Annotated in this window: 59 protein-coding genes and 1 pseudogene (2 of these 60 running past the window's edge); 38 read left to right on the top strand and 22 right to left on the bottom strand. The window is 61.1% G+C overall.

The annotated features are described in order from the left end of the window. On the bottom strand, window positions 1–307 hold the start of the coding sequence (locus DEVEQU_RS00860; protein WP_206437757.1) for a phytanoyl-CoA dioxygenase family protein. 470 nt of this gene lie to the left of the window's left edge; the window shows 307 of its 777 coding nt (coding positions 1–307); the start codon lies at window positions 305–307; its stop codon lies off the left edge, out of view. 149 nt (window positions 308–456) lie between these two features. On the opposite strand from DEVEQU_RS00860, the gene DEVEQU_RS00855 reads away from it, so the two are divergent. From DEVEQU_RS00855 to DEVEQU_RS00850, 3 genes are read left to right on the top strand one after another with little or no spacing between them, the layout of a single operon-like run. Further along, window positions 457–1,248, top strand: coding sequence for a helix-turn-helix transcriptional regulator (locus tag DEVEQU_RS00855; RefSeq protein WP_126148666.1), 792 nt, complete (start codon window positions 457–459; stop codon window positions 1,246–1,248). A gap of 8 nt (window positions 1,249–1,256) precedes the next feature. Then, window positions 1,257–2,330, top strand: a complete 1,074-nt coding sequence (locus DEVEQU_RS19800; protein ID WP_164550190.1) for a sialidase family protein — start codon at window positions 1,257–1,259, stop codon at window positions 2,328–2,330. A 7-nt stretch (window positions 2,331–2,337) separates the two neighbouring features. Further along, window positions 2,338–4,593 carry an MFS transporter gene (locus tag DEVEQU_RS00850; RefSeq protein WP_164550189.1) on the top strand — a complete coding sequence of 752 codons (2,256 nt, stop codon included), beginning with the start codon at window positions 2,338–2,340 and terminating at the stop codon, window positions 4,591–4,593. A gap of 2 nt (window positions 4,594–4,595) precedes the next feature. Here DEVEQU_RS00850 and DEVEQU_RS00845 read toward each other — a convergent pair whose 3' ends face one another. The 3 genes from DEVEQU_RS00845 to DEVEQU_RS00835 are packed head-to-tail and all read right to left on the bottom strand — an operon-like array spanning window position 4,596 to window position 6,713. Next, complete coding sequence (locus DEVEQU_RS00845) at window positions 4,596–5,081, bottom strand: hypothetical protein (RefSeq protein ID WP_126148664.1); 486 nt, start codon at window positions 5,079–5,081, stop codon at window positions 4,596–4,598. Next, entirely contained in the window at window positions 5,078–5,539 is a 462-nt protein-coding gene (locus DEVEQU_RS00840) for a hypothetical protein (protein ID WP_126148663.1), read from the bottom strand. The genes DEVEQU_RS00845 and DEVEQU_RS00840 overlap by 4 nt, the downstream gene beginning before the upstream one ends. Further along, entirely contained in the window at window positions 5,523–6,713 is a 1,191-nt protein-coding gene (locus tag DEVEQU_RS00835) for an N-acetylglucosamine-6-phosphate deacetylase (RefSeq protein ID WP_126148662.1), read from the bottom strand. The genes DEVEQU_RS00840 and DEVEQU_RS00835 overlap by 17 nt, the downstream gene beginning before the upstream one ends. Before the next feature lie 64 nt (window positions 6,714–6,777). Between DEVEQU_RS00835 and DEVEQU_RS00830 the strand changes: the two genes are divergently transcribed. The 3 genes from DEVEQU_RS00830 to DEVEQU_RS00820 are packed head-to-tail and all read left to right on the top strand — an operon-like array spanning window position 6,778 to window position 8,955. After that, the gene (locus tag DEVEQU_RS00830; RefSeq protein WP_126148661.1) at window positions 6,778–7,548 is read left to right on the top strand and encodes an SDR family NAD(P)-dependent oxidoreductase; all 771 of its coding nucleotides are present in this window, start codon (window positions 6,778–6,780) and stop codon (window positions 7,546–7,548) included. Next, window positions 7,545–8,540 (top strand): GntR family transcriptional regulator, encoded by a 996-nt coding sequence (locus DEVEQU_RS00825; RefSeq protein WP_126148660.1) that lies wholly within the window; start codon window positions 7,545–7,547, stop codon window positions 8,538–8,540. The genes DEVEQU_RS00830 and DEVEQU_RS00825 overlap by 4 nt, the downstream gene beginning before the upstream one ends. Window positions 8,541–8,553: 13 nt before the next feature. Further along, window positions 8,554–8,955 carry a RidA family protein gene (locus tag DEVEQU_RS00820; RefSeq protein WP_126148659.1) on the top strand — a complete coding sequence of 134 codons (402 nt, stop codon included), beginning with the start codon at window positions 8,554–8,556 and terminating at the stop codon, window positions 8,953–8,955. A 3-nt stretch (window positions 8,956–8,958) separates the two neighbouring features. Here DEVEQU_RS00820 and DEVEQU_RS00815 read toward each other — a convergent pair whose 3' ends face one another. Continuing rightward, a complete protein-coding gene (locus DEVEQU_RS00815) occupies window positions 8,959–9,744 on the bottom strand; it encodes an IclR family transcriptional regulator (RefSeq protein WP_126148658.1) in 786 nt (261 codons plus the stop codon). Window positions 9,745–9,903: 159 nt separating this feature from the next. Here DEVEQU_RS00815 and DEVEQU_RS00810 point away from each other — a divergent pair, with 159 nt between their 5' ends. From DEVEQU_RS00810 to DEVEQU_RS00730, 18 genes are all read left to right on the top strand, one after another. Further along, window positions 9,904–11,208 (top strand): aspartate aminotransferase family protein, encoded by a 1,305-nt coding sequence (locus DEVEQU_RS00810; protein WP_126148657.1) that lies wholly within the window; start codon window positions 9,904–9,906, stop codon window positions 11,206–11,208. A 173-nt stretch (window positions 11,209–11,381) separates the two neighbouring features. Further along, on the top strand, window positions 11,382–11,720 hold the full coding sequence (locus tag DEVEQU_RS00805) for a hypothetical protein (protein ID WP_126148656.1): 339 nt from the start codon (window positions 11,382–11,384) through the stop codon (window positions 11,718–11,720). Window positions 11,721–12,410: 690 nt separating this feature from the next. Then, complete coding sequence (locus DEVEQU_RS00800; protein ID WP_126148655.1) at window positions 12,411–12,716, top strand: DUF2189 domain-containing protein; 306 nt, start codon at window positions 12,411–12,413, stop codon at window positions 12,714–12,716. 15 nt (window positions 12,717–12,731) lie between these two features. After that, window positions 12,732–13,244 carry a DUF2189 domain-containing protein gene (locus DEVEQU_RS00795; RefSeq protein WP_126148654.1) on the top strand — a complete coding sequence of 171 codons (513 nt, stop codon included), beginning with the start codon at window positions 12,732–12,734 and terminating at the stop codon, window positions 13,242–13,244. Window positions 13,245–13,396: 152 nt separating this feature from the next. Further along, the gene (locus DEVEQU_RS00790; RefSeq protein WP_126148653.1) at window positions 13,397–13,780 is read left to right on the top strand and encodes a hypothetical protein; all 384 of its coding nucleotides are present in this window, start codon (window positions 13,397–13,399) and stop codon (window positions 13,778–13,780) included. Window positions 13,781–13,961: 181 nt separating this feature from the next. Further along, window positions 13,962–15,404 (top strand): cytochrome-c oxidase, cbb3-type subunit I, encoded by a 1,443-nt coding sequence (gene ccoN / locus DEVEQU_RS00785; RefSeq protein ID WP_126148652.1) that lies wholly within the window; start codon window positions 13,962–13,964, stop codon window positions 15,402–15,404. Window positions 15,405–15,413: 9 nt separating this feature from the next. Next, window positions 15,414–16,148, top strand: a complete 735-nt coding sequence (ccoO, locus tag DEVEQU_RS00780; RefSeq protein WP_126148651.1) for a cytochrome-c oxidase, cbb3-type subunit II — start codon at window positions 15,414–15,416, stop codon at window positions 16,146–16,148. Continuing rightward, entirely contained in the window at window positions 16,145–16,309 is a 165-nt protein-coding gene (locus DEVEQU_RS19795) for a cbb3-type cytochrome oxidase subunit 3 (RefSeq protein ID WP_164550188.1), read from the top strand. The genes ccoO and DEVEQU_RS19795 overlap by 4 nt, the downstream gene beginning before the upstream one ends. Beyond that, a complete protein-coding gene (gene ccoP / locus DEVEQU_RS00775; protein WP_126148650.1) occupies window positions 16,296–17,183 on the top strand; it encodes a cytochrome-c oxidase, cbb3-type subunit III in 888 nt (295 codons plus the stop codon). Before DEVEQU_RS19795 ends, ccoP begins: the two co-directional genes overlap by 14 nt. Further along, window positions 17,180–18,586: a cytochrome c oxidase accessory protein CcoG gene (gene ccoG, locus DEVEQU_RS00770; RefSeq protein ID WP_126148649.1), complete on the top strand. Its 1,407-nt coding sequence runs from the start codon at window positions 17,180–17,182 to the stop codon at window positions 18,584–18,586. Before ccoP ends, ccoG begins: the two co-directional genes overlap by 4 nt. Then, complete coding sequence (locus DEVEQU_RS00765; protein WP_126148648.1) at window positions 18,583–19,089, top strand: FixH family protein; 507 nt, start codon at window positions 18,583–18,585, stop codon at window positions 19,087–19,089. Before ccoG ends, DEVEQU_RS00765 begins: the two co-directional genes overlap by 4 nt. After that, window positions 19,086–21,299 carry a heavy metal translocating P-type ATPase gene (locus DEVEQU_RS00760; protein WP_126148647.1) on the top strand — a complete coding sequence of 738 codons (2,214 nt, stop codon included), beginning with the start codon at window positions 19,086–19,088 and terminating at the stop codon, window positions 21,297–21,299. The genes DEVEQU_RS00765 and DEVEQU_RS00760 overlap by 4 nt, the downstream gene beginning before the upstream one ends. Beyond that, complete coding sequence (gene ccoS, locus DEVEQU_RS00755) at window positions 21,299–21,460, top strand: cbb3-type cytochrome oxidase assembly protein CcoS (protein WP_126148646.1); 162 nt, start codon at window positions 21,299–21,301, stop codon at window positions 21,458–21,460. The genes DEVEQU_RS00760 and ccoS overlap by 1 nt, the downstream gene beginning before the upstream one ends. Next, window positions 21,444–22,079, top strand: a complete 636-nt coding sequence (locus DEVEQU_RS00750; RefSeq protein ID WP_126148645.1) for a hypothetical protein — start codon at window positions 21,444–21,446, stop codon at window positions 22,077–22,079. The genes ccoS and DEVEQU_RS00750 overlap by 17 nt, the downstream gene beginning before the upstream one ends. Next, complete coding sequence (locus DEVEQU_RS00745) at window positions 22,076–22,780, top strand: sulfite exporter TauE/SafE family protein (RefSeq protein WP_126148644.1); 705 nt, start codon at window positions 22,076–22,078, stop codon at window positions 22,778–22,780. The genes DEVEQU_RS00750 and DEVEQU_RS00745 overlap by 4 nt, the downstream gene beginning before the upstream one ends. Before the next feature lie 14 nt (window positions 22,781–22,794). Further along, window positions 22,795–23,487 carry a Crp/Fnr family transcriptional regulator gene (locus DEVEQU_RS00740; protein WP_126148643.1) on the top strand — a complete coding sequence of 231 codons (693 nt, stop codon included), beginning with the start codon at window positions 22,795–22,797 and terminating at the stop codon, window positions 23,485–23,487. Window positions 23,488–23,519: 32 nt separating this feature from the next. Further along, complete coding sequence (locus DEVEQU_RS00735) at window positions 23,520–23,729, top strand: hypothetical protein (protein ID WP_126148642.1); 210 nt, start codon at window positions 23,520–23,522, stop codon at window positions 23,727–23,729. Between the two features lie 751 nt (window positions 23,730–24,480). Beyond that, the gene (locus tag DEVEQU_RS00730; RefSeq protein ID WP_126148641.1) at window positions 24,481–25,278 is read left to right on the top strand and encodes a Crp/Fnr family transcriptional regulator; all 798 of its coding nucleotides are present in this window, start codon (window positions 24,481–24,483) and stop codon (window positions 25,276–25,278) included. A 55-nt stretch (window positions 25,279–25,333) separates the two neighbouring features. Here DEVEQU_RS00730 and DEVEQU_RS00725 read toward each other — a convergent pair whose 3' ends face one another. From DEVEQU_RS00725 to DEVEQU_RS00705, 5 genes are read right to left on the bottom strand one after another with little or no spacing between them, the layout of a single operon-like run. Beyond that, complete coding sequence (locus DEVEQU_RS00725) at window positions 25,334–25,789, bottom strand: copper chaperone PCu(A)C (protein ID WP_126148640.1); 456 nt, start codon at window positions 25,787–25,789, stop codon at window positions 25,334–25,336. Between the two features lie 18 nt (window positions 25,790–25,807). Beyond that, window positions 25,808–26,620 (bottom strand): copper uptake system-associated protein, encoded by an 813-nt coding sequence (locus tag DEVEQU_RS00720; RefSeq protein ID WP_164550187.1) that lies wholly within the window; start codon window positions 26,618–26,620, stop codon window positions 25,808–25,810. Further along, on the bottom strand, window positions 26,617–27,774 hold the full coding sequence (locus DEVEQU_RS00715; RefSeq protein WP_126148638.1) for a methanobactin export MATE transporter MbnM: 1,158 nt from the start codon (window positions 27,772–27,774) through the stop codon (window positions 26,617–26,619). Before DEVEQU_RS00715 ends, DEVEQU_RS00720 begins: the two co-directional genes overlap by 4 nt. A gap of 3 nt (window positions 27,775–27,777) precedes the next feature. Further along, window positions 27,778–28,719, bottom strand: a complete 942-nt coding sequence (locus DEVEQU_RS00710) for an MbnP family copper-binding protein (RefSeq protein ID WP_126148637.1) — start codon at window positions 28,717–28,719, stop codon at window positions 27,778–27,780. 14 nt (window positions 28,720–28,733) lie between these two features. Continuing rightward, a complete protein-coding gene (locus tag DEVEQU_RS00705; RefSeq protein ID WP_164550186.1) occupies window positions 28,734–29,135 on the bottom strand; it encodes a c-type cytochrome in 402 nt (133 codons plus the stop codon). Between the two features lie 977 nt (window positions 29,136–30,112). On the opposite strand from DEVEQU_RS00705, the pseudogene DEVEQU_RS00700 reads away from it, so the two are divergent. Continuing rightward, window positions 30,113–31,337, top strand: a pseudogene (locus tag DEVEQU_RS00700) (IS3 family transposase). Here the strand turns inward: DEVEQU_RS00700 and DEVEQU_RS00695 are convergent. Together DEVEQU_RS00695 and DEVEQU_RS00690 are read right to left on the bottom strand one after the other, a co-directional pair. Then, on the bottom strand, window positions 31,334–31,612 hold the full coding sequence (locus DEVEQU_RS00695) for a hypothetical protein (protein WP_126148636.1): 279 nt from the start codon (window positions 31,610–31,612) through the stop codon (window positions 31,334–31,336). The pseudogene DEVEQU_RS00700 and the gene DEVEQU_RS00695 sit on opposite strands and share 4 nt — an antisense overlap. A 658-nt stretch (window positions 31,613–32,270) precedes the next feature. Beyond that, complete coding sequence (locus DEVEQU_RS00690; RefSeq protein ID WP_126148635.1) at window positions 32,271–33,164, bottom strand: LysR family transcriptional regulator; 894 nt, start codon at window positions 33,162–33,164, stop codon at window positions 32,271–32,273. Window positions 33,165–33,264: 100 nt separating this feature from the next. Here DEVEQU_RS00690 and DEVEQU_RS00685 point away from each other — a divergent pair, with 100 nt between their 5' ends. Then, window positions 33,265–33,837 (top strand): carboxymuconolactone decarboxylase family protein, encoded by a 573-nt coding sequence (locus DEVEQU_RS00685; RefSeq protein ID WP_164550185.1) that lies wholly within the window; start codon window positions 33,265–33,267, stop codon window positions 33,835–33,837. A gap of 48 nt (window positions 33,838–33,885) precedes the next feature. Continuing rightward, window positions 33,886–34,650, top strand: a complete 765-nt coding sequence (locus DEVEQU_RS00680) for an SDR family oxidoreductase (protein ID WP_126148633.1) — start codon at window positions 33,886–33,888, stop codon at window positions 34,648–34,650. Between the two features lie 163 nt (window positions 34,651–34,813). Here DEVEQU_RS00680 and DEVEQU_RS00675 read toward each other — a convergent pair whose 3' ends face one another. After that, window positions 34,814–35,872, bottom strand: coding sequence for an ABC transporter ATP-binding protein (locus DEVEQU_RS00675; protein WP_126148632.1), 1,059 nt, complete (start codon window positions 35,870–35,872; stop codon window positions 34,814–34,816). Window positions 35,873–35,989: 117 nt separating this feature from the next. Between DEVEQU_RS00675 and DEVEQU_RS00670 the strand changes: the two genes are divergently transcribed. Genes DEVEQU_RS00670 through DEVEQU_RS00635 form a run of 8 tightly spaced genes read left to right on the top strand, consistent with a single transcriptional unit; the run spans window position 35,990 to window position 43,904 of the window. Then, entirely contained in the window at window positions 35,990–37,150 is a 1,161-nt protein-coding gene (locus tag DEVEQU_RS00670; RefSeq protein WP_164550184.1) for a mandelate racemase/muconate lactonizing enzyme family protein, read from the top strand. Between the two features lie 46 nt (window positions 37,151–37,196). After that, a complete protein-coding gene (locus DEVEQU_RS00665) occupies window positions 37,197–37,895 on the top strand; it encodes a GntR family transcriptional regulator (protein ID WP_164550183.1) in 699 nt (232 codons plus the stop codon). A 20-nt stretch (window positions 37,896–37,915) separates the two neighbouring features. Beyond that, window positions 37,916–39,214 carry an ABC transporter substrate-binding protein gene (locus DEVEQU_RS00660; RefSeq protein ID WP_126148629.1) on the top strand — a complete coding sequence of 433 codons (1,299 nt, stop codon included), beginning with the start codon at window positions 37,916–37,918 and terminating at the stop codon, window positions 39,212–39,214. A 55-nt stretch (window positions 39,215–39,269) separates the two neighbouring features. Then, entirely contained in the window at window positions 39,270–40,127 is an 858-nt protein-coding gene (locus tag DEVEQU_RS00655) for a carbohydrate ABC transporter permease (protein ID WP_164550182.1), read from the top strand. Between the two features lie 2 nt (window positions 40,128–40,129). Next, the gene (locus DEVEQU_RS00650; RefSeq protein ID WP_126148627.1) at window positions 40,130–41,017 is read left to right on the top strand and encodes a carbohydrate ABC transporter permease; all 888 of its coding nucleotides are present in this window, start codon (window positions 40,130–40,132) and stop codon (window positions 41,015–41,017) included. 14 nt (window positions 41,018–41,031) lie between these two features. Continuing rightward, on the top strand, window positions 41,032–41,769 hold the full coding sequence (locus DEVEQU_RS00645; RefSeq protein WP_126148626.1) for an SDR family NAD(P)-dependent oxidoreductase: 738 nt from the start codon (window positions 41,032–41,034) through the stop codon (window positions 41,767–41,769). A gap of 2 nt (window positions 41,770–41,771) precedes the next feature. After that, window positions 41,772–42,197 (top strand): GlcG/HbpS family heme-binding protein, encoded by a 426-nt coding sequence (locus DEVEQU_RS00640; protein ID WP_126148625.1) that lies wholly within the window; start codon window positions 41,772–41,774, stop codon window positions 42,195–42,197. 3 nt (window positions 42,198–42,200) lie between these two features. Beyond that, on the top strand, window positions 42,201–43,904 hold the full coding sequence (locus tag DEVEQU_RS00635) for a GMC family oxidoreductase (protein ID WP_126148624.1): 1,704 nt from the start codon (window positions 42,201–42,203) through the stop codon (window positions 43,902–43,904). Between the two features lie 158 nt (window positions 43,905–44,062). Here the strand turns inward: DEVEQU_RS00635 and DEVEQU_RS20250 are convergent, their stop codons facing one another. The 3 genes from DEVEQU_RS20250 to DEVEQU_RS20050 form a co-directional block, all read right to left on the bottom strand. Next, a complete protein-coding gene (locus DEVEQU_RS20250; RefSeq protein WP_329601431.1) occupies window positions 44,063–44,485 on the bottom strand; it encodes a hypothetical protein in 423 nt (140 codons plus the stop codon). A gap of 62 nt (window positions 44,486–44,547) precedes the next feature. Continuing rightward, window positions 44,548–45,765, bottom strand: a complete 1,218-nt coding sequence (locus DEVEQU_RS00630; RefSeq protein WP_329601430.1) for a recombinase family protein — start codon at window positions 45,763–45,765, stop codon at window positions 44,548–44,550. After that, window positions 45,762–45,965 (bottom strand): HVO_A0114 family putative DNA-binding protein, encoded by a 204-nt coding sequence (locus DEVEQU_RS20050; RefSeq protein ID WP_329601435.1) that lies wholly within the window; start codon window positions 45,963–45,965, stop codon window positions 45,762–45,764. Before DEVEQU_RS20050 ends, DEVEQU_RS00630 begins: the two co-directional genes overlap by 4 nt. Window positions 45,966–46,142: 177 nt before the next feature. On the opposite strand from DEVEQU_RS20050, the gene DEVEQU_RS00620 reads away from it, so the two are divergent. Further along, window positions 46,143–46,430, top strand: a complete 288-nt coding sequence (locus DEVEQU_RS00620) for a DNA -binding domain-containing protein (RefSeq protein ID WP_126148907.1) — start codon at window positions 46,143–46,145, stop codon at window positions 46,428–46,430. Between the two features lie 19 nt (window positions 46,431–46,449). Here the strand turns inward: DEVEQU_RS00620 and DEVEQU_RS00615 are convergent, their stop codons facing one another. From DEVEQU_RS00615 to DEVEQU_RS00605, 3 genes are all read right to left on the bottom strand, one after another. After that, window positions 46,450–46,968, bottom strand: coding sequence for a DUF2285 domain-containing protein (locus DEVEQU_RS00615; RefSeq protein WP_126148623.1), 519 nt, complete (start codon window positions 46,966–46,968; stop codon window positions 46,450–46,452). 49 nt (window positions 46,969–47,017) lie between these two features. Further along, a complete protein-coding gene (locus tag DEVEQU_RS20045) occupies window positions 47,018–47,233 on the bottom strand; it encodes a transcriptional regulator domain-containing protein (RefSeq protein WP_126148622.1) in 216 nt (71 codons plus the stop codon). A 194-nt stretch (window positions 47,234–47,427) separates the two neighbouring features. Further along, on the bottom strand, window positions 47,428–47,955 hold the full coding sequence (locus tag DEVEQU_RS00605; protein ID WP_126148621.1) for an antirestriction protein ArdA: 528 nt from the start codon (window positions 47,953–47,955) through the stop codon (window positions 47,428–47,430). Between the two features lie 732 nt (window positions 47,956–48,687). Here DEVEQU_RS00605 and DEVEQU_RS00600 point away from each other — a divergent pair. Together DEVEQU_RS00600 and DEVEQU_RS00595 are read left to right on the top strand one after the other, a co-directional pair. Beyond that, a complete protein-coding gene (locus DEVEQU_RS00600; RefSeq protein ID WP_126148620.1) occupies window positions 48,688–50,736 on the top strand; it encodes a GAF domain-containing protein in 2,049 nt (682 codons plus the stop codon). Between the two features lie 8 nt (window positions 50,737–50,744). Beyond that, the gene (locus DEVEQU_RS00595) at window positions 50,745–51,125 is read left to right on the top strand and encodes a response regulator (protein ID WP_126148619.1); all 381 of its coding nucleotides are present in this window, start codon (window positions 50,745–50,747) and stop codon (window positions 51,123–51,125) included. A gap of 135 nt (window positions 51,126–51,260) precedes the next feature. Here the strand turns inward: DEVEQU_RS00595 and DEVEQU_RS00590 are convergent, their stop codons facing one another. The 3 genes from DEVEQU_RS00590 to DEVEQU_RS00580 form a co-directional block, all read right to left on the bottom strand. Next, on the bottom strand, window positions 51,261–52,070 hold the full coding sequence (locus DEVEQU_RS00590; protein ID WP_126148618.1) for a transglutaminase-like domain-containing protein: 810 nt from the start codon (window positions 52,068–52,070) through the stop codon (window positions 51,261–51,263). 80 nt (window positions 52,071–52,150) lie between these two features. Then, entirely contained in the window at window positions 52,151–54,271 is a 2,121-nt protein-coding gene (katE, locus tag DEVEQU_RS00585; RefSeq protein ID WP_126148617.1) for a catalase, read from the bottom strand. Between the two features lie 59 nt (window positions 54,272–54,330). Continuing rightward, a protein-coding gene (locus DEVEQU_RS00580) for a YciE/YciF ferroxidase family protein (RefSeq protein ID WP_126148616.1) crosses the window boundary here: on the bottom strand, window positions 54,331–54,413 show its 3' end. The gene runs 412 nt beyond the window's last position; the window shows 83 of its 495 coding nt (coding positions 413–495); its start codon lies off the right edge, out of view; its stop codon occupies window positions 54,331–54,333.

The raw sequence follows: 54,413 nt of genomic DNA, 5'->3' as shown, positions 1-54,413 counted from the left end.
CCCGGGCCTTTTCCCCCAGCATGGTCTCGGCCAGATCTCGGATCGTGTCGGTCTCGAGCAGGTCGCGAAAATACGCATCATAGTGCTGCATGTTCTGCATCTGCTTGAGCGTGCCCTTGGCGCCCTTCTCTTCGTAGAACACCTCGGTGTCTTTCATCCCGGGCACGCAGCTTTCGACATAGCGGTCGAACTCGCGATTGATCTCCGCCATCTTGCTGGCATCGAAAAGCGGCTTGATGGCGATGAAGCCATCCCGGTCGAAATCGCTCTTGAGGCTGATGAGCGGGTCCTGCATTACAGCGGACATCGGCTGTCTCCTTGTGGGTTCCCTCTGCCACCATCAGAGCCCAAGCTTTGCCATCCGTCTGTTGAGCAGTACGGCAGGCGATTAGGAAATCCGATTGCGCACACCACACGGCAGTGGCAGCGTCCGCCACTTCATGCTGCTGTGCCGACATGACACAAAGCCTGGACCCAGCTGGCATCATTCTGCGCGAGCACCGTCTCGGTCGCTTCGACCGCCGTATGCCCATCGGCCCGGCGCAGTGGGAGTTTCATGACCTTCTGTGGATTCACGAAGGCAGCGTCCGCCTCAGCGTCAATGGCGACGACAGCGTTACGCTCAGCGCCCCCGGCGGAATACTGATCCTGCCGAACACACCTTTCTCCGGCACCACCATAGGCGGCTTCGCAACCGCCTCGATCTGCCACTTCACCATGGCCAGCGCGCAAACCAGCGATCCCGGCTATCTCCTGCCCCGCCCCGGCGAAGCCATGCACGTCCAATCCATGCTGCGCCTGAGCCTCGATCTCGCCAACACGACCACGACGGTGGACCTGCAACGCCGCCATCGGCTCCTCCTCGCGATACTCGATTGTTTCGATCACCCAGCCGCCACGTACAACGAGCCTGCACCCAGCGATGACGGCCTCGACATGGCCTGGGGGCAGGCAACAAAGTCACTACACAAGATGCGCACCCTCAGCGACGTCGCCGCGGTAATGGGCGTCCATGAAAGCGCTCTGCGCGCCCGACATCGCCGCCAATACCACACCTCTGCCGGCAGCCACCTGCGCGAAATGCGCCTACGCCGCGCCGAAGACCTGCTTTCAACCACCCGCTACACGCTGGGCGAGATCGCCCGCCTCGTCGGCTATGGCCACGCAGAAACCTTCATCGCTGCCTTTCACCGCAGCCGTGGCTGCACCCCCGGCGAATTCCGCCACCGCTCCAATCCCTTTGCCTGAGAGCCCCAATGCAGTTCCTTGAGACGGGCATACTCTATGCCAACCCCGACCCGCTTCTCGTCAGCCGCCAGGCCGCCTTCCCAGGCCTTGCTCGCCTTGCCAGTGGCGATATCGTCGCGCTCTTCTCCATCGGCCAGGCCTTCGACGCTGCCGACATGCGCGCGCATGTCAGCAGGAGCACCGACAATGGCCGGACCTGGAGCGCGCCCAGCCCGCTTCACACCCGCGCCTTCACCCCCGAAGAATCCGAAACCTTCAAGCCGGTCGCCCTCGCGGACGGCACCCTGCTTGCCACCGGTTATGTCTTCCTCCGCCCCACGTCGCTGACACCCATTGTCGATCCCAAGACCAACGAACTCCTGCCCCTTCACAACAAGCTGTCCCGCTCTCACGACGGCGGCCACACGTGGACCGCGCCGGAGCGCTTCATCGTCGAAGATGCCGGCCTCGAACTCTCAGGCCCCATCGTTCAACGCGCCTCCGGCGAATTGCTTGGCTCGGGCGCCCCATTCCATCTCGGCCCCGACAATCACGAAGGCTGGCTGATCTCCAGCGTCGACAATGGCAAAACCTGGCAGAAGAAATCCATTTTCTTCCGCGCCGAACCCAGCATCATCGCCCCTTGGGAAAGTCGCCTGATCGATTTCGGCGGCGAGCGTATCGGCGTCCTCTTCTGGGCCTTTGACATCGCCGCTGGCCACAACCTGACAAATCGCCTCGCGCTCTCGGAGGATGGCGGCGACACCTTCCGCACCCTCGACACCGGCATCCATGCCCAGGCCTCCAACGGCCTCGCCCTCGGCGACAGCGAAATGTTCAGCATTCACGCCCACCGCGAGTCGCCCGTCGGCCTCAATATCTGCCGCTCCCGCCTCCACCATGATCGCCTGGAAGTACTGGACACGCTTGCGCTTTTCGCCGACGAGAGACTGGGACAAGGAACGGGGGAGGCCGACCCTTTCGCCAACCTGCGCTTCGGCCAACCGAGCCTGCTGGCGCTGGGCCGTGACGAATACCTCGCCTGCTGCTGGCAGGTCGAACACGGCCAGCACGTCATCAAAACTTTCCGCATCCGGCTGTGAGGCAATCGTGTCGACGACACCAGAACTGACCGACTATGCCAAGCTGAGAAAAATGCCGTTCTACTACGGCTATTCGGTACTCACAGGCACTGCGGTGCTCTGCACCGTCGGCGCGCCGCTAGTGCTGTTTTCGGCAGAACTGGGCATCGACAAGGATCGCATCGGCCTTATCGGCGGCATCCTGCCTTTCTTTCAGGTCCTCGGCATCGCCGCCTTGCCGGTCATCCTGCATTTTGGCACCAAGCGTGTTGCCGCCCTTGCGCTCATTGCCCGCTATCTCTTCCTGCTGCCGCTTTTCATTGCACCTCTCTTCATCGCCACGCCCAACGTCGCGTTCGCGCTGATCTTCGGTGCCATCATTTGCTTCGCCATCTGCCGCACCCTGTCCGAGGCCGCCGTGGTCCCCTGGTCGCAGGAGATCATCCCCCGCCTTGTGCGCGGTCAGGTCAGCGGCAAGAACGCACTGGCCTATCTGCCCACGGCGCTGATTGGCTCCTTCCTCATCCAGCTCTGGCTCGACGGGCGGGATGGCATCGAGCGCTTCTATCCCGTCTTTGCCATAGGCATTGTCATCGGCATTGCTGGCGGCCTCTTCCTCTTCGGGCTCGGAGGCGGCGGCCCGCGCAAGTCAGCGGGCAGCAGTCTCGAAGGATTCCGTCAGCTCCGCGTACCGTTGCGCGATCGCAATTTCCTCGCCTTCCTCTATTCCTCCGGCAGCCAATATCTCGTCTTTTCGGCGCTCAACATCTTCCTGCTGCTCTTTTTCCGTGAGCGCCTGGGCATATCGAGCGGCCAGATCGTGCTCATGGCAGCGCTCATCCCCGTCGGCTCGGCCGCTGGCAGCTATGCCGCCGGCTGGTTTATCGACCGCCACGGCACCCGGGCCATCCGCATCACCCTGCAGACCCTGCAGGTCGTCATGCTGCTTGCCCTCCCCTTCCTCCACGATGGCATTCCCGGCGTCGAACTGCTCGCTGGCCTCGTCTTCTTCCTGTTCGGCTTCCTCGTGCAGGGCGCCATGGTGGGCGGGAGCGTCTATATGCTCAATTATGTGCCGCCCACCGAGCGCGAGAGCTATATGGCGCTCGCCTATTCCAGCGACGGCATCTTTGGCGGCGGCCTCACCGTGCTCGCCGGCATTCTGGTGCAATATTTTGAGCACAATGGCACAAGCATCGGCCCCGCCGATATCGGCGGCTACGAAGCGCTCTTCCTCGTCGCTGCCTTGGTGACCGCCAGCTCCGCCGCGGTGTTCGCTCTCCTCAAGGAGGAAGGCGCCACCGGCGTCCGGGATTTCCTTGGACAATTTTCGACCGGCAATCCCCTGCGCGCCCTCTGGGGCATCCAGCGCTTTTCCAGCTTCACCTCCGAGCAGCGCCGCCGCGATCTCGCCTATAGCTTTGGCGGCTCCGGCAGCACCCTGGCCAAGGACGAACTGATCTCCGCCCTGTCCGATCCCAGCTTCGACGTGCGCCACGAGGCCATCCGCGCGCTCGGCCGCCTGCCGCCCACGCCCAAGGCCATCCAGGCGCTTGAGGGCATTCTCACCTATGACGGCCTGATCGAACTGCAATATGCCGCGCTCGACTCCCTCGGCCAGCTCCGCTCGCGCGCCAGTGCCGGAAAAATCGCCCGCTTCCTCGATGACGGCAATCGCCTGCTGCGCTCGCGCGCTGCCCGTTCGCTGGGCGACATTCGGGCAGAAGACTACCTGCCGGCGATCCGAAAAATGCTCCTCGAAGACGCCGATATCGATTGCCGCCTCGCCGCCGCGTCTGCCCTAGGCAAGTTCGGCGACCGGCAAAGCGTGCCCGCTCTCGTCGCCATCTATGTCGACCAGGCCCGGGACGACAACCCAATCAGCGAACCCCGCAGCAAGGTCGTGCTGCTGGCCATCTCCAAAATCCTCGGTATCGAAGAGCAGTTCGCCCGCAACTGGCGGCGCGAACAGCGCATGCCTGGCTACTGCCTGCCAGCTCTGCTGAGCCGCCTCGCCAAGGCGCTCGACGCCAGGGACAAGCGCACGGAAAGCATCCGGGCTGCGCTGGTCCAGTCCGCCGCCGGTCTCGGCACCGGCCCGACGGCCGAAAGCTTCGCCGCCCTGCATGCCCTGCGCCCACTCATCGCCGCATCGCCTCATGGCGACGCATGGCCCGTCGTCGAACTCATAGATGGCACCCGAGACATCACCGAGGCCCACCCGGCCCTCATGGTGCTGCTCGCCGTGGCAGCACGCCACGTCCTACGGCCGGCACAGGACTGAGTTCAGTCCTTCTTGCCCGGCCAGCCCATCAAAAGCTGCACGGACTTCTCCGCCTCTTTCGCCTTGTCCGCATCCTTGAAGATGCGCATGACGCAACGGGGCTCGGTGCGGCTGATCACGTCATAGACGAGGTGATAGCCAGTCTTGTCCATGATCGGACCGATCCAGCCAGCGCAATGGTCGCAATAGCGTGTCATTGGCGCAGCATCATTGTCCATCACCTTGGCCAGGCTCGGACAACCATGCATGTGCAGTTCGAGATGCTCGTCATCGACCATCAGGTCGAGCTCGCAATTTTCCTCTTCCTCGATCACCGACCAGTATTCATACATGCCCTGCAGACCCTTGGTCTGGATCAGCTCGAGAATGTGTTTTTCCTGGTTCTTGCTGATTTCGAGCCAGTAGAGGTCGAGATCTTCCTGCCCCTTGCTCTCGAGGAATTTGAACACCTCGTTGTAGAAGCGGGTGAAATGGTCGCTCGGGATCATGCGCGCCTCCGGATGATCTGCCGGCACGCCCCCGGCCCGGTAATCTCGGTATCAATCCGATAGGGCGTGCCCTCGGCGATCGCCTCGTTCACCTTGGTCGTCTGATCGCAGAAATGCACCGAAACCGATGGAGAGATCTTTGCGACATGGTGCCAGGCCGTGCAGCGGCGCACGGTGAGCACAATCTCGTCCTCGCTGACCGCAATGTCATAGTCGGCATTTTCGCGGGTAAAGAAATACCGCCAGTGCCGCACCATCTCCTCGGGATGGCCGTCCAGCATATGCCGCCGCAGGTCGACATAGACATCCTTGCCCACCTTGGCAAAAATCTCGTGCAGCACCTCGACGCCATAGCGCTCGACGATAAAGTCGATGGTCGTGTTCACCGCCCCATGGAAATCGAGGTGAACATTGCCCTCTTCCTGATAGCGCAGGGGTGTTTCAGGCTGCTTTTGCATGGTCGCGCCTAAAATAGGATTTGCCACCGACAATGGTCTCCACAACCGATAGATCCGCCGCATCGAGCAGCACGAAATCAGCCAGTTTGCCGGCTTCGATACTGCCCATATCTGCCTCTCGCCCGATAACCCGCGCCGGCACCAGGCTCGCCGCATGCGCCGCCTGCACCAGGTCGGCGCCGGCCATCGACACATAGTTTCGCATGGCCTCGTCCGAGGTCAAAGACGAGCCGCACAGCCCCCCATTGCGATCGCGTACCGCCTGGCCGGGCGCGCTGGTCACGAAATAGCCGGGATAGAACTCGAATTCCGTTCCCGGCAGGCCCGCATATTTCATCGAGTCCGTTTCGAGAAACACCCGATCCACCGGCAATTGCGCCAGGATACGCAGGAGTTTGGGATGGGCATGAATGCCATCCGCCACGACGCCCAGCGCCAGGTGGCGCTCGGCCAGCAGTGCATCGGGCAGCGAAAATACATGCACCCCCGAATTGTCCGGCGGCATGGTTCGCATCACGTCATACATATGCGTCACCGCATCGATGCCCCAGCTCACATAGCGCGAGACATCGTCGGGCGCCGCCTGGCTATGACCGAAATGGATCGATACCCCCGCTGCCTTCATCCGGCGGATGAACGGCTCCGCGCCCGGTAATTCCGGCGCAATGGTCACCGCCGCCAGCCGCCCTTCGGCCTTGTCGAGCATCATCTCCGCCAGTTCGACCGACGGCAGCTGAAGGTTCTGCGGATTATGCGCGCCCGGCGAATTGAAACATGGCCCTTCGCTGTGAATACCGAGCGCCCGCGCCCCCTCGGCACGGCCACAAGCCTCGGACAACCGCGACAGCACCGAAGAGAATTCACCGGGCGGCTGGCAACCGATCGAGGGCAAGAACGCCGTTACCCCGCGCGCCGGCAGCTTGGCCGCAGAATCTGCCACCCCATCCGGCGTCGCATCGGCATAAAGGTTGATGTCGAAGCCATGCTGCAGCAGGTCGATCATGCCTGGAAACAGCAGCTTCCCGCTCGCATCATGCACCTGCCAGTCTGCCCCGGTCGCCATTTCCGGTGCGACCAGCCCAACAATCCGGCCATCTTCCACCAGCAGGTCATGGCGCAGAATCCCCGCCGGCGTCACGACGAGACCGCCTGCCCACTTCTGCTTGACACCCATTGGGTAACCTCTATTACCATGTTATTATGCTAATGAGTTAACTCACTTCGTTTCGGGTGTAAATATGGATCGCCGCACCGTCTGCATTACCGGCTCCACGCATGGGATAGGCCTCGGAATTGCCAGGGCTTTTGCCGCTGACGACTATCGCGTGATCCTCAATTCGCATATCCGAGACGACCATGCGGAGCTTGCCATCGGCGAACTTTCCGCCCTCACCGATGTGCACTTCGTGCAAACCGATCTGGCAGGGCCCGGCGCAGCCGAACGGCTGGTGGACGAGGCCTACGCACACTGGGGCAGGCTCGACACACTGGTCAACAATGCCGGCACTTTCCTCGACGCCCCTTTTGGCCAGCTCACCGAAGACATTTTCGAGCGCACCTTCGCGCTCAATGTGCGCGCCTATCTCTTCGCGAGCCAGGCCTTCGCCAATCGCGTGGCAGAGGGTCAGGCCGGCGCCAGCATCATTTGCGTCGGCTCCACCAATTCCATGGCCGCCGAACGCGACAGCGTCGCCTATGACACCTCCAAAGGCGCTGTCCTCATGCTGGTAAAGTCCCTCGCGGTGACCCTCGCCAGCCGCGGCATCCGCGTCAACGGTCTCGGCCCCGGCCTGGTGCGCACACCTCTCACCGCCGCTGCCCTCGGCTCCGAGGATTTGAGAAAATCCCTTGCCCGACAGATTCCACTTGGCCGCATTGCCGAGCCCGAAGATATCGGTGGAGCCGCGGTCTTTCTTGCTTCCGATGAGGCGCGTTATATTACAGGACAGATGTTGTTCATCGATGGCGGGATTCTTGCCAACCAACTGTCCTGGGGTGCCGAGCCGTGAATGTTGAACTGACACCCCGCCACCTGCAGTTGCGGGACCTCTTGTTCCGCCGTTGGAAAACCGCGGGTCTCAAGGCGGGTGACAAGATCGAGTCGCAGAACGAGATCACCAAATTCTGCGATTTCTCCCTGATCACCGTCATCAAGACGCTCAAGGATCTGGAAGCCGAAGGGGTCATTCGCCGCCAGGTCGGGCGCGGCTCCTTCCTCGAAAAGGCGCCTTGGGCCGAAGCCCATCACCGCGTCGGCTTCTTCTACAATCGCAACATCGTCGGCGGCGGCATCTTCAACAACGAGTTCTATACCCGCCTCGTCATCGCGCTCGAACGCGGCATTGTCTCGGATGGCCATGAATTCGTCATGGGCAGTTTTACCCACGAGAAAATGCCTGTGACCTTCTGGGATCGCCTCGACATGGTAGTGCTTGCCGGCATCACCGACGAAACCGACATTTCCTCCCTCGGCCAGACCACGAGCCAGATCAGCGTCCTTGACGCCACGCTCGACCTGCCCGGCGTTCACAGCTATGGCCTCGATTATGGCCCGGCCTTCAAGGAAATGTTCGACCGGCTCGGCAACAGGCCCAATCGGGTGCTCTATCTCGATACGGTGCACCTCTCGCTCGAACAGGCCACGCGCCTCAAGAAATTCAAGGCTGCCTGCGCCGCCAGCGAGGCGGTCCAGATCCTGCGCGTCACCGAAGTGAACCAGGAAGACCCGACAGCCGATATCGCGCCGCTCGAGGCCACCATCGCCGAATTCCAGCCGGACCTCATCTGCGGCTACATGCACCACCGCTGGCATGCCCGCTTGGCCGAAGCACTCTCCAAGCCCGTGCGCATCTACCCCTATGGCCTCGATTCCCACCGTCCCGGCTTCGTCGTCGAAAGCGGCGCATGGCTCAAGACCGTGCTGCCGACCATCTATCAGAACCTCGATGATCGCCCCGGCGCAGGCGGCGTTCACACCTTCCCGGCCCATTTCGTCTACTGATCAGGACCTTTTCATGCTCAAGCTCGTCGATAGCGGTGCGCGCTCGCACCTGCCGTTCAGCCCCGCCTTCATCGCCGGTGACCTGATGTTTGTCTCCGGCCAGGCCTCGGTCGACAGCGCCAGCGGCGCCATCATCACCGACACCTTTGAAGGCGAAATGCGCCGTTCCATCGAGAACCTGCGCTCCATCCTCAAAGCCGGCGGCCTCAGCCTCGACCACGTGGTCAACGTCAAATCCTACGTCGCCGACGAAGCCGACCTCGCCCTCTACAACCAGATCTACCCCGAATATTTCAGCGAGCCCCGTCCCAGCCGCAGCACGATTGTCGGCGTGCTCGGCACCAAGCTGAAATTCGAGCTCGACTGCGTCGCCTATGCCAGGGCCACCCGCCAGCAGGCAGAACGGATCGGCTGAGGACTAGCTCAAACCTGTTGGCGTGGTCGGCGGCAGTGCTTGGGTAATCCGGCGCGCCGCATCCTGCAGCGCTTCGGCGGCCCGGTCGGCCAGCACCCGCATGCGGCTCTCCGGCGCCGACAGGCTCATGGCCGCAATGGCGAAACCGTGCTCGTCGAGGATGGGCACGCCGATGCAGGTGACCCCGTCCTCGTTCTCGCCCGTCTCCACGGCAAAGCCGCGCCGGCGCGTCTCCACCACCTGCCGCCGAAATGTCCGCGGATCGGTCAGCGTCCGGAACGTGCGCTGTTCGAATTCGGGGCGAATAAGCCGTTCGACCGTTTCCTCCGGCAGAAAGGCTGCGATAGCCTTACCCAGCGATGTCGAATGCACCGGATGGCGATGGCCGATCCGCGCCTGGAACCGCTGCGAGCGCGTTGCCTCGCGAATATCGACATAGACCACTTCATCGTCGGCCAGCACGCCCAGGTTGACGGTCTGGCGAAAGCCGTCGACGAGCTGATCCAGTTCGGCTTCGGCCGAGCTGCGGATGCTGTGATAGACCGCATCCTTCTGCGCCAGCCTGCGAAACTGCTGGCCGACCCCATAGCGATCCCGCTCGATGTCATGCGCCAGCATGCCCGATGCCGACAGCGTATGCAGATAGCGGAACACCGTGGTCTTGGGCAAAGCGAGCGCCTGCGCCACCTCGGCCAGCGTTGCCGCATGGGGCTGGCTTGCGACATAGGCGAAGACCTGCATCGCCTTTGCCACCGGCAAAACCGAATACTGGTCCGAACCCTTCGCCATGGCCGCCCTCGTTCTCTTCTTGGCGATTGGAGATCATGGCAATGGCGGTGTCAACTCGGCGGAGCACGTCCCAAACTATTCCGTCTGGCGAAACGGCACCTCGTTTACCGCGCACGCGCACTGGTGTGTCCTGCACCCACAGAATTCGAGGAGCAGCACATGCTGAAATTTGAAGAGTCCGCACGCATCATCGCGTCCGAGTCTCGCTATGTGGCCGGCGGCGTGAACAGCAATTTCCGCCTGGGCATGGGCCACGGGCCCCTGGTGTTCACCCATGGCGAAGGCGCCTATCTCTATGACGTCGATGGCAACAAGATCATCGACTACTATTGCGGCATGGGCGCCATGGTCCTCGGCCACAGCCCCGCAGGCGTGCAGGCGGCCGTCAAGCAGCAGGTCGAAAAGGGCATTCTCTTCGCCGGCCAGTCCCCCGTCGAATACGAAGCTGCCCGCATCATCTGCGAACGCATACCAAGCGCCGAGCGTCTGCGTTTCGGCTCCTCCGGCTCCGAAGTCGCCCAGGCGGCCATGCGCCTTACCCGTGCCGCCACCGGCCGCCGCACCATCGTAAAGTTCGAAGGCCATTATCACGGCTGGTTCGACAATATTCTGTGGTCTACGGCTCCCTCTCTCGCCGATGCCGGCCCCGCCGAAGACCCCAATCTCGTTCAGGGCAGCAAGGGCCAGAGCATGGCGGATGCCGAAGGGCTCGACGTGCTGCAGTGGAACGATCTCGCCGCCGTCGAGGCCCGTCTCTCGCGCGGCGACGTCGCAGCTGTCCTCATGGAAGCAGCCATGTGCAACCAGGGCGCCATTTCGCCCATGCCGGGCTATCTCGAAGGCGTGCAGGCCGCCTGCCGCAAATACGGCACCATCCTGATCTTCGACGAAGTCATCACCGGCTTCCGCCTGGGCCAGAAGGGCGCCCAGGGCCGCTTCAACGTCACGCCCGATCTCTCGATCTTCGCCAAGGCCATCGCCAACGGCTTTCCCGTCGCCGCCATTGTCGGTCGCGCCGACCTGATGGACATGTTTGCCACTGGCGGCGTGCTGCATGGCGGCACCTTCAACTCCCAGCCGGTTCCCATGGCCGCCATGGTCGCGACCCAGCAGGCGCTTACCCCTGAGCATTATGAACGGACCTCGGTCTATGGCACGCGCCTTCGCGAGGGCATCAAGTCGATCTTTGCCGAAACCGGCATCAAAGCCCAGGTCACCGGCTACGAACTGATGTTCCACATCGGCTTTGGCCTCGACGCCCCGGCCCGCAACTATCGCGACCTCGCCCATGCCGACAAGGCCGGCTATGCCCGCTTCGCCGGGGCACTCCTCCGCCAGGGCGTCCGTGTCCTCGAACGTGGCGCCTGGTTCGTCTCCTCCGAGCACAATGACGATGTCGTAGACAAGACCCTCGAAGCCGTTCGCGTGGCCGCCCGTGAAGTGGCCCCGACCCTGCCAGCCTGACCCACCGCAGAGCCGGCGCACTTCACCCGCGCCGGCTCCCAGCACCATACGCCGCTACCGTCCCCACGAAGACCAAGGTAGTCTAGGTGTGGAAGCTATGAAGGTTGGTCATTCGAGGAAGGGCTGAGAAGCTGGGGTTGCGACACCGACCAAGCTTCAACGGAGTTGCTCGAATGAACAACCTTCATAGCTTTGTCATCAAGGCAGCGGAGGAGCAGATATTCGCTCCTGACCGCCTCATTCCCATCGTGCAGGCTATGATCGACCGGACCGACGACACCCGTCAGCAGCTAGAGTCCGAGATTGACCGCCAGCGCGCCGCTGTGGCTGACATACAGTCCCGCCTCGGCCTCCGCTGTGACGCCATCGAAGCTGGATTGGCCGAATTGGGCGAAGCTTGCTTCAAACAACGCATTGACCTAGCCAAGATTCAGATACGCAAGGCTCAGCAAATCTCGATACACTGCGCCAGCGCAATAAAGCAAAGGCGGAGATTTCTCCGGCGATGGTGAAGCGCTTCTCGTCCGAAATTCGTCGCCGGTTGCGCGACGCCGATCCCGCTGTCCGTCACAATTGGCTGCACCTCTTTGTCAGCAAGGTCGTGATTGGACGTGATTGGGAAAGGACCGAATCCAGATTTGCGGCCCCAAGGATCAGCTATTGAAAGCCATTTCTGAAGAGGGAAATTTCGCGTGGTCAATCTTGGGGCAGTGACGGCCAGACAGCTTTGGGGCGATTAGCGCAAAAGAGCTGGCGGAGTTGATTACCCTTGAGGCTTTCTACCGGAGCCGAACTATGCCCGCGCAGGTTGCAGCGAGGTCGTCAATGAGGAGAAAATGGAAAGCGCTCTTCTTAACGAGCATCACCCTCGACGTGCGTGAGATACATGCCCTGCAATTCGGTCTAAGCTAATTACCAGAAGAGCGCCGCATAACAGCCCTAGCATGCCAAAGTGAATGAAACCCATCGTTCCGGCAAGGACTTGGTTGAGCAGCACCCATGGCGCGGCCTGTTTCTCGACCCGGCTTGGTGATTGTGCTGACATCGGGCACCTCCTAGCGGTAGTTGAACCGCCGGTGAGCCTGACTCAACTCTGCGTTTGCCGCAAGTCATTGTCAGTTTCCGCTGAAGGAGTAGTCTTGATCTCTCGATGCGTTGTGACGGCGGAGATCGTCAGGCGCTCCAGTTGAGGAGGAGCAACCGTGTCTCATTCGGGATTATCCAGCCAGCTCATCGACTTGGACGCCGCGCCACCCCTGATCCCGGCTGATTATCGTGCGCCGGCGAGGATCCATTCCATTTCCCCCGCAATTGTCCTCGATTGCTTACGGGCGGGTTGGTGCGACTACCGGCAAGCGAGGACCTACGGCTTACTGTTCTCGGCCTTTTACGTCGTTTGGGGCATCTTGCTTGTCAGCAGCCTGTTCGCGTTAAACGTCGCGTTTCTGGTCTTTCCGGTCATTGCGGGTTTTTTGCTCGTCGGACCGATCGTCGTGGTCGGGCTATAAGATGTCAGCCGCCGCATTGAGACCGGAGAAGCCCTCGCGCTAAAACCTGTCCTATTCTCGTTCACCCGCCATGGCGCTACGCAGCTTCTGTTGTTTGGAGCGCTGCTCGTCTTCATCATGGTTGTCTGGCTCAAGGCCGCCGCCCTGCTCTATGCGCTGACCTTTGGGCTCAGCCCGATTCCCGCCGGTGAGATACTGGTGCGAGCCTCGACCGATACGCGGGTTTTGACTTTCCTTCTCGCGGGTAATGCCATTGGTGCAGGTCTGGCGGCTTTGGTCTTTTGCATCAGTGTTGCCGGTATCCCATACCTGTTGGACAAGGATGTCGACTTCATCACCGCCGCAACGACCAGCATAAGGGCCGTCATGCAAAACAAGGGCCCGATGGTGGTCTGGGCCATCATCCTGGCCGTGATGCTGCTAGGTTCGGTCGCCACAGGCTTCCTCGGGCTATTGGTTGCGCTGCCCGTGGCGGGACACACCACTTGGCACCTCTATCGCAGGATGGTGGAAGACCAGGCGCAATAGAGGCGGCGCCAGAGCCGCTATTTGCGCCAGCGCAAATAATCCAGCCGAAATTCGACAAACTAATCCGTGTCTTAGCTCAGAGGTGCGACAAAACGGGCAGTTGTGGACTCCGCTTGGGCGCGAATAGCTAAGGCGACGGAGTATTCGGGCCCATGCAACACTATCGGGAGTTTGCAGCAGAGACAGGCAGGGCGCTTGCGCTTCTTGCCGTGTACCTGCTCGTGATTCTTGTGCCTTTGCATCAGGCCGCCGGTATGCAGCGCGACTTCGCCAAGCTCGGTTACGAGACGGAAGCCAGCTGGAGCATCTGTGCGCCTCTGGGCAGTGATGGCGACCAGAGCGCCCCGCAGATCAAATGCCCGGCCCATAGCATCGGCAAGAACGACCTTGCCCTGCCAGACACGGATCTCGGGTTTGCATGGACCGAACCAGAATCGCAACTTGTCGGCAGTCTTTTTTCCGACGCAGGCCGACATAACCATTCCTCCATCAATGTCCGGCTCTCTGGACCGCGCGCCCCTCCAGCCGACGCGTAATCCTGCCTGCCAGATGATCCGCCAATCCGGCCCTTGGGCACGATTGCGCCTATCGTTACGGCTCGCACCCTGATGTTTCCGAAAATCCCTGGGCATGTGCGTGCCCGCAGTACCGGCTTTCCTGCTGCCAGCGGCTGACGCCGTCTGGCGCGTCTGTCCGGCCCTATTGGAATACAAGTGCATGTCGCAAAGCGCCGCGCAGCCGATCGCCTTTGACGAGGCCATCGTTCGCAAATTCGTCGTCGCCACCGTGGTCTGGGCCATGGCCGGCATGGGGGCCGGGGTGTTCATTGCCGCGCAACTGGCCTTCCCGCTGCTCAACTTTGCCGAGTGGGTCAATTTCGGGCGGCTCCGGTCGGTGCATACGAGCGGCGTCGTGCTGGGCTTTTCAGGAAATGCGCTCTTTGCGGCGGCGTTCTATGTGGTGCAGCGCACCTGCAAGACGCGCCTTTGGGGGCCACGCTGGCTGAAGGACGCCGTATTCTGGGGGTTCCAGTTCTTCATGGTTCTGGCCGTCACCGGCTACATGATCGGCATTACCCAGTCCAAGGAATATGCCGAGCCCGAATGGTATGCCGACATTGTGCTGCTTCTGGTCTGGATCGGCTTCTTCCTGATCTTTACCGGCACGATCGTGACGCGGCGCGAGCCGCATATCTATGTCGCGAACTGGTTCTTCTGGGCCTATATCGTCACTGTGGCGGTGCTGCATATCGTCAACAATATCGCTATTCCGATCGCGCCCTTTGCAGCCAAGAGCTACACGATCTTCGGCGGCGTGCAGGATGCGCTGATCCAGTGGTGGTATGGCCACAACATGGTGGGGTTCCTGCTCACGGCAGGCTTCATCGGCGCCATGTACTATTTCCTGCCCAAGCAGGCGGGCCGCCCGGTCTATAGCTACCGGCTCTCTATCGTGCACTTTTGGGCGCTGATCTTCCTCTATATCTGGGCCGGGCCGCATCACCTGCACTACACCGCGCTGCCGGACTGGACGCAGACACTGGGCACGGTGTTCTCCATCATGCTCTGGATGCCCAGTTGGGGCGGCATGATCAACGGCATCATGACGCTCTCGGGCGCGTGGGGGAAACTCCGCACCGATCCGATATTGCGCTTCATGATGGTCGCGGTAGCCTTTTACGGCATGGCGACGTTCGAGGGGCCGCTCATGGCCATCCGCCAGGTCAACGCCCTCTCGCATTTCACCGACTGGACCGTGGGCCACGTGCATTCAGGCGCGCTGGGCTGGGTGGGCTTCATGGCCTTCGGCGCGCTCTACTACATGGTCCCGCGGCTCTGGAAGAAACCCCTTTATTCCATGCGTTTGGTGGAGGCCCATTTCTGGCTCGCGAGCACCGGCATCATTTTGTACGTGACCGCCATGTGGGTAGCCGGGGTGACGCAGGGTCTGATGTGGCGCGCCTACAACGCGCAGGGTTTCCTTGAATTCTCCTTCAGCGACACCGTCGCCATGCTGCATCCCCATTATGTGACGCGGCTTCTGGGTGGACTCTTCTATCTCTCGGGCGTTCTCGTGATGGCCTATAATTTCTGGCGCACCATCCGCCAGCCAGTGCCGCAGAAATCGCCGGTCCCGACCGCCATCGTGGCAGCGGAATAGGGGGCGGGCATGTTCATCAATCACGGCAAGATCGAAACCAGCGCGGCGCTGCTGATCCTCCTCACCCTCGTCACCATCGGCATTGGCGGGATCGTCCAGGCCGTTCCGCTATTCACTGTGGAAAGTACCATCGAGCCCGTCGAGGGCGTTCGGCCCTACACGCCGCTCGAGCTCTATGGCCGCAATATCTACACGCGCGAAGGCTGCTACACCTGCCACAGCCAGATGGTCCGTCCCTTCGTGGATGAGGTCGAAAGGTATGGTCATTTCAGCCTGGCGGCGGAAAGCCAGTACGATCACCCCTTTCTTTGGGGCTCGAAGCGCACGGGGCCGGACCTCGCACGCGTCGGCGCGCGTTATTCCAATGCCTGGCATGAAGCGCATCTAATCAATCCGCGCGATCTGCTGCCATCCTCGATCATGCCGCCCTATGCCTTCCTGCGGTTGCGCGAACTCAAGACCGACGACATCGGCGACCACATGCGCACCTTGCGGCTCTTAGGCACGCCTTACACCGACGCGCAGATCGGCAATGCCCAGGCAGATATTCTGGCCCAGGCGCGGCCGGACGAGCACGACACCGAATCTTTCCTGGAACGATGGGGCAAGGCGCCGCTCGGGCGGTTCACCACGCAGGACCACTTCGTCTCCGAAATGGATGCTTTGATCGCCTATCTGCAGGTCCTCGGGACCATGGCTGACCTCTCCACCTATGACCCCGCGACGATGAGCCAGCAGCAATGAACGAAGCCATGATCGGATATTTCGAGGGCGCTTTCCTGACACTGGCAATTGTCGCTTTGTGCCTTGTCGCCTGGTTCAGCTTCAGCCCGCGTCGCAAGGCGGGAATGGAAGAGGCTGGCCGCATCCCCTTCCAGACGGAGGATGACGATGGGCAAGCCTGAAAAAGATGAAATCACCGGACAGCATACCACTGGCCACGAATGGGACGGTATCCGCGAGCTGACGACGCCGGTGCCCAATTGGTGGCTTCTCACCTGGTTTGCCTCGATCGCTGTAGCCTTGCTCTATGTCGTGTTCTTTCCCAGCTTTGCCGTGCCTGGCTGGGTCGTGCCCGGCGCGCTGGGCAATAGCGCACGCAGCGAGCTTGCCGCGGAAACCTCGCGTATCGCCCAGTCGCAGGCCGGAACGCGTGCCGCACTGCTCGAAACCCCGATCGCCGACCTCGCCGGCAATGCCGACCTCTATGCATTTGCCTGGTCGGGTGGGCGCGCCGCCTTTGCGGTCAACTGCATCGCGTGCCATGGCGCGGGTGCTGGCGGACAGATTGGGCAATTCCCCTCCCTCATCGATGACGACTGGCTCTGGGGCGGGACGCCGGAAGCGATTGAGCAAACGATCTTGCACGGCATCCGCTCTCCAACTGATGAAGATACGAGACTGAGCGAAATGCCGCCCTTCGCCGACGCCCTCAGTGCCGAAGAGATATCGGATGTGGCCGATTATGTCCTCTCGCTCAGCCTTGCCAATGCGGGAGACGCGGAGGTGCTGGCGCGCGGACAGGCTATCTATTCAGCCAATTGCGAGGGTTGCCACCAGCCTGGCGGTACCGGTGGACGCGATTTCGGCGCACCACGCCTCGACGACGCCATCTGGCTCTATGGGGGCAGCAAGGCCGACATCATCAGGCAGATCAACGCGCCCAGGATGGGCGTGATGCCAGCCTTCGTACATCGGCTCGACCCGGCCACGATCCGCATGCTGGCCGTCTACGTCCACAGCTTGGGCGGTGGCGAGACATCGGAGCCCAGTCCATGAGCATGGCCAGTGCTGGAATGGCTGGAAAAATCTATCCGCGCTCTGCCAAGGGCCGCTGGCGCAACGTCAAGACAGCTTTGGTCTGGACGATCACGATAGCGCTGCTCGCACTGCCCCTGATCCGCTGGCCGCGGGCCGGCAGCAGCGATCAGGCAGTACTGTTCGATTTCGCCCAAGCCAGAGCCTATGTGTTCTGGTTGGAATTCCTGCCGCAGGACCTGTTCCTGCTGGTCTTGGTGCTGATCGCAGCGGCCCTGACGCTGTTTCTCACCAATACGCTGGTGGGCCGCATCTGGTGTGGCTTTGCCTGCCCGCAGACAGTGTGGACCGACATCTTCATGTATGTCGAGCGCAAGCTCGAAGGTGAGCCGGGCGAGCGGGCGAAGCGTCTCGCGAAGGGCGGGCTGGGTCTCGCGCCCTTGCTCAAGCATGCCATTTGGCTCGCCATTGCCTCGGCTACGGGGCTCGCCATAATCGGCTACTTCACCGATGCGCCGACTCTCTGGCAGGGCATGTTCACAGGAACGGCCGGGCCCGTAGCAACGGTCTTCGTGCTGATTTTCACCGCGCTGACCTATCTGCTCGCCGGCTTCGCACGGCAGAAGGTATGCACGCATATGTGCCCCTGGCCGCGTTTTCAGGCGGCCATGCTCGATGCCCACAGCCTCTCAGTCGCCTATCGCGTCGACCGCGGCGAACCGCGCGGCAAGGGCGTCAGGCGCGACGTCGCGGCCGAAGCGCCTAAGGGAGACTGCGTTGATTGCGGTCTCTGTGTAGCCGTCTGCCCCATGGGCATCGACATTCGTGAGGGGCTGCAGCTCGATTGCATTGGCTGCGGTCTCTGCGCCGATGCCTGCGATGGCGTAATGGAAAAGGTCGAGCGACACAGGGGGCTGATCGGCTTCTACAGCGAAGCCGAGCTGTCACCGCAGCCTGTTCCCAAACCGAAACTACGGTTCAGGGCCTTCGCCTACAGGGCAATTCTCCTGCTGGTTGCGGCCATGTTGTGCGTAATGCTGGTTGGTCGCGAGACGTTCAGCCTCGCTATTTCGCCGGAGCGTAACACCCAGTTCGTGCGGCTCTCCGACGGCAGCATCCGCAACCTATACACGATGCGGATAACCGAGCGCGGGGCGCAGGAGGGAGATCTCAGCGTTGTCGTGGATGGACTTGATCATGCCCATGTTCTGGTGAGCCGCGACGGGGTCTCGGGAGACAACGGCAATCGGATCGCAGCCTCCGGAGCTGGCCACAACGGCTCCTATCGGCTGGCTGTGGATGTGGCGCCCGATCAATTGGCTGCCGGACGCAGCACCATTGTCATCAAGCTTACAGACGCAGACCGCAATCTTTTGGCCGCCACAGAAAGCTATTTCTGGGCGCCGGAGGGAGTGCGGCCATGAACGCACTCTACAACCGGTTCATCGCCAGAGACCGCTGGATCGGTTGGCTGTTCGTGCTCTTTTTCGTGGTGCTGACACTGGTGGAAATCCGGCTCATCACCTTCGCGGTCGGCAGCTACAACGGTCTCGTCACCGAGCGCGCCTATCCGGTGGAAATGCCGCAGGCCGAAGTGCTGGAGCGGGACGCGGATATGGCGACGCGAGGCTGGCAGCTCGAAACGCGCTATGAGGGCATTGCGGAAAAGACCAGTCTGCTCGAACTGGTGCTGACGGACGCAACCGGGGCCCCCCTCAGCGGCGTCAGCATCGGCATCGTGGCCGAGCGCGTCACCCGCCATGGACAGGCCCTGCCGCGATTTCCCACGGAGACATCACCAGGCCTTTATACCATGCCCCTGCGGCTGCCACTGGGGGGCGCCTGGACGCTGCGGCTGACGATGAGCAAGGACGGGGTGACCGAATATCGACTTGCGCCCATCGATGTCGGAGCCAGCGGATCATGAGCACGATAGATCTCGGCGCAAATCTGGAACGGGCCGCTGCACCCAGCGATGCCAGCCTCGTCGGATATGTCTCGCGCGAAGAGCACGGGACCAATGCGCTCTCACTGCTGGTCGCGGGCGCCCATTGCGGCGCCTGCGTGGCGCGCATCGAAAGGGGCCTTTCCCAAATGGATGGGGTGACCAGTGCCCGGCTCAATCTCTCGACCCGGCGGCTCGAGGTCAAATGGCGCGGGCCTGCTGCCGCGGCCGACGCCATCGTGCGCGGCGTCGAGCGGCTCGGCTATGACGCGGTGCCCTATCTGCCGGAAACCCTGACCGAGCGAGACGAAGCTGCAGACAAGGCGCTGATGAAGGCGCTGGCTGTTTCCTTCTTTGCCACCGCCAATGTGATGATGCTGTCGTGGGCCGTCTGGCTCGGCCATGGCGGCGGGATGGGAGAAGGTACGCGCAGTTTCTTCCATTGGCTCTCGGCGGCAATTGCCCTACCCGCCATCGCCTATTCCGGCAGGCACTTCTATCGCTCGGCCTGGATGGTATTGCGGCGCGGTCGCACGAACATGGACGTACCGATTTCGCTCGGTGTGCTGCTGACCACGATCATGAGTCTCGTGGAGACGGCATTGGGCGGGGTCTATGTCTATTTCGACGGCGCGCTGATGTTGCTGACGGTGCTGCTGCTTGGGCGTTTTCTCGACCATCGCGCCCGCGCCAAGGCGCGTTCCGCCGTGCAGCAACTGATGACGCTGACGGCACTGCCGGTGCATGTGCGCCGCGAGGACGGAAGCATGGAGGCCATGCCCGCCGGGTCGGTGCGCCCGGGCGACGTGGTTCTGGTCGCGGCGGGCGAGCGCATCGGCGTCGATGGCATCGTGCTCGAAGGCCAGTCCAGTGTCGAAACTGCCCTGATTGACGGAGAATCCATACCCAAGCCGATCAGCGCGGGAGATGCGGTCATCGCCGGCGCGGCCAATATCGGGCAGCCCATCTCGGTGCTGGCGCGGGCGACGGGCGGCGGCACGGTTCTGGCGGAGATCATCCGGCTGCTGGAAGCGGCAGAACAGAAGAAGGGGCGTTTTGTGACCATCGCTGACAAAGCGGTGCAGGTCTATACGCCGGTCATTCATATTCTCGCCGCCGCGACATTTTTCGGCTGGCTCGCTTTTGGGGCAGGCTGGCAGGTAGCGCTGGTCAATGCGGTCTGCGTTCTGATCATCGCCTGCCCCTGTGCATTGGGTCTGGCCGTGCCGGTGACGCAAGTGGTGGCGGCCGGCCGGCTGATGAAGACCGGTGTGCTTCTGAAATCGGCCACGGCGCTGGAACGCTTCGCAGCCATCGACACAATAGTCTTCGACAAGACCGGAACGCTCACGCTGGGCCGTCTGGTGCTGGATGCCTCTGGCATCCCCCAGGAGGCTCTCGCGCTTGCCTCTGGCATGGCCGCCCGCTCAACCCATCCGGCTTCCGTCGCTATCAGGCAGGCGCTTCCCGACCAACCGTCCCTCGACGATGTCACCGAACAGCCGGGCGAGGGTTTGCTTTGGGCCTCAGCCGCGGGCGATGTGCGGCTCGGTTCCACGCGCTGGTGTGGACTTGCCGATGAGGGCTCAAACGGCATCGCCGTATGGCTGACACGGCCAAATCACGCGCCGCAGCGGTTTGCGCTGACCGACAGGCTCCGCTCGGACGCCGCGCGCACCATCGCAGCGCTCAAGACGAAGGGCTACGCCATCGAGATGCTCTCCGGCGACCGTGGCAGCGTGGCCGAGAAGGTTGCCGATGCGACCGGCATTGCAGACTGGCGCGCCGAGGTTTCCCCGGCAGACAAGATCGCCCGCGTCGAGGCTTTGCGGGCTCAAGGCCGAGCTGTGCTGATGGTGGGTGACGGGCTAAACGATGCCCCGGCGCTGGCGGCGGGCACGGCATCCATCGCCCCTGCCCGCGCCGCTGAAGTCAGTCGCCGCGCGGCTGATGCCGTATGGCAGGGCGAGGCTCTGGCCCCGCTGCTCGCTGTGCTGGGCGTGGCCCGCAAGGCGCGCACCATCGTGGTGCAGAACATCGGCTTTTCCTTTGTCTACAACGCCGCCTGGGTTCCCGTTGCGATGGCAGGCCTCGTGACACCCTGGATCGCGGCGATCGCCATGTCTGCCAGTTCCATGCTGGTGACCTTCAATGCCATGCGCCTCGGGCGCCTGCCGAAAGGACCACGCTGATGCAGGTCCTCGGATTCCTCATTCCGGTCGCCATCTTTCTCGGTTTCATGGGCCTTCTCGCCTTCTTCTGGGCGGTGCGAACTGGCCAGTACGAGGATCTTGACGGGTCCGGAGAACGCATTCTTTTCGACGAAGAGCAGAACGATGACCAAGCACGCTGACGACTCCACCGACATCGCGTTCACCACACCGATCATCAGCGCGTTTGTGCCTTTGGCGATCTGTTTCATGGGCTACCTGTTCCGCGGCCGAATGGGCCTGGCAATCGGCATCGCAGTCTCGCTCAGTCTCGTAATTATCGGCTTTTGGCTGGACGCAAGACGACGTCCCGGTTTCGCAATTCCGGGTGTAAATGTGCTTGTTCAGACCGTTGCCTTTTTCCTGCGGGCCATTGTGATCGCAGCCGCAGCAGCAGTCACACTGCTTGTGGCCTCGCTTTGGATCATCGGCGGGTGGGTCGGCGTGTTGTTTGCCAATCTCACAGGCCCCATCCGACGCCTGCTTCCCAAACTCTTGCCTACTTTCAGGATTGAGCGCCCGCGTCTGAACTGGGAGCGAGTCTGGGCCGACGTCGTCAAGGCCGACAACCTCGCCCTGTTCATTCTCAACATGCTGCTTTTGCTGGCTATCGCCTGCATTTTCATCGGCATGGAGGTCGCACTCTATGTGGCTATCGTCCTGACGCCCATCTGGCTCCTGGGGCTGGTCCTGCTCGCTATACAGGGCAACGATCCTCAGTTTGTCTTTGTCGACGAGCACGGACTGGATGTTGAGGAATGAGCCTGCCCTTCGAGTATACGATCGTGGGAGGTGCACTGGTTGGGCTGGCTTCGACGCTGCATTGCGCAGGTATGTGCGGCCCCATCGGATCGGGCCTTCTTTTCACCGTCGCCCCTGACCGTTCCCCGCGCCAGCGACTTAAAGCAATTTTGATGGCGCAACTCGGCAAGGCTGGCAGCTACGCCTTGGCCGGTTTCGCGCTCGGAAGCCTGGGGTCAGGCTTTTTTGGGCTCTTCAATCGCGAAGCGGCCTTTCTGGTCGCGCAGTGGGCGGCGGCGGCAACGCTGTGCTGGGTAGGCCTTTCGGTCGCCGGCTATGTTCCTTCACTGGCCGCGCTGGATAAACTGAGCATGCCGATCACGGAGATCGTCACCAGTATACGGCGTGCCAATGCCGCTCACCTTTACGACAATGCCGCCCTTGCTGGCGTCTTCTGGGGTCTCGTGCCATGCGGCATGGTCTATGCGGCCCTCCTCAGTTCAATGCTGACAGGCGATGCCATTGCCGGCGCATTTTTCATGCTGGGCTTTGCCCTTGGCACCGTGCCCTCTGTGACACTGGCATCCCTTGGCATCACGAGCCTCAAATCTCTATCCCGTTCAGACAATGCGCGGCTGGCCGTCGGGCTCACCATCGCTGCCACAGGCATTCTGGGCGCCATACTGACAGCGCCAGGGGGGCCATTTTGCTACACCCCTTAGAAGCGGTGCAGCGCATGCCGCCCAGCACTAAAGCCGGTCATGCTCTGTTTGCGGCACCGCACACGGAGCGCCTGCTGCTGTTCACAGGTATGAGCGGGCGTGCGGTACAAATGGTCCTGCGCAGGGGGCAGGTCCATGAATTCGCGCCAACTGAGGCCATGTCTCTGGGCGCCCATACTTCTGGCCATTTCGGCCTGGTGCTTGATGGATATCTCACGCTTAAGCGTTGCGGTCCTGCGGGCAAAAGCATCGCTCTGAGCTTTTTCGGCCCCGGTACATTTCTTGATCTGGCGACGGAGCAGGAGTTTCTGGTGGCATCAACACCCAGCGTCCTTGTGTCATGGGATCAGGACGCGTGGGAAAGTTTGGGGCGAAGACACGCAAACCTTGTCCAGAATGCTCTTCACCTGCTCCGTGCGCGTCTTCGTGACGCCCGGGAGCAAGTCCACGAGATCACCACTCAGGATGTCGAACGGCGTCTGGCGCGCCTTCTGCTGCGGATATGTTCTGACCTGACTGCGTCTGGGGACATCGCGACGACAGGCCATCCGGTGTCTCGAAAGGACCTGGCGGATCTGGTTGGCACCACTGAGCATACCGTATCGAGGATGATCCGCGCCTGGCATGTCGGCGGCATCGTCGATGCGGGCCGGCGAAGGGTTGCAATCACGAACCTGGCCGCGCTGAACGAGCGCGCCCGATCCTGACACCTGCCGCCCATTTACGGAAAGGCTCCGACTTGTTCACCGCACGTATCTGGCTATCTCTCCTGATCTATCCCATGGCCGCTGCCGTGCTCTTCGGCGCGGCAGTCCTACCAATCATGCTTGTGCCTTGGCTGGATGAGCGCGCAGCGGATTTCTTCCCTGTCGCTGTGGCGATCAGTGTCCTGGGTGCCGCGCCGATCGCTTGGCATCTCGGCGGACGGATCCGAAAGAAAGTGCGGTAGATGTTGCAACGTCACCGAACGGATCAGGGTTGCCGCAGCGCGCTTTTGCCGAGGTGTAGTCCGAAGGCTAAAACCAGCCAGCGCCATCGGCGCCCACGCATCCCCAGCACATGCCGGAGGCACGTTGTCTTTTCCGTGGCCCCCTTACCGATCCGGGACCATTTATCCGGAACGTTGAATACGATACGCTTGCCCAGCCGTTTAACAAACGACACAAGGGTCCGCACTCGAGCTCTCGGGGACTAAGTCTTGATGTCGGGTAACAAACAGATTGTGACAGAGATTGGCAGGGCATTCGCCTTGCTTGGTCTGTACATCCTGCTTCTGCTTACGCCGCTCCATCAGGCTGCGGGATTGCAGCGCGACCTGGCTGCTCTGGGCTATGAAACGGCCGCCTCCTGGAGCGTTTGCGCGCCGCTTGCCGAAAAGAACGGCGACGAAGCGCCTTTACTGGTCAAGTGTCCGGCACAGCATCTGGGGTCGCACTATACACCGCCTGCCGGCGCCACAGATCACGCTCCAGACCCTGTCTGCCTTTTTGTTGGCACTGGCACCCATCCAGCCCCCATCCTCACGCCCCTTTCTGCGACCGGTTCAGGCGGCTCACGAGCACCACCCGCCCTCGTGTGATCGGGCGTTCCATGCCGCAATGCGGATCGAAGCGCCTGTCGCTGCGCGCACCCATGAACCTCTGAGGCATGGGGCGCAATGTCGTTGACCTTAGCCCAACCGGGCTTACGGAATCGAACCGATGGCCGAACACCATAATTCTCTTCGCTCCGCCCAAACTTCTATGGCGAATTACCCTGAAGCGTATGACGATGCGCTCCGCCGAGCCGCGATCTTCGACGCCATGTCCAACACACATAGGCATGCCATTTTGGCTCAGGCTACCGTTCTTGAACTCGGTGCCGGTCAGATCTGGCAGAAAGACGACACGTCGCAGGACTTCTGCTTACTCGTCAGCGGGCGGCTTCGAATGCAGCAGGAGACCAGCGATGGCCTTCGTCATATCGCCCGCTATGTTCTTTCGGGTGATGTCTTCGAAATGCCGCATGACCTCGACGCCGAGCCACAAATTGCTGCCGCCGCCTGCGCGGACAGTACGGTGCTCATCTGGTCCAACCCGGTCTGGACGTCCCTGCTTGCACAGGACGTGCTTCTCAGCAGCAACACCGCACGTGCCCTGACGCACATCCTGCGCGAAACGCAGACGCGGGTTCGTCAGATCGCCACCCAGGACGTCGAACAGCGGCTGGCCAATGCCGTGCTCGGTTTGCTCGATAGGGCGTCACAGCCGGTCAAGGGCGGCCTTGCAATCGACTTCCCGATTGGCCGCAAAGACTTTGCAGACATGATTGGCACGACACAGACCACGGTATCACGCATCGTCTCCACCTGGGAAACCAAGGGTTTCTTGCGCACCGGCAAGTTCAAGTTCGAGGTCACCAACATTGCCCAGTTGCGAGCCTATGCAGCCGGGCTTGACCGCAATTCTCCGGCCCGGTTCGCCAACCAGCGCAAGCAGGCAAGGCTCGCTCTGGCCTGAGACAAATTACGATGCCGCGACCCGTGCTGATCTGGTCGCGGCTTTCAAATTGGAGTTATGGCGCCTTCCTTGCGGCAATCGAGCCGATTGGAACCTCCAGGTCGATCGTCCCTGCCTTTTCGAAATTAAGGGTGAGGGGGAGCGTCTCGCCCTCCTTGAGGGGCTGCTTGAGCCGCACAAGCATCAAGTGCAAGCCACTTGGTTCAAGCACCACTGTGCTGCCGGCCGGAACCGGGATGCCGTCCGGCATCTGCCGCATGCGCATCACATCGCCATCCATCGCCATGGAATGGAGTTGCACCTCTTCGGCCACAGGTGTCTCGGCAGACAGCAGAATGTCATCTTGGGTGCCAAGATTGGCAATGCTGAAATACGCGCCGCCAGTGCCGGCATTGGGCAATGTGGCGCGAGAGAACGGTGTAACAATCTGTATTGAACCCGACTGCTGTGCAAACGCAGTGGGTGCCGTGCACATCATCAAGGCCAGAACGCCAACACGAAAGAACTGCATGCTTGATCCTTCCAGAATTCAGTTCAGCGGAACGGTGCCGGCGAAGGCATCGAAACGCGTGATGTAGTCGCGGCCAAGGGCCGTTTCGCCGGCCGCCAGTTCCTTGCGCAATTGATCCGCGGTCTGCACGCCAACGCCCAGGCTGGTCAGCGTGGCCGGCAGCAGCAGACTCGGACCCGACCATAAGACGACCTGCCATGAACCTGCGCGTTTGCGCAGAAAGGCGCGCGCGCCGATGTCACCGCGCGTCCACCCGGCAATGGCGACATCCCCCACGATTGCCAGCGGCGCTATGGCCGTGTCCTCGCCCAGCTCCGCGCGCAGGGCCGCCGCAATGGCCAGTGTCGCCTCCGATGTGTCGGCGCGCTCGCTGGCCTGCATAGGCAATTCCTCGATCGGCTCGATCGGGTCGATCATGAAAAACATCTTGAAGCGGCCTCGTTTCTCGAAAACGAAAGCGCCATCAAGTTCGCCGCCTTCCACAAGCGGTTCTTTGAGGCCCTCTACGCGACCACGGAATTCGCCCTGGATGAGCAGCACCGTCTCACCGGGTGGAATGTCAATCCAGGCCATTTTCTGCTGCGTGGCGACCCCATTTGCGTCAGTGACCTGGCGTTCGAGAACGGCTTTGCCATAGGCGGTCTCGATGGCGAGCAGCCGCTCAGGCTCCGTACCATTGTTGACCAGCGCCATATAGATATGGGCCGTGTCGCCATCCAGCGGTGTCGCTGGGATCGCGGGATGGATGATCTGCAGGTCGCCGAGCAGGAACTCGTGCGCGGCTGCAGGCTGCGCCAGAAATAGGAGCAGAAGCAGAACGAACCGTTTCATGGCATGACCCTGTTGATCGAGGCAGCATGGCCCTCGGGCCATGGATCAGCGTAGTCGGGATTGGTGAGGAAGGTCTCGTCGGTCAAGCTGTTCAGAAAAGCGATGATATCCGCGATCTCCTGGTCGCTGGCCTTGAAGCCCACGATCATCGTGTCCTTGTAGGGGTTCTTCGAACCGTCTCCCGCGTATGGACCCTCCGCGATGACGCGCCCGGCATTGGCATAGTGGTCCAACACGTCTTCAAGCGTGGCCGCCGAGCCATCGTGAAAATATGGCGCCGTAACCCCGACATTGCGAAGGCTCGCCGTGCGGAAGCGGCCCATGTCTGCGGGATTGCCGGTGAATTCGATGAAACCGGTTGCCTGCGGCGGATATGCCCCTCTGCCATCGATATTGTAGAGGCCATTATTGTGGTTGCCGCGCTCGACGACGGGGCTGCGAGAGGTCTGCAGGTTGTCCGAGAACATGATGCCAGTGTGGCAGTGATAGCATTCGAACCGGTGGTCGAAGAAAAGTTGTTCGCCGCGCTTGGCAGCATCCGAGATCGCGTCGGTCTCGCCCCAATACTTGAACCGGTCATAGGGGCTATCGAGGGAAATAAGGGTGCGCTGGAAAGCGCCAAGGGCCCGTGTCACCGTGAACAGATCAATCGCCGGCCGTTCGGGAAACGCCCTGGAAAAGGCCTCTGCATAATAGGGGTCGTCAGCCAGTGCGGCGAAGATCCGCGCTTCCTGCCCCGCCGATCCCATTTCCAGAGGATTGTCGCCGAACAGGGGTACAAGGGCCTGAAATTCAGGCGTCGTCATATGTGGGTTGCCCCAGGTCAATTGGGGCATGTAACCGACATTTGCCAGCGACGGCACATTGCGAACGCCGACTGTAGAATCAACACCAACGGACAACTCCCGCCCGTCAGTGAAAGCTTTTGACTGCTCGTGGCAGGATGCACAGGCAACCGTGCCGTCACGTGAGAGACGGGAATCGTAGAACAAGTGCCGGCCAAGCTCTACCTTGGCGGCACTCATCGGGTTGTCTTTCGGAACGGGCGGCGCCGGCATCCACGCCGGAATAGGCCAAGCGAAATGCTCCGCGGCATCAGTGCCGAGCATGGCGACACCCATGACCAGGATCAATGCGACGCTGCCCTTCAACATGGCTTAACGCACCGTTGCGAACAATTGCTCGCCCGCGTCCACGCCGTCATATTCCAGACCCAGCTTGGTCATCACGGTCAGGCAATCTGCGTCGCCGGGGAAGGACATGCAACCCGGGGCGGTTTCGGGTGCATTCACCGTCATATCGGCTTCTGCCACGACCGGACCGGGATCGAACACGACGACATTGCTGGCTGGATCGAATTCGGGAAACAGCACAGTGACCAGATTTGGATTGGCGCAGGGCGAGGTGGGCGCCTCGGTTTGCGAATTGGCGGCGCATAGCGTGGAGCCGAGATGCAGAAACCAGCCCATGGCCCCAGCCTCTCCGCCACCGTGACCAGCATGGGCGTCGCCCTCGCCGTGGCTGGCATGGGCCTCACCTTCGCCGTGGCCAGCGCCCATCGCCTCCCCGGCCATTGCCGCCTCGGCAACGACGGGCACCATATTCACCTGCATGAACCGGAAACCGAACTGCCAGTTCCAGAACATTCCCGTAGTGTTTAGCGGCGCGGGCATGACAGTGGGGTCGACGTGGTTCAGCTCGAAAGGCAGACCTATGGTAAAGGCCAGACCCACATATTCGCCGTCCTCGACCGTCCCGCGCAGACTGGTATTGGTTGGTGAATTGCCAGAGCTTGAGCAAGCTGCGGTGCCATCCTCAAAATCAAGCAGAGCGGCATTTTCATACTGCCATTGCCCATCCTGCTCGAGGCTGATCGGCGCGAGGCTGCCATCTGCGCGCACGAGTGCGGCATCATGCACGAAGAGCCGGAAATCGGTGACCGACATCGTGGTTTTGCCCGACCCGATATCGGGGAACGTTTCGGCACAAGAGAATGGCTTGCCGCCGACATCCGCAGCGAAGTTGATCGTAACGGCCTCATCTGCGATCGCTGGTGAAACCAATAGAGCGAACGCTGAAGCAATGATAGAAGAACGCATTTATATCTCCAGGTCTATTGTGGCGCCGCAGTGCCGTCGGCACTGAAGGTCGCGAGGTAGGCAATCAGATTGTCTCGGTCTTGCTGCTTCTTCAGGCCGCCAAATGCCATCTTGGTGCCGGGCACCTTGTCCTTGGGGGCTTCAAGAAAAGCGTTCAGGTCCTCAGCCGTCCAAACCAGGCCTTCAGCGCCTGCAGTTTGCATCGCGCTGGAATAATTGAAGTTGACGGCGGTGCCCGCTGGACGCCCCACAATGCCGTTCAGTTCCGGACCAGATTTGTTGCGGGCATTTTCGCCCACGGCGTGGCATGCCTGACAGCGGTTGAACACCTTCTGCCCGGCCGCAAGATCATCTTGCGAGACTGATGGGGCGGCCATCAACAGCATGGCTCCCAGGACCAGTACGTACCTATTCACTTCAAACTCCTCCTATTATTTTGTTTTCATTGACGCGCATGACGCCCGTCAAAAACGGTCGTGGGTCGGCGGCTACTGCGGACCAAAGCCAATTGTCGCCACGAGTGGTGCTGTCAAATGAGGGGCCGCCGACACCGTCGTCTTACCGAGAATCGTGCGGCCCAGCTCCCCGGCCGGACGCAGCCGGCCAAAGCAATGGGCTGCTCGCGCTCTGAAATAGAGACGCTCACGAAAAACGGGGCGACGTAAACGGGAGCACCTGCTCAGGCAGTGCTGCCAGATGTCAGACGAAAAGCGGGGGACCTCGGCTGCGATGCGCAGCGGATACGGTCGCACTAGGCGCTGTATCGTTCGTGTAGCTGTAATAAAGTAAAAAGACGTCTAGCTTCAGTGGCTCGGCGACGTTCGGTGGCGCAGGCAGGATGATGTCGGCACCGACCCGACAGGCATGGCACGGTATGTGGTCGTTTCTGCCGGAATCGTCGGGGAGCCCGCAATTCTCAGTTCCAACCACAGTGAAGGACAAACCATCGAAAGCCACCGATGGCAGCGGCTGCATGCCAAGATTGAGCATGACAAGCGCCAGCACCAAAAGTGCTCGCGTGACTTCGCTCAAATATGGCCGAAGCTTTTGCATCTATCCCACCCTGCCCTATTGGTTAGCAGACGGCGTAGGTTTGGCAATGGTACGATTGGTCACATCATACAAGCGATGCCGCGAGCAATCGTGACGGGACCGCATGGCAAGAGTTCGGCGATTGCTGTTGTCCCTTGTTCCGCTCGGCCAGGAGTGCATCCGGAAGTGTTCCTGGTTCAAGTGACCCCAGATCAGGACTCATGCTCATGTCCATGCTGACACGTCCCTAAGGCCGCAGGCGCCCCCGGGACAGGGATGAGTTCCATATAGCCATGCGCACTGAGCTGCTGCCGGTTTTGAGGACACCGAGTTAAGGTGTTTTTGGAACTGGAGAGTTTTGATGGAGAGACGCAAGTTCAGCCGGGAGTTCAAGCTCGAGGCTGTTAAGCTGGTGAGGGAACGGGGCGTTGCGGTGGCGCAGGCGGCCCGTGATCTGGACCTGCATGTGAACGTGTTGCGCAAATGGGTGCGCGAGCCGTCTGCCGATCCACAGCAGGCCTTCCCCGGCCATGGTCAGATGAAGCCCGAGCAGCTCGAGATCGAGAAGCTGCGCCGGGAGTTGGCCAAGCTCAAGGCGGAGCGCGATATTCTAAAAAAAGCCGCGGCCTACTTCGCCAGGGACTCGATATGAGGTTCTGTTTCGTGGCGAAGCACCGAGGGATCTGGCCGGTCTCGTGGATCTGCGAGGCGCTCGGTGTGTCTCGCTCGGGCTTCCATGCCTGGCTCAACCGCTCGCCGAGTAGAAGGGCTCAGTATGATGAGATGCTCGTCGCCGGGATCCGTTCCAGCTTTTCCGGCAGCGATCGCACCTATGGCGCTCGAAGGGTCTGGCACGACGTGCTGGCCGAAGGGCTCGATGCGGGTCTCCATCGCATCGAACGGCTGATGCGCAAAAAAGGCCTGCGGGCACGTCCCCGCCGGCGGGGCTTGCCCAAGGATGGCGGGCAGCGCCATGCGGTCTCGCCCAACATCCTGGACCGGGCGTTCGTGGCGTCGGCGCCGAACCAGAAGTGGATCGCCGAATTCGCTTCGCGGACCTTCGGTCCACCTACATCTGGACGGCCCAGGGCTGGCTCTATGTGGCGGCAGTGGTCGACCTCTACTCCCGCCGGGTGGTGGGCTGGTCGATGAGCTCATCGATGGTCGCTCAACTGGTGACCGATGCGCTGATCATGGCGATCTGGCGTCGCGGCAAACCCGACAGCCTGCTGCACCACTCCGACCAGGGCAGCCAATATACATCCGAGCAGTTCCAGCGGCTGATGGCCGATCATGGCATCACCTGCTCGATGAGCCGGTCCGGCAATGTCTGGGAGTTCAAGCCAATCCGCGACAGCGGACAAAACGATCCTGTGAATCGTTTTGAGGGGCAGAACGCGGCGATGGAGAGCTTCTTCTCCTCGCTCAAAACCGAACGCACCGCCCGCAAGGTCTATCGCACCAGGGACGATGCCAAGGCCGATATGTTCGACTATATCGAGCGCTTCTACAACCCGAGGCGCCGACACTCGACGCTGGGCTATCTCAGCCCCGTGCAATACGAAGAGCAAGCTAAGCTAGCCTAACTTCGTGTCCACCGAACCGGCAGCAGCTCATTGTCATCAAGCGAACGGCCAATGTCTTTGGCCTCTATGTAGCCCACATCCACTGCCGTCTTTTGATCGGTAATAATGTAATCGGGCGCGCCACAAGCGATCCTTGCGGGCTCGTTGGTGGTGAGAGTGTCCGGAGCCAAGGCCTGAAGCAGGTTTTGCAAGTCGCCCCGATAGCTATGCTCTCGCGCGATTCCGGTCTGAAAGCGCTTGTCGAGATTGGCGACGTATGCCGAAAGATCCATCAATGCACGCCCTCGAGCAGGTGTGGTTTAGCCGGAATTGCTTTTGATACCAGATAAGCGCCCGCCATCCGGATGATATATGCCGCCCACTTACCCGTTGATGACACCATCTGCTCCCCCCAACCTGTCGTTCACACCTTAACAGTGCAGAGTCTGTTTGGAAGTAGAGACGCACACAATGTTATCGATCCCCTCGCAGGAGTTTTCCCCATCGTCGGATTTTGGACGGATCAATCGGTAAAGAGCCCCTCGCCTGTCGAGCTTTTCGACAGGAACTCAGTTTTGCTGCCAGTATTCGATCCAAGAAGAAATTGCGAGCCGGAGAACATCTTTGAACGGCTGATCAAAGCCTTTGCCAATGGCCGACAGTCGGATTTTGCTGGAGGGCTTTGCTAGGCCTCTGGCGATATCTGGTTCGAGGTCACGGCAAAGAGGAACGAATGGCAGGTGTCAGTGACATCCTAGGTCGACGTAAATGACCACAATGGGGTCGAGAACAGACCGGCGGTTACGCGCCCCATTTCGGTCGTTTCTCTATCCGTTGTGCGCTCTGCAAAGCGGACGTTCTGAATTAGGGATTTTCTACTCCACTGCCCCAAATCACCCCTTGAGGATCGTGATCGGTATTCCGTAGTTGAGGATTGAGGCGTTGCGTCCAAATCTAAGCCATCGACCGGCGAAGGAATTCAATCATCGCGCGCACTTTGGCGGGAAGAAAACTGCGGCTGGGATAAATCAGCCACGCAGCCGTATCGAAGCGCGTCGCGGTGACATCCCAACCTCCGATACAGGTCTGCAACAGCCCCTGTTCGATGTCCTCGGAAATCAGCCAATCCGGAAGGAGCGCGGGACCCAGGCCGGCAAGAGCGGCGTCGCGGATGGCACCTGCCGGTGAGAGGACCAGATCGCCCTCGACCGCCTGCTCGGTGAGGGTGCCGGCGGCGTCGCGGAATATCCATCTGGACCGGTAATCCCGATAGGGAAAGAGGATGGCCCTGTGATGGGCCAGATCCTCAGGCTGTTCCAGCCGGGGCGCCCGGCGCAGATAGTCCGGCGCGGCGACAACGCGGTATCGTGTGTCCATGAGCTTGCTCACGACATAGTCGCCATCAATCATCGGGGCCAATCGGATGGCAAGGTCGACACGGTCCGCGACCAGATCGATGGTGCTGTCCGAAAACACCCCCTCGACCGTGACAGCCGAATACAGCGCGCGGAAGGCGCTCAAACGGGGCACGATGATGCGTTGGCCAAAGGTGGCGGAGGCCGAGAGGCGCAGCGTGCCCCTTGGTTCAACCTGCATGGCCCTGCACTCTTCCACTGCCCTGTCTAGCTCTTCACTCAAGGGACCGACACGGGACAGGTAAAGGGTTCCCGCTTCTGTCAGCTCCATCCGGCGCGTCGTTCGCGCAAACAGCCGGAAACCGAGTTCGTGCTCGATGCCCGCGACAATGCGCCCGATGGAAGACGCGTCTACATCGCGCTGGCGGGCCACAGCGGCGAAGCTGCCATGCCGGGCGATCTCCTGGATAAGGCTCAGATCTGCGAGTTTCATTCCTGCATAATGCGCACGAATATGCGGATAGTCATGTCATTTATCTGATCTTTCAGCGGCAATATTCCTGTTCGCGGCCATGGACCAACAGGAGATGCTCATGCCAGCCTTTACACTGCACACAGCCCAGACCGCGCCCGAGGGGTCCAAAGCGACACTGGCCTCGGTTTCGGCAGCATGGGGTTTTACGCCCAAAATGCACGCCACCCTGGCAGAAAGCCCCAGTGCGCTGGTGGGCTATGAAACACTTTGGGGGCAAATTGCCAGTTCGACGCTGAGCGCCATCGAGCAGCAAGTGGCGTACCAGGCCGTCAATGTGTTCCATGGCTGCCGATATTGCACGATGGGGCACACATTCCTGTCGCGGCAGGCAGGCATGGACGAGGCAACGATCGCCGCGTTGCGCGCCGGCCGACCACCAGCGGACCAGAAGCTGGCGGCCCTCTGGACGTTCACGCGGGCAGTGGTCGCGGCACGGGGAGAGGCGCCTGAGGCCGTGCCGGTCTTTCTGGCGGCAGGCTACAGCCGGGCCAATGTGCTCGATGTCGTCGCCATTATCGCCACCAAGGTCATAGCCAATTACAGCGCAGCTCTGGCGGACATTCCCGACGAAGAGTTCATGTCGAACCCGGCCTTGGCCTGGACCACCCAGATGGCAGACGCTGCCGAATGACAGCAAGGCCGGGGCGGCATCGCCCCGGCCGCTCGAAAGGACAATGAAATGGATATGAACGGCAAGGTGGTGGTGATCACCGGGGCCAGCCGCGGCATTGGTGAAGCCACGGCGGCACATTTTGCATCATTGGGGGCGCATGTCGTCCTGGCTGCCAGAACCGCTGACCGCATCGAAGAGACTGCCACGGCGCTCAGGACCAGCGGCGCTTCTGCGAGCGCGGTTGCCTGTGACGTGGCTGATCCCGAACAGGTGGTGGATCTGATCACGCGGGCCAAAGCCGCAACTGGCAGGCTTGATGTGCTGGTCAACAATGCGGGCTTGATTGACCCCATAGCGCTGTTGGCAGACAGCGCGCCGCAGGAATGGTCGCGCGTTGTCGACGTCAACCTCAAGGGGGTCTATCACGGGATGCGGTTCGCCATCCCCCTCATGGTGGGGCAGGGCGGCGGGACCATCGTCAATCTGTCCTCGGGCGCTGCAACCTCTGCGCTCGCGGGCTGGAGCCATTATTGTGCGACCAAGGCTGCCGTGCTGTCACTGACGCAAGTGGCCGACAGGGAATATCGCGACAAGGGGCTGCGGATCATTGGCCTCAGTCCCGGAACGGTGGCAACGCGTATGCAGGAACAGATCCGTGCCTCGGGTATCAATCCAGTCAGTCAGCTAGACTGGTCCGCGCATATTCCCGCCGAATGGGTCGCCAGAGCCATCGCCTGGCTGGTGACGCCGGACGCTGATTCATATCGCGGGCAGGACTTTTCGTTGAAGACAAACGAGGGGCGCAGGGCGGCAGGCCTGCCGGAGGTGTGAACCCAGCTGGCGCGGCCATTCCATGCGGTTGGGCGCCTGCGCGCCACACTTCCGAAACATTTCTTTTGCGCCGCAACGCGGCCGTTCAATCTCCACCGAAGAATTCCCTAAGCGGCCATTCCAATCGGCCACCTGAGGCCTCATTCGGTTGGGGAAATACGCCTCACAGACGGACTCCGGTTCCAGCGTCAAACAGATGAAACTTGTTTGGACTGATGGCAATGTGGATCGTATCCGCCGGCTGCCCGCTGAATCTGTCCCGCAGCACGACCGTCATGTCCTGTCCGGCAACGCGGGCTGCCAGATGAGTCTCTGACCCCGTGGGTTCCACTACCTTTATCGTCGCCGGAATCCCGGCCGGCGATAACAGGATGTCTTCGGGCCGAATGCCGAGCACGACCGGTCCTGGACGAGTAGCGGCGCTGCCGGGCAGTGCGATCGAAATGTCGGGCGCAAGCTGGAAATGCAGTCCATCGGCTTGCACGATGTCACCGCGCAGGAAGTTCATGGATGGCGAGCCAAGGAAGCCGGCGACGAACTGGTTTGCGGGGCGATCGTAAAGCTCGAGAGGCGAGCCGACCTGCTCGACAATGCCACCATGCATGACCACGATCTTGTCGGCCATGGTCATGGCCTCGATTTGATCGTGGGTCACATAGACGATGGTTGTGCCCAGCCGCTGATGCAGCGCCTTGATCTCAGCGCGCATTTGCACGCGGAGCTTGGCATCGAGATTGGAAAGCGGCTCATCGAACAGGAAGACCTGCGGATTTCGGACAATGGCGCGACCCATTGCGACGCGCTGTCTTTGCCCGCCCGACAACTCCTTCGGATAGCGATGGAGCAGGTTTTCGAGGCCCAGAATGCCGGCAGCGCGCTGGATGGCGGCATCGAACTCGCTCTTGGATGCTTTGCGTAGGCGCAGGGAAAATCCCATATTCTCTGCCACCGTCATGTGTGGGTAGAGCGCATAGTTCTGGAACACCATTGCAATGTCCCGATCCTTGGGCGGCAGGTCGTTCACGACCCTGTCGCCAATGCTGATCGTGCCGCCACTGATGGGCTCAAGGCCGCCGATCATGCGCAGGAGTGTGGACTTACCGCAGCCGGACGGCCCCACCAGCGTCACGAACTCCCCTTCGGCAATGTCGATCGTAATGCCGTGGATAACCTTGGTGGCTCCATAGGCCTTCTCGACCCCCGCGATCTCGATTGATGCCATATCCCATCCTCCATTCCTGCCCCTGGGGCGATAATTCGTCGTGGCATCAAAATGCCCTTGACGTCTTCAAGCACAGGTTCCTATAGTCTGTAAATTATAAAATATATGGATCGGCCAATGAAAGTCGCCAGCGTCGTCGCTATTCCCCTTGAAGCCCGTTTTGCCGACGTGTTTGGCGGCGCAGACAAAGTGCCTGCCCATATCAGCTCGCCGGCAAGCCACTTTCGCCGCATCCCTCGAACAGGGCAGGTGACGACGCTGGTGATGGTGACGGCCGACGATGGCGCTGTTGGCTATGGCGAGTGTTTCGGCCTGCCACATCCGCAACTGGCCAGCACATTGGTCAGCCACGTCATTGCCGATTTTCTCAAAGGCGCAGTCATCGACGATCCTGCCGAGATGACCGCCGATCTCTATCGCTATTTCATCGCTTTGGGAGGCACGCATGGCGCGCCCATAGAGGCTCTGAGTGGTGTCGATATCGCCCTGTGGGATCTCAAGGCACGAGCTGCCGACCTGCCCCTGGCCACCCTGCTGGGCGGAGAACCCGGCCCGGTCGAGACCTATGTCAGCCCGGTGGGGCTTCACGCCACGCCCTCAGAGACAGTTGCGGCGGCGCGTGCCTATGGGGAGCGTGGATTCCACGCTCTCAAGCTCAAGATTGGTCGTGGCCCCAAGGTGGACGCTGAGCATCTCAAGGCCGTCCGCGACGCCATGGGCGACGGTTTTCCCATCTATCTGGACGCCAATTGTGCCTATGACGAACATTCGGCCCTGGAGGTGGCGGAAGCCCTGGCGCCCTATGCGCCCGGCTGGCTTGAAGAGCCGATACCCCCGGGCGATGTCCTGGCATACGCACGGCTGCGGGAGCGCTCTGCGGTGCCGCTCGGTGCCGGGGAGAACGAGTTCACGCTCGACGCCTTCCGTCGCCTGACCGAGGCTGGTGCCGTCGATTTCCTGCAGCCCAATATCTCTCGAGCCGGCGGCGTCTCGGGCCTGCTCGCAATCGGAGACCTCTGCGAAAAGGCAGGCATCGTCCTCGCCCCTCATGGCGTGGGCGGGTCCATAGCGGTTGCGGCGGCCGTCCATACCTGCCGCGCCGCCCCGGCTTTCGGTCTCTACGAAGCCAATATGCTGCTCAATCCGCTTCGCGACGAATTGAGCCTTAAAGCTCCAGTGATCGCCAATGGAAATCTGGTGGCGCAGGACCTGCCGGGCCATGGTGCTGTGCCAGACCCGGCAATGGTGGACCGGTTTCGCTGGACAGCAAGGAGCTGAAGCAATGCATTTTGCAGCCCCCATTCAAGTTCGAGACTTGTCCGACATGGGTCAACTTGTCGGCAAGCCCGGCGAGACGCTCACCGAGACCCTGCGGCGGACCCTGCTCGAAATGATCGTGTTCGGATATTTTGATCGCGGTTTCCGGCTTTACCCGGACAAGCTGGCCGAGCAGTTCGGCGTCAGCCAGACGCCGGTGCGCGAAGCCCTGATGCGCCTGGCGTCGGAAGGCTATATCGAAGCGGTACAGCGGCGGGGCTATCACATCCGCACACCGAGCGCCAAGCAGGTCCTAGACCTTTGGCAGGTGCGTCTCGGCCTGGAGTTGGCCGCTGGCGAAATTGCCATCGAGCGCCTTGAGGCGGGGACGCTCCTGTCCGGGCAACTGGACCAGCTCGACCACATCCGCGCACAACTTGAAGCCGATCCCGACCATATCGAACACCGCCGCAAGCTAGGCCTGAATACCGAGTTTCACCAGCACATCGTCGCGCTAAGCGGCAATGACATGCTGATCTCGATCTATTCGGGCATCCAGATGCAACTGCTCGGCGAATGGATCCAGCGCGGGCTGCAATCCTGGCGCAAGCGCCTCGATAACGAGGCCGAGGAGCATGCGGCCATCGTGGCTGCGCTGCGGGCCCGTGACAGGGACGCCTATTCCGCTGCCATCCGCATTCATATCGGCCGCTCCCTCAAGGACGCGCTCGGCGACCTGAACAGCCAGGAACAGCGGCCCGACTAAGCTATAACAAGGAGGAACTTATGAAACGACTGACCAGCACATTCCTGGCCACATTAGCCATGAGCACCATGTTGCCCTTTGCGGCCATGGCGCAGGATACCACCATCCGGATGTGGACCTTCCTGAACCCCACGGGCACCTCGCCGCGCGAAGTGGCTCTGGCCGAGATCATCGCCAGCTACGAAGCGGCCAATCCCGGCGTCGATATCGTGGTGGAAACCCAGGCATGGGACCAGATGACGCCGAAATTCCTGGCCGGGCATGGCACGGGCAATAATCCCGATGTGATCTGGGTTGTCACGGACTTCCTTGGGGACGCTATCAATTCGGGATCCCTGCTCGACCTGGGCCAATCCTTCATTGCCGACTGGTCGCCGGAAGAGATTGCCGACCGCGCCGGCCCCTATTGGGACCTGACCGCCGATGGCGACAAGCAATATGCCCTGTTCACCTCGCGCAATTACATCTCCATCATGTACCGCCCGGACCTGTTCGCCGAGGCAGGCATTGATCCGGAGAGCCTGACGACCTGGGATGCGTTTCTCGACGCCGCCAAGGCTTTGACCGTCACCGACGCCAATGGGCAGGTCAGCCGCTACGGCTTCCTGCAAGGCTATAGCGAGAGCCAGGCCGATCCGGCGCTGATGATCTCGATGATGCTGGGCAAGGGTGAAACGCTGTTCAACGACGATGGCACCGCGGCCTTCGCGACGCCAGCGGGTATTGAAGCCCTCGAATTCCAGACAGCTCTTACCACTGAGCATGGCGTCTTGCCCGAGGCCGCCGTGACCTGGACTTCGGATGACGTCTACGAGCAGTTCGCCTCCGACCGCGCTGCCATGATCCTTGGCGCGAGCGTTCGCGTTTCGACGCTGCAGGACAAGCTTGGCAAGGACAAGGTCGGGCTGATGCTCTGGCCGGGCGATGGCGCCACCGAACACTCTCCGGCGGTCATGGCCGGGTGGGCTGTTGGTGTCTGGTCCGGTAGCCCGGTCAAGGAGCAGGCCGGCGATTTTGTCGAATACATGCTGGGTGCAGACTCCGACCCCATCTGGGTTGCAAAAGGTGGCCAGACCCCCGGTATGCTGTCCACACTCGACAACCTGGCGGATTTTGTCGCTCAGCCGGGCAACGAATATCTCTCGGTGGTAGGCGAGGGTGCCGCCCAGTACGGCTGGCTCGCGCCGATCGAATATTCCGTTGGCGGCTATCGTCAAGCCTTCAACAAGGCCATCCAGAACGTGCTGATCAATGGGGCAACGCCCGAGGCCGCCTTGCAGCAGGCCGAGGACGACTTCAACCGCTCGCATAATCGCTAAGGCATGGGCGGGGTGCAGGCCTTGCGCCTGCACCCCCTTGCAACGAGAGATTTCCATGTATTCGCGCCGTACCGGCCTGACCTATATCGCCCCGGCATTCGCCATGCTGGCCCTCGTACTGTTCTCACCAGTATTCTACGGGTTCTGGTTCAGCCTCTTTCGTATCCAGTACGGCAACATGACCGACTTCGTGGGTCTGGAAAACTATGTCCGGCTCATGGGCGACCCCGCCCTTATCAACACGCTTGGTCGCAGTGCATGGTTCACCTTCTGGGCCGTTCTGCTCACAGTTGTGCTCGGCCTGGGCCTGTCCGTCTGGATCCACAAGCTGGGGGAAAGGCGCGGCTTCATCGTCCAGATGGTGGTCATCGTTCCCTGGATCATCTCCACGGTGGTAGCCACATTGCTGTTCCGTTGGGTGTTCGTGAACGACACCGGGTTGCTGCTGTCGGCGCTGCGCTGGTTCGGTATTGATGGCTCCAGCATGCTGACCAATCCCGACACGGCCATGAACTTGCTGATCGGGGTCTCGGTGTGGAAGCGCACCGGCTATGCGGTAATCATTATCCTGGCCGGGCTTAAGGGCATACCTGACGATTACGAGGAAGCCGCACGGATCGATGGCGCGACTGCCTGGGACATTTTCTGCCGCATCACCCTGCCGCTGTTGCGCACTCCGCTGCTGCTGGTGACAGTGGTTCTGACGCTCTCCAATCTCAATACTGTTGAGACGCCGCTCGTGTTGACCGGCGGCGGGCCAGCCAATGCGACGCGCATCCTGCCCATGGAGGTGTACGACCGCGCCTTCATCTCCTATGACATCGGCTCCGCCACCTCGCTGGCGCTGCTTATGTTCCTCGGGAATATCCTTTTGGTGCTGGCCTACGTTCGGCTCGCGAAGTGGAAAGTTTGAGCATGACGATGGCAATCTCCTCCCAAACTCAAACAAAGCCACCACGCGCTCATCGTCGCCACCTGCCCATCGCATCCGGTGTGGCGCTGGCACTGGCCTTTACGGTGCTTGTCGTTCTCAACTTGCTGCCCCTGGTCTGGGGTGTGATCACCTCGCTGAAGTCGGAAGCGGATCTGTTCCGCTTTCCGCCAACTCTGTTCAACTTCACGCCAACCGCGGAAAACTATCAGCGCGTGGTCCAGAGCGGGTTCCTGGGCAATATGCAGATGAGCCTGTTTTACAGCCTCGCCACTGTCATCGGCACCCTGGTGCTGGCACTTCCGGCAGCCTATGCCTTCGACCGCTTCCAGTTTCCATTCCGCAACGCGCTCTTCCTGCTCATCGTCGCCAGTATCCCGCTGGCGCTCGGGGCGGCGGCGCTTCTCATTCCCAACTACGTCTATTTCTCGCGTCTGGGACTGACGAACCAGTGGTACACGCTGCCGCTTATCTACATCGCCCATCAGCTCCCGATGGCGATCTGGATCATGAAGGGCACGCTTGAGGGGATTCCCCGCGAACTGGACGAAGCCGCCATTGCCGATGGCGCGAGCCATTTTGAGGTCCTGCGGCTGATAATCCTGCCGCTGACAAAACCCGCTCTGGGCGCCGCCGGTGTCCTTACCTTTGTCGGGGCCTGGAACGAGTTCGTGGCCGGATCGGTCATGGTCGACAGTCCTGCGCTGCGCCCGATCCAGCCGGCAATCTATAATTTCATCGGCTATTTCGGCCGCGAATGGGGCCCCCTCACGGCTTCCGCGACCTTGGCCATCCTGCCGATCCTTATCGCCTTTGCGCTGTTCGGACGGTTGATCGTATCGGGCCTCACCAAGGGCTCCGTCAAAGGTTGAACGAGGAATCTACTATGCTTAAGGGCAAAGTCGCGCTGGTGACCGGCGCGGGCCGCGGTATTGGCAACGCTGTTGCCAGGGGATTGGCCAAGCGCGGCGCGACGCTCGCGGTCAACGATCTGGACGGGAATACTGCAGCGGCAGCGGCAGCGGAAATCGGCAATGGCGCAATCGCTGTGGCCGGCGACGTTTCTGATGAAGCCGTCGTCAAGTCGATGATCGAGACAACACTAACCAAACTCGGCCGCATCGACATCCTGGTCAACAATGCCGGCATCGATCGCGCTGCCTCAATCGTCGACATCTCTGTGGATGAGTGGGACCGATTCATCGCGGTCAATCTGCGCAGCGTCTTTCTCTGCTCCAGGACCGTACTGCCCCACATGCGGGAGCGCGGTAGCGGCAGTATTGTCAACCTGTCCTCCATCGTGGGTCGGCAGGGTGCGCTCAATGGCGGAATTCATTACGCGACGACCAAGGCCGGCATTCTGGGCTTCACGCGGACCCTTGCGCGACAGACCGCCACGCAGGGCATTACGGTCAACGCCGTAGCGCCGGGCGTCATCGATACCGACCTGATCCGCGAGAATGTGACGCCCGAGGCAAGGGATCGGCTGACCTCTGCCATTCCCAAGCAGCGACTGGGAGAAACAGACGAAGTGGCCAATGCCATCGCCTTCCTGGCGTCCGAGGAGGCCCGTTACATCACCGGCGCCACCCTGGACGTCAATGGCGGCTTCTGGATGGGCTGACGATGCTCAACATGCTCTCGATCGGACTTGAAGAGGCCGAAACTATAATTGCTGCTGCTAGCACTGCTGCGTCGGCAATGAACGTGCCGCAGAATATCGCTGTGGTGGACGCGGCGGGCCACCTGGTCGCGTTCCGTCGCATGGACGGGGCCAAGTTTTCTTCCATAGATATCGCGCTGGCCAAGGCCTATACGGCGGCCGGCGCGCGCAAGGCGACGGGCGATATCCTGCCGGCAACTTTGCCGGGCCAACCCGGCTTTGGCCTGCAAAGTCTTAATGGAGGACGACTGACGACCTTGGGTGGCGGTGTTCCTCTTGAAGTGGATGGTCAGGTCGTCGGCGCCATAGGTGTCAGTTCCGGTAGCGTCGATCAGGACCGGCAGGTTGCTGAGGCCGGCGCCAGGGCCTTCAGGCCCATAGGCGGGTAAAACATGTGGGACATCATCATTGTCGGCGGCGGCAGCGCGGGATGCGTGCTCGCCAATCGGCTCTCTGCCGATCCCAAACGCAAGGTACTGCTCGTCGAGGCGGGACGTGACGTTCGGCCGGGAAAAGAAGGCTCAGCCATTCTCGACACCTATCCTGGACGCGCCGCCTTCGACCCTGCCAATCACTGGCAGGGTCTTCTCGCGCATCGCGGCGCGGCGCTGGATAATGCAGCGGCGGGACCACCCCGGCCTTACGAGCAGCCCAAGCTGATCGGGGGCGGCTCCAGCATCAATGGCCAGATGGCCAATCGCGGCACGCCTGACGATTACGAAGAGTGGGAGGCGCTCGGCGCCAAGGGTTGGGCCTGGGCAAATGTCTTGCCCTATTTCAACAAGGCCGAAACTGATCTCGACTTTGCCGGCCCCCTGCATGGCAGGACTGGACCTATTTCCATTTCGCGCATTCCGCGCGCCAAGTGGCCGCTATTTTCGCTCAATGTCGAAAAGGCGCTCAACACGCTCGGCTTTGCCTGTCTTGAAGACCAGAATGGTGAGTTCGGCGACGGTCATTTTCCCGTCACCCTGTCCAATGACGGTCAACACCGCGTCTCGACGTCCATGGCCTATCTCGACGCGACAACTCGCGCGAGACCCAATCTCACGATCATGAGCGACGCGGAGGTGATGCGGGTCCTGTTCGATGGGAGGAAGGCGAGCGGCGTCACCGTGCGGCATAGAGGCGCCGAAATCCAGCTCGCCGCTGCCAATATTGTCATCTGCGCAGGTGCGCTGCATTCTCCCGCAATCCTGATGCGATCCGGGATAGGCCCAGCCGTGGCACTGCGCAAGCTCGGCATCGCTCAATTGGGTGATCTGCCTGGGGTTGGTGCCAATCTCCAGGAACATCCAGGCATTTCCCTGTCTGCGTATCTGCGCCCGCAGGGCCGGCTCGGCACGGCGACGCGCCGGCACATTCACCTGGGGCTTCGCTACAGCTCTGGCGTCGAAGGCGGAAGCGTCTCGGACATGTTTGCCATGATGGTCGCCAAATCCGCCTGGCATCCGCTGGGCCGTCGGATCGCGACGATCATCACCTGGATCAACAAGGCCGAATCCCGGGGCAGCGTGTCCCTGACCAGCGCAGATCCGCTTGTTCCGCCGATCGTCCACCTCAACTACCTCTCCGAGCGCACCGACCTCGTCCGGCTGATGGACGCCGTCCGGTTCGCAGCGCGCCTCATGGCAGCAGAGAGCCTGTCCGATCTCCTCGAGACGCCGGGCCCTTCGAGCTATAGCGGTTTTGCAAAATCACTGGGTCGCCAGACGCTGCGCAACTACCTGCTCACCGCTCCGGTGGCGGCGGCGATCGACGTGGTCCCGCCCATCCGCAGGCCGTTCTTTCGCACCATGGTATCGGGTAATCTCTCGCTTGAAGATTTGCTGGCGGATGAATCTGCCCTGGAGGACTATGTCCGCGGCACCGCTTTCGGCCAATGGCATGTCTGCGGCACCTGTCGGATGGGGCCAGCCGATGACCGGAAGGCCGTCGTCGACCCCGAAACCGGTGAGGTGCACGGCATCAGCGGTCTCTACGTCGCCGACGCCTCGATCATGCCCACCGCGCCGCGCGCAAATCTCAATCTGCCGGTCATCATGCTGGCCGAGAAAATGTCAGACGCGATCGGATCGCACATCGGTTCTGCTTGAAAGTCCGGCGAGTGGTCGAGCCAATCCCGTTGGCGGCACAGGTTACTGATGTCTGCTTTCAACTGTCCGCGTACAAAAGCCGACAGTCCGCAGACGGCCCCATTTTTGTCATTGGCCAAGCGAGTTGGAATGTTAGGGTGGCGGCCCAAAGCTGCCGCTCATCGGTCCATGAGAAGCAAAATTTCCCAGCAATTACAGTGCCCATCTATCTCGCAGCGGGTGCGCCATTTCAGAACAGAACTATGAACGCCGAACGCCGCCGTTTCTACGCTAGAAGCGGCGACCAGCGTTCGCAGCAGTTCCGACTTCGATCCCATGATGCGAACCTCGTCGTCGGCGACCTCGACGCGCTGCGCCAGAGCGCGCAGATGGTCGCGTCGGTAGCCGCCATCGTCGAGTCGAATCCGCTCACGAGCCTTGCGGGCGAAGCCCTTGAGCATATCGGGGCTGACGCCCTGATTGCCTGAACTGTCGAGGGCGAGCTTTTTGCGCTCGGCGTCGGCGTCGGCGGCGGCCTGATCCCGCAACGCCTTTAGGCTCACCATGCGTTCTTTCGCCATGGCGTCGTCCTTGTCCACCATGCCGGATTCGATGGCGTCAAAGAGACGGCCGAGCCGCTGGTCGGCTTCCGTGATTCGCCGGTTCAGCTCGGCAAGATGCTCCCGGCGGGCTCGGCGCGCTCCTGCCGCCGGTCGATGACACTGGCGAGGACGGTTTCCAGTCGCTTGGGGTGGAGCAGCCGATCCCCGATATGATCGGCGACCAGATGGTCCAGCTTGTCCATCGGGAGCGTGCGGCCCTTGTAGCCGGTCTTGCCCTGCCGAGCCTTGGTCGAGCAGGTGTAATATCGGTATGTCGCTCCCGTGCTGCCTTGGCCGGTGCGCAACGTCAGCGCACCTCCGCACTTGGCGCAGAAGCAAATGCCTGTCAGCAGCGTGGGGCCGCTGGAGACACGCGCCGGCGTCACCATGGGATTGCGCGATTTGAGGCGGGCTTGCACCGCGTCGTAAATCTCGCGCTCGATCAGGGGCGGCACCGCCATAATCGCGACCTCGCTCTCTGGCTTCTTCTCCCGGTCCTTGTGCGAGCGGGTGTTGAACCTGTGCTCGCCGATATAGGTGGTGCGGGTCAGGATGGCGTGGATTTGCGCCAGCCCCCAGCGCCCGCCATCGCGGGTGAAGAAGCGGCGCTCGTTGAAATAGGTGGCTATGGCCTTGACGCCCATCGCGCCGGCCGTGCCATCGCCTTCGAGGAACAGGCGATAGATCAGCCGCACGGTGTCGGCGTGCAGCGGGTCGATCTCCAGCTTCTTCTTGGTCTTCGATCCCCGCTGCTCGGCCGCGACGATGCGATAGCCGATAGGTGGCCGTGCGCCGTTCCAGAAGCCTTGCCGGGCGTTCTCGTTCATGGCGCGCAGGACGTGCTTGGCGTTCTCCCTTGACTGGTATTCGTCGAACAGCGCCATGATCTGCAGCATCATCTGGTGCATGGGATCGTCGCCCATCTCCTGCGTGATGGACACCAGCTTGACGCCGTTCTTCGCCAGCTTGCGAACGTAGAACTCCATCTCGCAGTGATCGCGGAAGAAGCGCGAGAAGCTATGCACCACGACTATATCGAAGGGCGCAGGCTTGGACGTGCCTGCCTCGATCATGCGCTGGAACTCGGGGCGCTTGTCATTGGTGGCGGTGGCACCGGGTTCAACGTAAGTCTCAACGAGCTGGAAGCCGCGTTGCTCGCAATAGGCTTCGCCCTGCCGCTTCTGATCGGGAATGGAAATGTCATGCTCGGCCTGCCGGGCGGTCGAAACGCGCAGATAGAGGGCAGCGCGAGCGGTTATGGTTGGGCTGTGCATGTTCATGGCCGATCTCCTATGGCCTTCCTCGGCTTCGTACGGTCGATCAGGGGCAACGTCAGTTCCACGCGGTCATGCACCACCTTGGGCGCGAGCTTGCGGCCGTGGCCCGGCTCAAACCGCACAAGGCCGTAGCTCTCCATCGTTTTCAGGGTGCGTGAGAGATTGGAGCCGGCCCGGCCGGTGATTTCCGCCAGTTCCTCCAGCGAGGACGGGGCTTTGACCTATGGTCGGGGAGCCTGTGGCGTATACAACAGGCTTTCCGAGCTAAAGGCCATGGGGCCGTTTCGTGACGGTTACTAACTCCCCCATGACCAAGAGTCAGAGAGAATCGTTTGCGGGGGCGCACCGCAGACAAAGCTCTCTCGGATACGGGAATGACTATGCGGGTTCCCGTCGAACTCGATCCAGATGTGGACGATGAAGCGCCAACCGGCGACGCCATCACCATCTATGACGAACGGCATTTCGTGACCTATCTGCGGCTGCTCGATGCCAAGGCCGAGGGCGTAGACTGGAAGGAAGTCGCGCAAATCGTGCTGCACCGTGATCCCGTCGCCAAGGAGCTTCGGACCTACCGTTGCTGGCAAAGCCACCTCGAACGCGCGCAATGGCTTTCGCGCGAGGGCTATCGAAAGATTCTGGAGCAGGCGGCAGCCAACAAGGCGTGAGGTCAAAGGCCGAGAACGATCAACGCTTGTCGGGCTTGATCGGGTAGTGAAGCAGAAGCCGATAGCCCCCGCGCATCATCTTGATGCCGTGCGCGACCAGGCTGCGGGCCTTGTTCTTGCGCGGATCGCTCTCGAAATCCTCCTTCGTGCCGCGAAAGCCGAGCAGGACTTCGGCGATGGTGCGATAGCTTTCGCCGCGCAACCGCGCGTCAAGCGCGCGCAGGGTCAAGATATGCCATTGCCGGAGTTGCGCAGGCACGGCTCGGAAATCAGGACCGGGCGCACGGCCGATGAGAGATCGCCAGAAACGGCGTGCCGCGTGCGTTCGTAGCTCCATAAATGAATCCATCGGCAGCGTGACGGCATAAAACGCGGCGGCATCCGGCACGGCCTCGGGCAGCCAGAATTGATGGGTGACGCCATCCACCTGCCAGATGCCGTGCCAGCCATCGGTAGCCTGGCGCAGGTCGAGGCCTTCGAGATGTGCCAACGTCAATATCGGTTCGGTGTCGTCGTCTTTGTGATCGACCGGCGACAACCTCACGGCTTGCGGTTGAAGGCGCGGACACCAGATCGGTGATTGCCGGTCATGCGGCGCGTCGGGATCGCACGGGAAATCGCAACCCCCAGCGAGCCGCGAACACTTCAAGGTCGCGGGCAGCCGCCCCTCCGGTCGATGCGATGGTCTGGCAGTCCCGACGATATTCGTCGTTGCGGCGCAAATATTCCCAAGCGAAGCCAGCGGCAGGGATATGCTTTGTGTGCCCGTATGCCGCCGGAGATCGCCAATCGATGCTGAGCATGGCGTCACCTCCCCAAGCCTGGATGCTGGGCAGCGCCCGGCAAAAAGAGGTTCAAGGATCACTGGAAATATAGAAGCCGCTCAAAACAGATACCTTGAGCGGCTAACCCGATCATTCTTTGGTGTTTTTAGCTTGGCGACAGTCGGTGCTTTCGAGATGCCTGCCCGCATGAGCACGGACAGGAAGTCATGTTTTCATCTATTGGAAAACACATGCACCTCGCCGCGCGCGGTCTCGATGGTGAACAGGTCGCCGCCCATCTCGGCTTCGCGCGCCATCGCGTCCCAATCGACATAGTTGCGCAGCGCCTCGGGAATCGTGACGCTCTCGGTGGTCAATTCCTCCATGTAGTCGGCGAGGCTGGCGAACCGACCATGATAGCGGTCCTCCAAGGTGGATTCGGCTTGGTCCATGTCGCCGCTGAACTGTTCCAGCAGGCCCGCGCCGAGTGTGCCATGTTCTGCGATGAAAGCAGCCATCCGCGCCACGCTGTCGATGCCGGCATATTCGGAGATGCTGACGCCCTCGAATCCCTCATAGTCGTGAATGGCGTATTCCTCCGCATCCTCGACGGGGGAACGGGCAAGCATCGCGGCAATTTCATCCCTGATCTGATCGGTGTCCTGATCCGCGTCGATCCAAGCCCCATGCAGATAGCTGTTACTGTAGGCGGCAAGGCAGGCAACATAGATGCGGGGATTGCTGTCGGATATGTTGGTCATGTCTGATCCTCGGGTCTGAAGGTCAGCGAAGCGGAACGCCGCGCCTGACCTTCTGGCCGTCGCCGAGACTGGGGTATCAACGAGCAAGGGCGGTCGGGGCGGAGGAGGATCACCCGGTCTGCACAAGCGAAGCGCGGAAGGCTGGGGATACCGCCCCGGACGGTTCCACTTACCTTGCTGGCGCGAGGGCAAGGCCCTTAGAAATTTCCCGAGTACTGGCCTTGCAAACAGGTGGTTTCAGAATAGAGCTGCTCGCGACACCAGGTTTAGCAATGGCAAGGTTGGGGCCGTGAGCAGTCTGTCCGCAATTGGTGGTCGCATGGCGGAAAGCCGCCATTAGGTCTGCAGGCGCGCCGATGGCTCACTTGGGGCCGTTTTCAGACTGTCTGCCTTTTAAGTTCAGAACGCAGATAGCAGCCGCTCTGTTTCCGGAACCATTCCTATCGTACAACCCGCCGACGGAAATTTCATACTCGCCTGTATTAGGAGAACAGGCGGTTCCGCTGGAATGCTAACCGCACGACGTGTGGATAGAGCCTGGCAAATATGATTGGCTTCAGCGATGGGCGCCTTCCGCCGGCCTCCGCGATGGCATGTAATCCATCATCGTGCCAGGAGCTGTGTCAATAAAATGCCTTACGCGTGGGGCCTGCCGCCATGCTACGATTTTATTTGCGAACAGAGGCCAAATTCGATCAAAAACGTCGGGAATGACCTAAAGGAAGCCGGGCGATGAGTATTGCGGTCAACGACGCCATCGACCGTGAGCAAGAGCGGTTGGCCGCACTGGCGCGCTACGAGATACTCGACACGCCGCGCGAGACTGACTTCGACGATATCGCCCGGCTGGCCTCGGACATCTGTGGTACACCGATTGCGGTGGTCAACCTGATTGCCGACAGACGCCAGTTCTTCAAGGCCGAAGTGGGCTTGGGTGTAAGGGAAACACCTTTCGAAAGCTCATTCTGCGCCAAGGCGATTTTGGATGAAGACCTCTTGATCGTTCCTGACGCCACCAAGGATGCGCGGTTCGACGGCAATCCTCTGGTGACTGGCGAACCGCATCTGCGATTTTATGCCGGCGCGCTACTCAAGACCGATGAGGGACTCCCAATCGGTACGGTATGCGTACTCGATTTCGAGCCTCGGCAATTGAGTGAACTGCAGCAGCGCGCGCTTCGCGTGCTTGCCCGTCAGGTCATGACGCAGCTCGAGCTTCGTCGCGCCCTCAGGGCACAGGCATATCAGACCGAGGTGCAGCGCCGTCTGGGCATACGTCGCCAGGCGCAAGCAACACGTCTGGTGGCGGAGAACGAACAGATACGGCTGGACGAAGCCCGATTGCGCATTGCCCAGCATGCCGGCGGCATCGGCATCTTCGAAGTCGATATCGCCAGCGGCGAAGTAGAAGTTTCCGAGGAGTTCTGCCGCATTTTCGGGCTTCCGGCACAGCGATCTTATCCCGCTGCTACTCTTGAAGCGCTGGTGGAAAAGGACGATGAGGCTCTCCGTTCGGACAAGCAGACAAGGCGCACCGGGACGGCACGCCTGGACGTGGAATATCGAATCCGGCGGCCGGACGATGGCGAATTACGCTGGGTGGCACGGCGCGCCAGATTTGTGATGGACCCAAATGGCCAGCCGACCAAAATGGTTGGTGTGGTCATCGACATCAGCGACAGCAAGCAGCGCGATATCCGGAATGCCGCGTTGCTCTCGCTTGGCGACCGTCTTCGCGAAGTCGGCACGATCGAGGAGGCCCTGCGCATAGCCTCAGCGGTCCTGGCTCAGGGATTGGCGGTCGATCGCGCCGGTTATTCCCGCATCGATCGCCAGGCCGATGCTTTCGTGGTCGAACTCGACTGGAACGCTCCGAACGTCATTTCCCTTGCTGGTGGTAAACCGCTCGGCGGGTTTGCGGAGATATTGGAGAAGCTGGCAAACGGGCAGACGCTGGCGCTGCCCGATGTTGCGCAGGCTGACTGGCTTGGGGGGCATGGCGCCGACTATCTGGAGCACAACGTGCGCTCGCTGCTGAAAGTGCCTGTCGTCGAACGCGGCCAGCTCGTCGGCGTGCTGTTCGCCCATGACAGCACGGCACGGATATGGACCCGGGACGAAATGGAATTCGCCAGGGGCGTCGCCGACCGCACCTACGCTTCCCTGGGCAAGATCGGGGCCGAAGACGAGCAACGCGTCCTCAATCAGGAATTGAGCCATCGCCTCAAGAACACTCTGGCCATCGTGCAGGCCATTGCCACACAGACATTGAAGAATGTGTCGGAGCGCGACGCGGTAGAAGCCTTCTCCGCGCGATTGCAGGCGTTGAGCGCTGCTCATGAAATCCTGCTGAACCAGTCATGGTCACGGGCCAGAATGAGAGCTGTGATCGAAAAAGTGCTGGCGATCCACGCGGAGCCAAATCGCATCGCCATTACCGGCCCCGACGTTCCTCTCGGCCCCAAGGCAGGTCTTTCGCTGTCCCTGATTTTCCATGAACTGGGAACCAATGCCGTCAAATACGGGGCACTATCAAACCAGGACGGCAGGGTCGATGTTTCCTGGACAGTAACGGATGAGGGCGGCGACAGGGTCCTGAACCTGACTTGGCACGAGCGAGGCGGTCCCAGCGTCGTCGAGCCAACGCGCAAGGGATTTGGCTCGCGGCTGATCCGTATGGGAATCGCCGGAACAGGCGATGTCGACAAACGTTATGAACCGACAGGGTTGGTCGCGGTGTTCCGCGCGCCGATGAGCCTGATCCAGGAACTCGGCGATTAGGACAATAAATGGCATACCGGCCCACTGAAGCGGCACCGTTTGTCGTGCTCGTCGTAGAGGACGAACCGCTTATTCGTATGTCTGCCGTCGATCTCGTGGAAGAAGCGGGGTTCATCGCCATCGAAGCAGCAAATGCCGACGAAGCCATGTCCTGTCTCGGACAGAAGACAGAAATCTCCGCATTGTTCACCGATGTCGACATGCCCGGATCCATGGATGGGCTGGAACTTGCCCGAACTATATCGCGGAGCCGCCCAGATATTCGTGTCATCATCGGTTCGGGACATAGAAAGGTCACACCTGAGGATTTGCCTCGTGGTGCATTGTTCTTTTCTAAGCCATATGACCTGCCACGGTTGACAGAGGCGCTGAAAAAACTCGTTTCATAGCCAGCCCCACTTGAAGGAGGTTGATCTTCGTCCCGACTGGTATCCTTGACTCTCCAAAACTGGCGTGCGGGACAGCGGCCCATTTACTGGACCTGTCTGGTGCACGAACCGCTAATGCCCGCAAAGGGGTCTCAATCAGCTGTCGGCTTGTTGGGTGATCACGGAAAACCCCACAAGTGTGCTCGGTCCGAAGGTTAGCGTCAGGGGGACGTCTTCGGCATCGCGGCCACGCGCGATCAGGATGCGGCCGATCCTGGGATCATTGTTGCGAGGGTCGAACATATACCACTGACCGCCCAGAAAGACCTCGATCCAGGCCGCGAAATCCTGCGGCGCATAGGGCGGAGGAAGGCCGATATCGCTGATATAGCCGGTGCAATAACGCGTCGGGATGTTGAGGCAGCGCAGAAACGTTATCGCCAGATGGGCGAAATCCCGGCAGACCCCGACACCTTCGTTGTAGGCCTCCCAGGCGGTGCGGGTGGGGCGCGATTTGGTATAGTCGAATTGCAGGTGCTCATGGACGAAATTCACCACCGCCTCAACGCGAGCGCGGCCCAAAGGCGTGTTGCCAAACAGGTTCCAGGCCGTTTCCGATAGAAATGCGGTCTCGCAATAGCGGCTGCCCAAAAGGAATTGCAGCGTGTCGTGCGGCAGGTTCTGTATCTGTAGTTGCTCTGCATCCGGCGCGGCCTCGTCCCATAGCCCATCATCCCGAACCACGGCTCGCGTTCGCAGGATCATTTGTCCCTTGGGCGCCACCAACCGATTGCACCAGTTTCCGAAGGTGTCGCGATATCCCTCCACCGGCACGAGTGGGGAGGTGAGCAGATGGTCCGGCCCCTCAAGGTCGGATACGCGGGAGGAATGCACATTGAGGATGGCGATCAGCGGCGTGGGCTGGGCCAGCTCGAAGGTCAGCTCACTGCCGACAAGAATACGCATTAAGGACTCCTCGATGAGAATGTGCACTGGAGAACTGGCTGTTCATCCGCCTTTTCACGCCGTGCCGGTTGGAAGGCAGGCTAGAGCTTGACCACATCCTCCCGCGACCAGAGCCGCAGCTTTCGGCAGCTCTCGATGAACTGAGTGATCGCGCTCGCTGAGTCTAGGGCGATGACCCCCTCGTCCAGATCCGCTGCTATCCCGGCCTTTTCAAACAACGGAGCGGCTTCGGCGCTGTGGGCAATGAATTTGCAATGAGCGAAGGCATCGGCAACGAAGTCTCGCGCCGCCGCCTCGCCCAATAGGCGCTCAGCACCATCTGCGGACACGATCAGGGCGACGGCGTCGAACAGGACCGACGGGCCGCCATCGATCATATGGTGAGCACCGATATGCGAGCCATCGCCCGCCGTTACGCCACCCACTTTGGGCGCGACGATTTCCATCAATGCGCCTTCTTTCTCTAGCGCCGCTTGAACCTTCTTCACCAGGCTCGCATCACAGCCGTCAGTGACGAGAACACCGACCTTCCTGCCGGCAAAGCTGTCCGGGCCATTCTTGATGATGCTCAGTGCGTCCGATGCGGGAAGGTCATCACGTGGCGGCACCGCCGCATCGGCAGGTGCAGGAAGTTCAGTGATGCCGAGCTTGTCGGCCACGGTTTCGGCCAGGCCCGGATCGATATTGAGCAGATGGGAAATCATGCGCTCGCGGATAACCGGTGTTTCCACCTTGCTCAGCTCGAATGTGAGCGCCATGGCGATGTGCCTTTGTTCATGCACGGTCTGGCTGTTGAAGAACTGCCGCGCCTGGCTGTAGTGGTCGGCGAAACTTTCAGGACGCAGCCGGCTCTTGGTGCCCTCGAGTTCCTCGGGAAAGGCGCGATGTCCCCTCCTGGGATCTTCACGCGGCCCGGCCGCCCATGAATTGGGCTGGTAGTTTGCCCGGCCCGCCGGATTGTGCATCGCCATGTGCCCATCCTGCTGGAAATGGTGGAAGGGGCATTTGGGCGCGTTGATCGGCAGATGGGTAAAATTGGTCGAGCCCAGCCGCTTGATCTGGGTATCGAGGTAGGAAAAGTTCCGCCCCTGCAGCAAGGGATCGTTGGAAAAGTCGATCCCGGGCGGGACATTCTGCGTCATGAACGCGACCTGCTCGGTTTCGGCGAAGAAATTGTCGGGCATGCGATCGAGCACCAGCCGGCCAACCGGGACCGGGGCGATGATTTCTTCGGGAATGAGCTTGGTGGGATCGAGAATGTCGAAGTCGAAGCTGTCGGCAAAGGCCTGATCGAAAAGCTGGACGCACAATTCCCATTCGGGATAGTCGCCAGCCTGGATGGCATTCCAGAGGTCGCGGCGGTGAAAGTCCGGGTCGGCGCCGTTGATCTTGACGGCTTCGTTCCACACGACCGATTGCAGGCCAAGCTTGGGCTTCCAGATGAATTTGACAAAGGTGGAGCGGTCCTCCGCATCCAGCAGGCGGAACGTGTGCACGCCAAACCCTTCCATGAACCGGAAGGATCGCGGGATGGCCCTGTCGGACATGACCCACATGATCATGTGCATGGCTTCCGGCGTGAGCGAGATAAAGTCCCAGAAATTGTCATGCGCCGACTGTGCCTGGGGGAAGCCGCGATCGGGCTCGGGCTTCACCGAATGGATGACGTCGGGAAACTTGATGGCGTCCTGAATGAAGAAGACCGGAATGTTGTTGCCAACGAGATCCCAGTTGCCCTCCTGCGTATAAAGCTTGACGGCAAAGCCCCTGACATCCCGCGCAAGATCGAATGACCCCTTGGACCCCGCCACGGTTGAAAACCGCACGAAGGCCGGTGTCTTTTCGCCGGGACGCTGGAAGATGTCGGCCCTGGTATAATCGGCCAGGACATCATAGGCCTCGAAATAGCCGTGCGCACCATAGCCTCGGGCATGCACGACACGTTCCGGAATGCGCTCGTGATCGAAATGAAAGATCTTCTCCCGGAAATGGAAGTCTTCCATCAGGACCGGACCGCGTGCCCCGACCTTGAGTGAATTCTGGTCGTCGCTGACCGGCACGCCGTGAGCGGTGGTGGTCACCGGGGTATCGCCCGTGGCAAGCTGATGCAACTCCCCGCCATTGCCGCGCGTCAACACTTGGTCATGCACGCGCGCATCCATTGATGGGGATGAAGCCGCCGACTTGGTTTTCCTGGCCATTGTGGGCCTCCGATTCTCGCAGACAATTAAAAAGGCCCGGTTTCCCGGGCCCATGCGCATCAAGCCACAGCGGCTGAATTGACCGAAGTTTCCGCCAACTGGGTCAGATCGGTATCGGTCTGAAGTTCTTCCTGCAGCGTCG

This window comes from Devosia equisanguinis (assembly GCF_900631955.1).
Lineage (GTDB): Bacteria > Pseudomonadota > Alphaproteobacteria > Rhizobiales > Devosiaceae > Devosia > Devosia equisanguinis.
This window is presented reverse-complemented; position numbering and strand designations above follow the sequence as displayed.

What these genes read in the sequence shown, in the direction of transcription:
- DEVEQU_RS00855 (WP_126148666.1), top strand. Translation starts at nt 457, where the DNA reads ATGACACAAAGCCTGGACCCAGCTGGCATCATTCTGCGCGAGCACCGT.
- DEVEQU_RS19800 (WP_164550190.1), top strand. Translation starts at nt 1,257, where the DNA reads ATGCAGTTCCTTGAGACGGGCATACTCTATGCCAACCCCGACCCGCTT.
- DEVEQU_RS00845 (WP_126148664.1), bottom strand. Translation starts at nt 5,081, where the DNA reads ATGATCCCGAGCGACCATTTCACCCGCTTCTACAACGAGGTGTTCAAA.
- DEVEQU_RS00840 (WP_126148663.1), bottom strand. Translation starts at nt 5,539, where the DNA reads ATGCAAAAGCAGCCTGAAACACCCCTGCGCTATCAGGAAGAGGGCAAT.
- DEVEQU_RS00835 (WP_126148662.1), bottom strand. Translation starts at nt 6,713, where the DNA reads ATGGGTGTCAAGCAGAAGTGGGCAGGCGGTCTCGTCGTGACGCCGGCG.
- DEVEQU_RS00830 (WP_126148661.1), top strand. Translation starts at nt 6,778, where the DNA reads ATGGATCGCCGCACCGTCTGCATTACCGGCTCCACGCATGGGATAGGC.
- DEVEQU_RS00820 (WP_126148659.1), top strand. Translation starts at nt 8,554, where the DNA reads ATGCTCAAGCTCGTCGATAGCGGTGCGCGCTCGCACCTGCCGTTCAGC.
- DEVEQU_RS00815 (WP_126148658.1), bottom strand. Translation starts at nt 9,744, where the DNA reads ATGGCGAAGGGTTCGGACCAGTATTCGGTTTTGCCGGTGGCAAAGGCG.
- DEVEQU_RS00810 (WP_126148657.1), top strand. Translation starts at nt 9,904, where the DNA reads ATGCTGAAATTTGAAGAGTCCGCACGCATCATCGCGTCCGAGTCTCGC.
- DEVEQU_RS00805 (WP_126148656.1), top strand. Translation starts at nt 11,382, where the DNA reads ATGAACAACCTTCATAGCTTTGTCATCAAGGCAGCGGAGGAGCAGATA.
- DEVEQU_RS00790 (WP_126148653.1), top strand. Translation starts at nt 13,397, where the DNA reads ATGCAACACTATCGGGAGTTTGCAGCAGAGACAGGCAGGGCGCTTGCG.
- ccoN (WP_126148652.1), top strand. Translation starts at nt 13,962, where the DNA reads ATGTCGCAAAGCGCCGCGCAGCCGATCGCCTTTGACGAGGCCATCGTT.
- ccoO (WP_126148651.1), top strand. Translation starts at nt 15,414, where the DNA reads ATGTTCATCAATCACGGCAAGATCGAAACCAGCGCGGCGCTGCTGATC.
- DEVEQU_RS19795 (WP_164550188.1), top strand. Translation starts at nt 16,145, where the DNA reads ATGAACGAAGCCATGATCGGATATTTCGAGGGCGCTTTCCTGACACTG.
- ccoP (WP_126148650.1), top strand. Translation starts at nt 16,296, where the DNA reads ATGGGCAAGCCTGAAAAAGATGAAATCACCGGACAGCATACCACTGGC.
- ccoG (WP_126148649.1), top strand. Translation starts at nt 17,180, where the DNA reads ATGAGCATGGCCAGTGCTGGAATGGCTGGAAAAATCTATCCGCGCTCT.
- DEVEQU_RS00765 (WP_126148648.1), top strand. Translation starts at nt 18,583, where the DNA reads ATGAACGCACTCTACAACCGGTTCATCGCCAGAGACCGCTGGATCGGT.
- DEVEQU_RS00760 (WP_126148647.1), top strand. Translation starts at nt 19,086, where the DNA reads ATGAGCACGATAGATCTCGGCGCAAATCTGGAACGGGCCGCTGCACCC.
- ccoS (WP_126148646.1), top strand. Translation starts at nt 21,299, where the DNA reads ATGCAGGTCCTCGGATTCCTCATTCCGGTCGCCATCTTTCTCGGTTTC.
- DEVEQU_RS00750 (WP_126148645.1), top strand. Translation starts at nt 21,444, where the DNA reads ATGACCAAGCACGCTGACGACTCCACCGACATCGCGTTCACCACACCG.
- DEVEQU_RS00745 (WP_126148644.1), top strand. Translation starts at nt 22,076, where the DNA reads ATGAGCCTGCCCTTCGAGTATACGATCGTGGGAGGTGCACTGGTTGGG.
- DEVEQU_RS00740 (WP_126148643.1), top strand. Translation starts at nt 22,795, where the DNA reads ATGCCGCCCAGCACTAAAGCCGGTCATGCTCTGTTTGCGGCACCGCAC.
- DEVEQU_RS00730 (WP_126148641.1), top strand. Translation starts at nt 24,481, where the DNA reads ATGGCCGAACACCATAATTCTCTTCGCTCCGCCCAAACTTCTATGGCG.
- DEVEQU_RS00725 (WP_126148640.1), bottom strand. Translation starts at nt 25,789, where the DNA reads ATGCAGTTCTTTCGTGTTGGCGTTCTGGCCTTGATGATGTGCACGGCA.
- DEVEQU_RS00720 (WP_164550187.1), bottom strand. Translation starts at nt 26,620, where the DNA reads ATGAAACGGTTCGTTCTGCTTCTGCTCCTATTTCTGGCGCAGCCTGCA.
- DEVEQU_RS00715 (WP_126148638.1), bottom strand. Translation starts at nt 27,774, where the DNA reads ATGTTGAAGGGCAGCGTCGCATTGATCCTGGTCATGGGTGTCGCCATG.
- DEVEQU_RS00710 (WP_126148637.1), bottom strand. Translation starts at nt 28,719, where the DNA reads ATGCGTTCTTCTATCATTGCTTCAGCGTTCGCTCTATTGGTTTCACCA.
- DEVEQU_RS00690 (WP_126148635.1), bottom strand. Translation starts at nt 33,164, where the DNA reads ATGAAACTCGCAGATCTGAGCCTTATCCAGGAGATCGCCCGGCATGGC.
- DEVEQU_RS00685 (WP_164550185.1), top strand. Translation starts at nt 33,265, where the DNA reads ATGCCAGCCTTTACACTGCACACAGCCCAGACCGCGCCCGAGGGGTCC.
- DEVEQU_RS00680 (WP_126148633.1), top strand. Translation starts at nt 33,886, where the DNA reads ATGGATATGAACGGCAAGGTGGTGGTGATCACCGGGGCCAGCCGCGGC.
- DEVEQU_RS00675 (WP_126148632.1), bottom strand. Translation starts at nt 35,872, where the DNA reads ATGGCATCAATCGAGATCGCGGGGGTCGAGAAGGCCTATGGAGCCACC.
- DEVEQU_RS00670 (WP_164550184.1), top strand. Translation starts at nt 35,990, where the DNA reads ATGAAAGTCGCCAGCGTCGTCGCTATTCCCCTTGAAGCCCGTTTTGCC.
- DEVEQU_RS00665 (WP_164550183.1), top strand. Translation starts at nt 37,197, where the DNA reads ATGGGTCAACTTGTCGGCAAGCCCGGCGAGACGCTCACCGAGACCCTG.
- DEVEQU_RS00660 (WP_126148629.1), top strand. Translation starts at nt 37,916, where the DNA reads ATGAAACGACTGACCAGCACATTCCTGGCCACATTAGCCATGAGCACC.
- DEVEQU_RS00655 (WP_164550182.1), top strand. Translation starts at nt 39,270, where the DNA reads ATGTATTCGCGCCGTACCGGCCTGACCTATATCGCCCCGGCATTCGCC.
- DEVEQU_RS00650 (WP_126148627.1), top strand. Translation starts at nt 40,130, where the DNA reads ATGACGATGGCAATCTCCTCCCAAACTCAAACAAAGCCACCACGCGCT.
- DEVEQU_RS00645 (WP_126148626.1), top strand. Translation starts at nt 41,032, where the DNA reads ATGCTTAAGGGCAAAGTCGCGCTGGTGACCGGCGCGGGCCGCGGTATT.
- DEVEQU_RS00640 (WP_126148625.1), top strand. Translation starts at nt 41,772, where the DNA reads ATGCTCAACATGCTCTCGATCGGACTTGAAGAGGCCGAAACTATAATT.
- DEVEQU_RS00635 (WP_126148624.1), top strand. Translation starts at nt 42,201, where the DNA reads ATGTGGGACATCATCATTGTCGGCGGCGGCAGCGCGGGATGCGTGCTC.
- DEVEQU_RS20250 (WP_329601431.1), bottom strand. Translation starts at nt 44,485, where the DNA reads ATGGTGGACAAGGACGACGCCATGGCGAAAGAACGCATGGTGAGCCTA.
- DEVEQU_RS00630 (WP_329601430.1), bottom strand. Translation starts at nt 45,765, where the DNA reads ATGAACATGCACAGCCCAACCATAACCGCTCGCGCTGCCCTCTATCTG.
- DEVEQU_RS00620 (WP_126148907.1), top strand. Translation starts at nt 46,143, where the DNA reads ATGCGGGTTCCCGTCGAACTCGATCCAGATGTGGACGATGAAGCGCCA.
- DEVEQU_RS20045 (WP_126148622.1), bottom strand. Translation starts at nt 47,233, where the DNA reads ATGCTCAGCATCGATTGGCGATCTCCGGCGGCATACGGGCACACAAAG.
- DEVEQU_RS00605 (WP_126148621.1), bottom strand. Translation starts at nt 47,955, where the DNA reads ATGACCAACATATCCGACAGCAATCCCCGCATCTATGTTGCCTGCCTT.
- DEVEQU_RS00600 (WP_126148620.1), top strand. Translation starts at nt 48,688, where the DNA reads ATGAGTATTGCGGTCAACGACGCCATCGACCGTGAGCAAGAGCGGTTG.
- DEVEQU_RS00595 (WP_126148619.1), top strand. Translation starts at nt 50,745, where the DNA reads ATGGCATACCGGCCCACTGAAGCGGCACCGTTTGTCGTGCTCGTCGTA.
- DEVEQU_RS00590 (WP_126148618.1), bottom strand. Translation starts at nt 52,070, where the DNA reads ATGCGTATTCTTGTCGGCAGTGAGCTGACCTTCGAGCTGGCCCAGCCC.
- katE (WP_126148617.1), bottom strand. Translation starts at nt 54,271, where the DNA reads ATGGCCAGGAAAACCAAGTCGGCGGCTTCATCCCCATCAATGGATGCG.